The sequence below is a fragment of the Amycolatopsis sp. NPDC004378 genome (genome assembly GCF_053602455.1).
Genome location: NZ_JBSGDR010000006.1, coordinates 55,270 through 111,868, shown reverse-complemented (window position 1 = coordinate 111,868; position 56,599 = coordinate 55,270). Strand labels below are relative to the sequence as shown.

The window sequence follows — 56,599 nt, the reverse complement described above, 5'->3', positions numbered from 1 at the left end:
CGCGGTCGGTGGTGCCGACGTTGATCAGGTTGTCCAGCACCCACTTGGCCACGCGGACGTGCTCTTCGGGCATGCGCGAGGGCGCCTGCTGCGAGATGAACGGCAGCAGCCGGTCGATGACCTCGTCGTGGCCGGCGCCGGTGTCGAAGTCCATCGCGATGGTGACCTGGTCGATCGTGTGCAGCGCGATCTCGGCCATCTGGTAGATCGTCGCGTCGGCCCAGTCGAGCTTCGCCTTCCGCGCGTCCAGGTCGTGCAGCGGCGCGGTGCAGGCCAGCGCCTTGAGGCGGCGCGTCAGCCCCTCGTCGGCCAGGCCCGCTCCCCCGGTCTCGTCGTCTCGCACAGCAGGCCAGGCTAGTCGGCCACCCTCTGCGCACGCGCGGGTGACTCCATCCATGCCCCCACCACCACCCTCAACGGTGACGCTGACGCGACGCAGTCTTTGCATTAACGTCGCTCACATGCGTGAGATGAGCCGTGAAGAGTGGTGGCAGTTCGCGTCCGAGGGGACCCGGACGGGCATGCTGGGCCTGGTCCGGAAGGACGGCTCGCCGATCGTGACCCCGATCTGGTTCCTGCTGAACGAGGGACCCGACGGCGACGAGCTGATCTTCACGACCGGCACCGAGACGCTCAAGGGCAAGGCCATCGCCCGCGACGGCCGCATCTCCCTGGCCGTCGACGACCAGAAGCCGCCGTATTCGTACGTCCAGATCACCGCCGAAGCGCGGCTGACGCACGACTTCGACGACATGCTCACCTGGGCGACCCGCCTCGGCGCCCGGTACATGGGCGCCGAGCGCGCCGAAGAGTACGGAAAGCGCAACGCCGTGCCTGAGGAGTCCCTCGTCCGGGCGAAGATCACGAAGGTCGTCGCGCGGGCCGAAATCGCCGGCTGACCTGCTTTCGCTGGTACCCTCGCCCGCGGGGGTGGGGTCATGCTTTCGGGTGAGGATGGCAGACGCGACGCCGTCAAGGCGATCATGAGCTCGGGCCAGCGGGAGCTGGTCGCGGAGCTGGAACGGCTGGACGGCGGGGCTCGCTTCGGGCGGTCGGCTTGGCAGCGGCCCGAAGGCGGTGGCGGGCAGGCGCGGCTGCTGGAGAACGGCGACGTCTTCGAGCGCGCCGGCGTCAACTACTCGGCCGTGCAGGGCGAGCGCGTCCCGGCGGCCGTCGCCGCGCAGCACGGTCTCGACCCGGACAGCGGGTTCTTCGCGACCGGGCTGTCGGTCGTGATCCACCCGCGCAACCCGTACGTGCCGGCGTTCCACGCGAACTACCGCTACTTCGAATCCGGTGGCACGTGGTGGTTCGGCGGCGGCGCGGACCTGACGCCGTGCTACGGCTTCGCCGAGGACGCGACGCACTTCCACCGGACGCTGCGGGACTACTGCGACGGCTTCGACCCGGCGTTCCACGCGCAGGCGAAACGCGCGTGCGACGACTACTTCCGCCTTCCCCACCGCGGCGAGACGCGCGGCATCGGCGGCATCTTCTTCGACCACCTGTGCCCGCCGGGCCCGGACGGCTGGCGCCGCGCGGCGGCCTTCGCGGCGTCGGGCATCGCGACGATCGCGCCCGCGTACCTGCCGATCGTGCGGCGGCGCCAGGTTCTTCCCCACGGCGAACGCGAGCGGCAGTGGCAGCTGTACCGGCGCGGCCGGTACGTCGAGTTCAATCTCGTGCACGACCGCGGGACGCGGTTCGGGCTGCAGACCGGGGGATACGTCGAGGCCGTCCTGATGGCGTTGCCGCCCTTGGCGCGGTGGGAGTTCGAGTACACGCCGGAGCCGGGGAGCCCCGAGGCCGAGCTGGCTTCGTTCCTCGTGCCGCGCGACTGGGCGGGCGAGACCGCGGTGCCGGACGCCCGGGTGGTCGGCTGAGGCGCAGGGCGCCCCGGTGAGCGGGAAACCCTTCTTCACCCAGGGTGAGCGCCCGTGTCGAGTATTGACACGACCCGCTCGGCTGGTGTGAGATCTGTCCCATAGATAGGAAACTTTCCTAACTATTAGACCCGATTCCGGTGGTCCGCCGACCAGTCCGCCCCGGTCACCCCCTGTCCCCCGACCCACGCAGGAGGCTCCCAGTGGCACCCCGTCCACCGTGGCGCGTGGTACTGGCCGGCACCGCCGTCGCGGCGCTCGGCCTCACCGCGCTCAGCCCGGTAAGCGCTTTCGCCGCGGACACCGACTACGAGTCCGAGAACGCCGTGATCTCCCAAGGCGTGGTGGAATCCAACCACGCCGGCTACTCCGGCACCGGGTTCGTCAACTTCGACAACGTCGCCGGCAGCTACGTCGAATACTCCGTGAACGCCGCGCAGGCGGGCACGCACACCCTGACCTTCCGCTACGCCAACGGAACCGCCGACAACCGGCCGGTGAGGCTCATCGTCGACGGCGGGGACAAGGGCACCGTCGACTTCCCCGGCACCGGCGCCTGGACGACGTGGAAGACCGTCACCGCCAGCGTGCAGCTGACCGCCGGCGTCAACAAGATCCGCACCACCGCGACCACCGCGAACGGCGGCCCGAACGCCGACAAGCTCACCGACACCTTCACCGCGCCGACCGACGGCGAACCGCCGACCCCGCCGTCGAACCTCAAGGCGAGCACCATCCTCCCGACCGCCGCGACGTTCTCCTGGACCGCCGCGACCGACAACGTCGGCGTCGTGCGCTACGAGATCAACCGCGGCGGCAACGTCCTCAAGACCGTCGACGGGAACACGACCAGCGCGACGGTCGACAACCTGACGCCGAACACCGCCTACGACATCTCGGTCGGCGCGTTCGACGCCGCGGGCAACCCGTCGCAGCAGAGCAACGTGGTCACCTTCACCACGCCGCCGAGCAACGACACCACCCCGCCCACCGTGCCGGGCAACCTGCGCAGCACCGGGGTCACGGCGAACAGCGTTTCCCTGGCGTGGAACGCTTCCACGGACAACGGCGGCACGATCGCCGGCTACGACGTCTACCAGGGCGCCACCAAGGTCGCGACCACGACGTCGCTGAGCACGACGGTCACCGACCTGAACCCGAACACCTCGTACACCTTCACGGTCAAGGCACGCGACCCCGACGGCAACAGCTCCGCCGCGAGCAACGCCGTCACGGCGAAGACCAGCGCTCCGGGCGGCGCAGGGGGCATCCCGGAGTACGACAAGGACATCGCGAAGGTCGACCTCGGCTGGGCGGTGGACTTCCTGCCGAACGGCAACGCGCTGGTGACCGAGCGGGACCGGTTCGAGGTCCTGCTGGTGACGCCGTCCGGCCAGAAGACCACGCTGGGCAAGGTGCCGGGCGCGGTCGGCACCAACGGCGAGGGCGGCCTGCTCGGCCTGGCGATCTCGCCGAACTGGTCGGCCGACCACGCGATCTACCTGTACCACACGGCATCCGGGGACAACCGGATCGTGAAGATGACCTACGACGGCACCACGCTGTCCTCGACGTCGACGCCGGTGCTCACCGGGATCGCGAAGAACCGCTACCACAACGGCGGGCGGCTCAAGTTCGGCCCGGACGGCAAGCTGTACGCCACCGTGGGCGACGCGAAGAACAGCGACAACGCACAGAACAAGAGCTCGCTCAACGGCAAGATCCTGCGGCTGAACCCCGACGGCTCGGCGCCGTCGGACAACCCGTTCTACGCCACCGGCGGCAACGCCCGGTACGTCTGGAGCTACGGCCACCGCAACCCGCAGGGCCTGGCCTGGGACTCCCGCGGCCAGCTGTGGGCGGCGGAGTTCGGCGAGAGCAGCCAGGACGAGCTCAACCTGATCCAGAAGGGGGGCAACTACGGCTGGCCCAGCTGCGAAGGCACGATCGGCAGCTGCAGCGGCTTCATCGCCCCGAAGAAGACCTGGCCGACGTCGCAGGCCGGGCCGTCCGGGATCGAGATCGTCAATGACTGGATCTACATCGCCGGCGTCACCGGCGAGCAGCTGTTCGCCACGCAGATCAACTCCGCGGGCACCGGCGTCGGCACGGTGTCGGCCCTGTTCTCGGGCCGCTGGGGCCGGCTGCGCTCGGTCACCAAGACCCCGGACGGCGGGCTGTGGCTGACCTCGACGAACAACGACAAGAACGGCGGCACGCCGTCGGTGCTCGACAACGTCATCGTGCGCCTGAAGTTCCCCGGCGGTGCCACCCCGGGTGAGTTCAAGCTGACGAGCTCCGCCTTCGCGGACAACGCCACCATCCCGGACAAGTACACCTGCGCCGGCGACGGCACGGCGGGCCAGGACCCGTCGCCGCCGCTCGCGTGGAGCGCCTCGACCGGGGCGAAGGGCTACGCAGTCGTGTTCGCCGACGTCGCCAACAGCGGGAACAAGCTGCACTGGGCGATCTGGGACGTCCCGGCGTCGGCCCGCGCGCTGCCGGAGGGGCTCGGCGCGGGCTACACGGTGCCGAACCAGGGCGGCGCGAAGCAGAAGGCGATGGGCAGCGGCGCGAACGCGCAGAAGTTCTTCGGCCCCTGCCCGGGCGGCTCGAGCCACCCGTACACGTTCACGCTCTATGCCCTTAACACCGCGACGGTCCCCGGCCTGAGCTCGTCTTCGACGATGGCCCAGATCGAAACCGCGATCAAGGGCGCCTCGACGGCCGGTGTAGTGCTGCGCGGCAAGTCCAGCGCGGCGGCCCAGTAGCCGCGGCGGGGGTGACCGGAGCGGCGCCGGTCACCCCCGCCGCCCTAGCTCGGCTCCTTGATGCGGCGCAGGTGCGCGTCGACGTCGAAGCCGTGCTCCTCCAGCCGCCGCCTCGCCAGCAGCAGCTCGTCGGGGGTGAACAGCTCGGCGTACTCCTCGCGCAGCATCGTCGCCTCGGAGCTGCGGCCGAGCTGGTTCTTCTCCCAGAGGACGGTGAACCCGCCGGCGGTCCCGGCCCCGCGCAGGAGCAGGCGGGCCGCTTCGACGCCGCCGTGCTCGCGCACCATGCGCTCGAACTGGGCGGGCCGGTAGCCGTAGTCCTTGGCCAGGACCCGGCAACCGTCGAGCAGGTCCTCGGTGAACCGCGCGGCGAGACGGGGATCGGCGGCGGCTGGTTCGGGCATGGGACACCTCTCGACGGAACGGCTTCCCAGATTAATCGCGAACGGGGCCGGTTTCGCTACGCCATTCGTGAAGTGAATCGCCGAGTGACACTCTGCGTGTCTTGAACACTGTGCAACGGCGGCCGCCCTGGTGTCCATTGTGGACGGATTCACGTCCAGCCGAACAGGCCCGCCATGATCCGCGCGCAGCGTTCCGTCATCGCGTCCGCGTCCTCGTCCGGGCGGTCGATCCACCAGCTGATCAGCGAGTCGACGACACCCGTCCAGACCTGCGCGATCGCCTCGATGTCGACCGGGTCGGCCAGCCCCCGGGAGGTCATCAGCTGCGTCGCGCCCAGCAGCGCGAACGCGTCCAGGCGGCGCCGGTAGTCCGCCGCCGAGGCGGCGATGTCACCGGTCGCGGGGACGGTCTCGTCGCGCAGGAGACGCCACGCGTACCGGTCGTGGTCGAACGTCGTGAAGATCGCGGAGAGCACCTTCAACGGCATCTGGTCGGGCTCGCCGCCGCCCGCCATGGTCGTCGCGACGCCCTCGGTGAGCCGGTCGCCCGCGCGGTGCAGGCAGGCCAGGTAGAGGCCGTCCTTGGAGCCGAAGTACTGGTAGAGCAGCGGCTTCGTGACGCCGACCCGGCGCGCGATCTCGACCATCGACGCGCCCGCGTAGCCCACCCGGCCGAACTCCTCGGTGCCGGCCACGACGAGCTGGGCCTCGCGCTCCTCGCGCGGCATTCCCTTGGTCCCGACCGCCCTTGACTCCGTCACGCCGGAGAGCCTACCGTGCGTAAAGTGACTTCAGGGTAAGTTACCCTAGGGTCAGATCAGAGGAGGCGACGTGGCCGAGTTCCTGGCGCACCTGCGCGACCCCGTGCTGTTCGCGGTGCCGGTGTTCCTGCTGTTCGTGACGATCGAAATCGTCGCGGTGCACGTCCTCGGCCACGACGACAACGTCCTCGGCTACAGCCCCGCCGACACCCGGACGAGCATGCTGATGGGCACGGTCGCCGTCGGTGTCAACGCGCTGTTCCGGCTGGTGATGCTGGTCGTGTTCGCGGCGTTGTTCGAGCTGGCGCCGGTGAAGTTCGACCCGCGCGACTGGTGGACGTGGGTGCTGATGCTGCTCGGCCAGGAGCTGGTGTTCTACGCCTACCACCGCGCCAGCCACCGTGTGCGGCTGCTGTGGGCCGGCCACCAGGTGCACCACTCGAGCGAGCACTACAACTTCTCGACGGCGCTGCGCCAGAAGTGGACCCCCTACTTCCAGCTGCCGTTCTGGTCGGTGCTGGCCCTGTGCGGCATCCCGCCGTGGATGATCCTGACCGGCCTCTCGATCGACCTGGTCTACCAGTTCTTCGTGCACACCGAGAAGGTCGGCAAGCTGCCCCGCTGGTTCGAGTACGTCTTCAACACCCCGTCCCACCACCGCGTCCACCACGGCAGCGACGCGGAGTACCTGGACGCCAACTACGGCGGCATCCTCATCATCTGGGACCGCCTGTTCGGCAGCTTCGTCCCGGAGGGCAAGCGCCCGAGGTACGGGCTGACGAAGAACATCGGCACGTACAACCTGCTGAAGGTGGGCTTCCACGAGTACGGCTCGATCCTGCGCGACCTCCGCACGGCCCGCACGTGGCGCGAGCGCGCGGGGTACGTGTTCGGGCCGCCCGGCTGGCAGCCCGAACACGTGCTCCTCGGCTAAGCCGTGTCCTGCAGGGCGTTCTCCGGGCGGATCGACGCCGGCAGCCCGGCCAGCGGTGGGCGCTGCGGGGACGTCAGGTCGGTCAGGACCAGCTCGCGCTCGACGCCGTCGCCCGAGGTGCCGCGCTGGAACTGGGCCAGCAGGGTCGCCGGCGGGACCGCCGTGACCAGGCGGTCGTAGCGCTGCAGGCGGTCGAAGAGCGTCTGCATGATCTGGCCCGACATCCGGCCCAGTGCCTGCGTGCTCTGGTGGCGGTGCGCGCGGTGGCCGAGGTCGACCTGGGCGAGCGCGTCGAGGCCGCGCAGTTCCAGCAGGTCGATGAGGTGCCCGATCTCGACGCCGTAGTTGACGACGAACGGGATGCTCTCGAGCACCTCGCGGCGGCCCGCGTATTCGCCCGCCAGGGGCTGGACGAACCCGGCCAGCTCCGGCCAGAACATGTTGAGCAGCGGCCGGGCGACGAGCTCCGTGACGCGGCCGCCGCCGTCCGCCTGGGTGCCCAGCGGGCGGTGGTAGAAGCCCTTGACGTAGGCGACCGACGGGTCCGTCAGCAGTGGGCCGAGCAGCCCGGTGACGTAGTCCGTGGTGAAGTCGTGGAGGTCGCCGTCGACGAAGACGACGAGGTCGCCGGTCGTCGCCGCGACGCCCTTCCACAGTGCTTCGCCCTTGCCCGCAAGGCCTTCGAGCGCCGGGAAGACGGCGTCCTGCGCGACGACCCGCGCCCCGGCCGCGGTGGCCACCTCGGCGGTGGCGTCGGTGGAGTGGCTGTCGACGACCAGGATCTCGTCGACCAGCAGGCCGTGGAGCTCCTCGCGGATGGCGGTGACGATCGCGCCGACGGTCGCTTCCTCGTCCCGCGCCGGGATGACGACGGAGACCGTGGTGCCGCGCTTGGCCGCGACGAGCTCCTCGATGGTCCGGTCCCCCGCCTTGCTGCTGCGCCGGGCGAGCCAGGTGCCGACCTCCGGCGACACCTGCAGCCGCGCGTGGCTCGTGCGCATGCTTTCCCCTTCCCTCGTTCGGCCTACCCGGTTCCGAGGTTCGAGGTCCCGCGTTTCGACGAACGCTCCGCGGTGCTACCGCGGTGTTACGAAAGGGCTGGTCCCGTTAACGCGGCAGGCCGGAAACCGGCTGACCGGCGCGACCCCCCGGGTGGCAGGGCCGCGGGTCCCGACAGCTCGCGGGGGATGGTGGCCGGGTACGGAAGGGCGATGCCCGCGTAGCCGCTCAGGCGTCTTCTTCCTCGAGCATCTCCGGCGTCACCGCGGATTCGGTGTCCGGGATGTTCAGGTCCTTGGCCCGCTTGTCCGCCATCGCCAGCAGGCGGCGGATGCGGCCGGCCACCGCGTCCTTCGTCATCTGGGGGTCCGACAGCTGGCCCAGCTCCTCCAGCGACGCCTGCCGGTTGGACAGGCGGAGCTTGCCCGCCGCCAGCAGGTGGTCCGGCGCCGTGTCGCCCAGGATTTCCAGGGCTCGCTCCACCCGGGCCGCCGCCGCGACCGCCGCGCGGGCCGACCGGCGGAGGTTCGCGTCGTCGAAGTTGGCCAGGCGGTTCGCCGTCGCGCGCACTTCGCGGCGCATCCGGCGCTCTTCCCACTGCAGGACGCTCGTGTGCGCGCCCAGACGGGTCAGCAGGGCGCCGATCGCGTCGCCGTCGCGGACCACCACGCGGTCGGCGCCGCGGACCTCGCGGGACTTCGCCTGGATGCCCATCCGGCGCGCCGCGCCCACCAGCGCCAGCGCCGCCTCCGGACCCGGGCACGTCACCTCCAGCGACGACGAGCGGCCCGGTTCGGTCAACGACCCGTGCGCGAGGAACGCGCCCCGCCACGCCGCTTCCGCGTCCGCCACGCCACCGGACACCACGGCCGCGGGCAGCCCGCGCACCGGGCGGCCGCGCTGGTCGATCAGCCCGGTCTGCCGGGCCAGCCCTTCCCCGTCCTTGACCACGCGCACCACGTACCGGGTGCCCTTGCGCAGCCCGCCGCTGGCGGTGATCACGTGGACGTCCGAGTGGTGGCCGTACAGCTCGTGGATCTCCTTGCGCAGCCGTCGCGCGACCGAGCCCGTGTCCAGCTCCGCCTCCACGACCACCCGGCCGGCCACGATGTGCAGCCCGCCGGCGAAGCGAAGCAGCGACGCGACCTCCGCCCGGCGCGGCCCGATCTTCGTGATCTCCAGCCGGCTCAGTTCGTCCTTCACCGCGGCGGTCATCGCCATTCCTGCCCCTCCCTGCCTTTCGCTCCTCCCCCGTGCTCCCCGTCCCTGCCGAGACCGAGAGCCTCCCGCATCGTCCGCGCGAGCGCATCAGGATCATGCCGTCCCGCCACTTCCGGGTCGGCCACCGCCCCCAGGTGCGCCCGCCCGCCGAGCCGCTGCGCCGCCCGCCGGAGATTCGCCGGGTCGGGCACGGAATCCCGGTCCGCGATCACGGCGTCGACCCGCAGATCGGGCGCGTGGTCGAAGAGTACGTCCAGGTGCCGCTCGGGAGAGAATCCCGCGGTTTCCCCCGGCTGGGGGACAAGGTTCAGGACGAGCGCCTTCGTCGCGGTCGTGCGCACGAGCGCGTCCCGCAGCCCCGGCACCAGCAGATGAGGTAAAACGCTGGTGAACCACGAGCCCGGTCCGAGGAAGACGACGTCGGCGGCCAGCACGGCGTCGACGGCCTCCGCGCACGCCTGCGGCGGCCGCCCCGACCGGTCCGGCGAGTGCAGGCTCACGCGCTGCACCTGCCCCGGCGTCGACGCCACCGCGACCTGGCCGCGGATCGTGCGCAGCGCCGCCGGGTCCTCGCTGTCGAGGCCGCTGACCTGCCCCTCGATTTCCAGCGGCTCCGGCGACATCGGCAGCACGCGCCCCGAGACGCCCATCAGGCGGCAGGCCTCGTCGAGCGCGGCGACCGGGTCGCCGAGCACCTCGAACAGCCCGGCCAGCAGCAGGTTGCCCACCGCGTGCCCGGCCAGTGCGCCGTCACCGCCGAAGCGGTGCTGGAAGACTTCCGCCCACAACGTGCCGCCGTCCTCGGCCGCGAAGGCCGCGAACGCCTGCCGGAGGTCGCCCGGCGGCAGCAGCCCGAGCTCGCGCCGCAGCCGGCCGGACGATCCGCCGTCGTCGGCCACGGTCACGATCGCCGTGACGTCGGGGGTCACCCGCCGCACCGCGGACAACGTGGCGTGCAGTCCGTGGCCGCCCCCGAGGGCGACCGCGCGCACGTTATTCACGACCAAGGTCGCGGTGCACCACCTTCACGGCCATACCGTCCTCATTGGACAGACGCTGGGCAAGCTCCTCGGACAGCGCCACGCTGCGGTGCTTGCCGCCGGTGCAGCCGACGGCGAGCGTCAGGTACCGCTTGCCCTCGCGCTTGTAGCCCGCGCCGATCAGCCGCAGCAGCTGGTGGTAGCGGTCGAGGAACTCCTCGGCGCCCTCCTGCGAGAGGACGTAGTTGCGGACCTCGCCGTCGAGGCCCGTGTGCTCGCGCAGTTCGGGGATCCAGAACGGGTTCGGCAGGAACCGGACGTCCATCACCAGGTCGGCGTCCATCGGCAGGCCGTACTTGTAGCCGAAGGACAGCACGGTGACGCGGGTCTGGGTGCTCGCCTCGGACCCGAACGCGTCCTCGATCTTGGCGCGCAGGTCGTGCACCGACAGCGACGACGTGTCGAGCACCAGGTCGGCCTCTTCGCGCAGCGGCTCGAGCAGCGTCCGCTCGGCCGTGATGCCGTCGGCGAGCCGGCCGTCGCCCTGCATCGGGTGGCCGCGGCGGACGGCCTCGAACCGCCGCACCAGCACCGCGTCGGTCGCCTCCAGGAACAGCACGCGCGGCTTGTAGCCCCGCGCGTCCAGGTCCTTGATCACCGAGGCGAGGTCGTCGGTGAACGCGCGCGAGCGCACGTCCATGACGACGGCGACCTTGGTGATCGCGCCGCGCGCCTGCGCGCCCAGCTCGACCATGGTGGCGATCAGCTCCGGAGGCAGGTTGTCGACGACGAACCAGCCCAGGTCCTCCAGGCACTTGGCCGCCGTGCTGCGGCCCGCCCCGGAGAGACCGGACACGACCGCGACCTCCATGCCGGAGCCGCGGATCTCCTCTTGCGCACTCACTGTCTTTCCCTTACTCCCCTGGTTTCGGACCGGCGCCGGTCTCCCCGGCCAGCGCGGCGACGACCGCTTCCGCGGTGCGTCTGCCGAAGCCGGGCACCGCCTCGATCTCTTCGATCCTGGCCTGCTTGAGCTTCTTCACCGAGCCGAAGTGCTTGATCAGCGCGGTGCGGCGAGCCTGCCCCAGCCCGGGCACACTGTCCAATTCGGACGTCTGCAGCCGCTTGGAGCGCTTCTCGCGGTGGTAGGCGATGGCGAAACGGTGGGCCTCGTCGCGCAGGCGCTGCAGCAGGTACAGCCCCTCCGACGTCCGCGGCAGGATCACCGGATCGGGGTCGGCCGGCAGCCAGACCTCTTCGAGGCGTTTCGCGAGCCCCACGACGGCGATGTCGGTGATGCCCAGCTCCGCGAGCACGTCCGCGGCCGCCGTGGCCTGCGGGCCCGCGCCGTCGACGACCAGCAGGTTCGGCGGGTAGGCGAACTTCTTCGGCCGCCCGGTCTCCGGGTCGAGGCCCGGTTTGCTCGACTCCTCCGAGGTTTCCTTGAGGTAGCGGGTGAAGCGGCGGCGCACGACCTCGGCGATCGACGCGACGTCGCCCTCTTCGGCCGCTTCACGCAGCGCGAAGCGGCGGTACTCGGACTTGCGCGCGAGCCCGTCCTCGAACACGACGAGCGACGCCACGACGTCGCTGCCCTGGATGTGGCTGATGTCGATGCACTCGATGCGCAGCGGTGCGGTGTCGAGGCCCAGGAAGTCCTGCAGCTCGGTCAGGGCGGCCGAGCGCGCCGTGAGGTCGCCGGCCCGGCGCAGCTTGTGCTGGGTGAACGCCTCGCCCGCGTTGCGCTCGACGGTCTCGGCCAGCGTCCGCTTGTCACCGCGCTGCGGCACCCGCAGCTGCACCTTCGACCCGCGCAGCCCGGTCAGCCACTCGGCGAGCGCGTCCGCGTCGGCGGGCAGCTCCGGCACGAGGACCTCGCGCGGGACCACCGGGCCCGAGTCGACGTCGTCGCGGGCCGCCAGCTCGGCCTGCTCGCCGTAGAACTGGGTGATGAAGTGGTCGACCAGGGCGGGGACGTCCATCTCCTCGGCCTTGTCGATCACCCAGCCGCGCTGGCCGCGGACCCGGCCGCCGCGCACGTGGAAGACCTGGACCGCGGCTTCGAGGTCGTCGTGCGCGAACGCCACGACATCGGCGTCCGTGCCGTCGCCGAACACCACGGCCTGCTTCTCCATCGCCCGCCGGAGCGCGCCGAGGTCGTCGCGCAGCCGGGCGGCGCGCTCGAACTCGAGCTCTTCGGACGCCGCCGCCATCTCGGCTTCGAGGCGCTTGATCATGACGTCGGTCTTGCCCGCGAGGAAGTCGCAGAAGTCCTCGACGATGTCGCGGTGCTCCTCGGCCGAGACGCGGCCGACGCACGGCGCCGAGCACTTGTCGATGTAGCCGAGCAGGCAGGGGCGGCCGATCTGGCCGTGGCGCCGGAACACCCCGGCCGAGCAGGTGCGGGCCGGGAAGACGCGCAGCAGCAGGTCGAGCGTCTCGCGGATGGCCCACGCGTGCGAGTACGGCCCGAAGTAGCGGACGCCCTTCTTGCGCGCGCCGCGGTACACGTGCAGGCGCGGGAACTCTTCGTTCAGCGTCACCGCCAGGACCGGGTAGCTCTTGTCGTCGCGGTAGCGGACGTTGAACCGCGGGTCGAACTCCTTGATCCAGTTGTACTCGAGCTGGAGCGCCTCGACCTCGGTGGTGACGACGGTCCACTCGACGCTCGCGGCCGTGGTGACCATCTGGCGCGTGCGCGGGTGCAGGCCGGAGAGGTCGGCGAAGTAGGAGTTCAGCCTGCTGCGCAGGCTTTTCGCCTTGCCGACGTAGATGACCCGCTTGGCGGCGTCGCGGAACTTGTACACGCCGGGGAGCTCCGGGATGCTTCCCGGAGCGGGTCGGTAGGTGGTCGGGTCAGCCACTCCCCCAGCTTATGGGCCACCACCGACAGTCCCCGCCGCCCCCCGGTCCGCCGCGGCTCGTCGCCCGGCCGGAAGTAGGGTGTTCGTCCGGTTCCGACTTTGGTGGGTGTCCCCCTGGGTGACGCGGTGGTTACTTTCCGACCGGCCGGATCGGCCCCCATCCGAAAGGATCACCACCGTGAGCACTCTTCGCATCCTCGGCGCCGCGTCCGCGGCCGCCGTCGCGCTGACCCTCGCGGGTGGCGCCGCGGCTTCCGCCGGCGTCCAGCCGAACATCGTCGGCGGCACGACCGCCCCCGCCGTCTCCTGGGGCGCCCAGGTGTACGTGAACACGCCGGGCCGCGACTTCCAGGGCTTCAACTGCTCGGGCACGGTGATCGCCGCGCGCTGGGTGATGACCGCGGTGCACTGCCTCGACCAGGACGGGTCGGGCATGCACGTCAAGGTCGGCAGCAACACGCTGTTCTCGGGCACCGACATCGCGGTCGACGGCGAGTACCAGTCCCCGAACGGCGACATCGCGCTGCTGCACCTGGCGTCGGCGACGAGCGCGGGCCCGATCTCGCTGGGCAGCGCGGACCCGTCGACGGGCAGCACCAACCAGCTCTACGGCTGGGGCCGCACCACCCCGACGGGCCCGCCGGCGTCGGCGCTGAAGACGGCGAACGTCCAGGTGACGGGCCGGTCCTCGGACGCGTACGGCGGCCGCGCGATCCAGAGCGTCGGCATCAACGGCTCGGCGTGGAAGGGCGACTCGGGCGGCCCCGAGGTGGCGAACGGCGTCCAGGTCGGCGTCGCCTCGACGGTTCAGAACCAGAGCGGGACGAACACGCGCGGCACGAACAACTACGCGAGCGTGGCGGCGAGCCGGTCCTGGATCCGGACGACCGCGGGCGTCTGAGTTTCTTCGAAAGGGGCGGTGCCGCGGCACCGCCCCTTTTTCGTCGGTGGGGTGTGGGATGCTCGCGGCATGCGGATCGCCACCTGGAACGTGAACTCCATCCTCCCCCGCCTGCCGCGGGTGCTGGAGTTCCTGGAGCAGACTGCGCCGGACGTGCTGTGCCTGCAGGAGCTGAAGAACACGACGGAAGCGTTCCCGGCGGCCGAGATCGAAGCGCTGGGGTACGAGGCCGCGGCGTTCGGGCTCGGGCGCTGGAACGGCGTGGGGATCGTGTCCCGCGTCGGGCTGTCCGACGTGGTGCGCGGGCTGCCGGGCGAGCCGTCGTTCGAAGGCGCCGCGGAGGCGCGCGCGGTGGGCGCGACCTGCGGCGGGGTGCGCGTGTGGTCGGTCTACGTGCCCAACGGGCGTGAGCCGGACAACCCGCACTACGCGTACAAGCTGGAGTGGCTGGAAGCTCTGCGGTCTCTGGTGGCTTCGGAGCTTTTTTCCGGGCCCTTCGCGGTGCTCGGTGACTTCAACGTGGCACCGACGGACGCGGACGTCTGGGACATCGCGCTGTTCGCCGAGTCGACGCACGTGACGAAGCCGGAGCGGGACGCGTTGGCCCGCCTGCGGGACCTCGGCCTGACGGACGTCTTCCCGCGGCCGTTGAAGTACGACCACCCCTTCACGTACTGGGACTACCGGGCCGGGAACTTCCCCAACAACAAGGGCATGCGGATCGACCTGGTGTACGGGAACGAGGCTTTCGCCGGCGCGGTGACGGATTCCTATGTGGACCGGAACATGCGCAAGGGCAAGGGCCCGTCGGACCACGCGCCGATCGTGGTGGACCTGGACCTCTGACGCCCGCGTAACAGCGCGAGCCGCCGCGCCGGCTGGGGGCGCATGCGCTTCGCGGTGTTCCTTTCGGCGGTGGCCCTGCCGACGTTGTCGGCCGGGTGCCGGACGGCTGTCGGCGGACAGGCGCACCCCGCGCCCGGGACGCCGTCGGCTGCCGCCAGAGCGGGCGGGACCTCGTCCCTGGAGTTCCGCAAGGTGGTGGCCAACGCGTCCCGGGTCGGCGAAGCCGGAACCGGTGCGCCGCTCTCCCCGGCGGACCGCAGAGCTGGGACGCGTCCAGGCCGATCCCCTGACACGACACGCCGATCACGGCCTACTTGCTCGATCCCGAGTTTCGACCAGCGGCACGGGCAGTGGGTCGTGAACCTCAGCTGGCCGACCGGACAGCCGGTCGCTAACCGCCCGTGGCGGCGCGGTGCAGCTTCCGCAGCGCGCGCACCGCTTCCACCGCCCGGTCCCGATCCACCGCCTGCACGGCCATCACCGCGTGGTACTCGTCGTCCGGGAGTTCCAGCCGGGCCCACGACGCGCCGTCCGGGAAGCTCACCGAAAGCACTTCGCTCCACGCGAACCGGCGGGTCATCAGCACGTTCCGGACCTCGATGCCCTCGTCGTCCGCGCGGACCCGGGCGATCGCGAACAGCATCACGCCGCACGCCAGCAGGATGCCGATGCCGATCATCGCCGCCTGGTCGGAGCGCTGGAAGTGGACGCCCGTGTTGCCGTTGCGCAGCAGCACCGCCACCACAACGAACACCGCCAGCAGTGCCACCGCCAGCACGCTGCACACGACCAGCGCGCGCCGGGGGCGGATCACCAGGAGAGTCTTCACGCTCACACGAATCCCCGCTCGGTCCACGGCTGGCGCAGGCTCTTCAGCACGTGGGCCGTGTCGAGGGCCGCCACCGTGGCTTCGTAGCCCTTGTCCTCCTTCGAGCCCGGCCGGCCCGAGCGGTCGACCGCCTGCTCGTGCGTGTCGCACGTCAGCACGCCGTTGCCGACCGGGGTGCTCTCGTCCAAGGCGACCCGGGTCAGGCCCGCCGTCACCGCGTCGCACACGTACTCGAAGTGCGGGGTGCCGCCGCGGATCACCACGCCGAGCGCCACCACCGCGTCGTGGTTGCGGGCCAGCGCCTGCGCCACCACCGGCAGCTCGATCGCGCCCGCGACGTGGACCACCGTCGGCTCGTCCTCCAGCTCGGCCTCGCGGGCCGCGACCAGGGCGCGCTCCAGCAGGACGTCGGTGATGTCCGCGTTCCACTTGGTCGCGACGATGCCGAGCTTCAGCGACTTGCAGCCGGACAGGTCCAGCCCGGTCTCCGGCCGGCCTTCACCGCTCACAGCGCTCCTCCGTCGGGGTGCTCCGGACCGGCGCCGACCTGGTCGTAGTGCTCCAGCTGGGCCAGGTCGTGGCCCATCCGGTCGCGCTTGGTCCGCAGGTAGCGCAGGTTCTCCGGGTTCGGCGAGATCGGCAGCGGCACCCGCCCGGTGACGCGCAGGCCGTAGCCCTCCAGGCCGATCCGCTTGGCCGGGTTGTTCGACAGCAGCCGCATGGTGCGGACGCCGAGGTCGCACAGGATCTGCGCGCCGGTCCCGTAGTCTCGGGCGTCGGCCGGGACGCCCAGCGCCAGGTTGGCGTCCACCGTGTCGGCGCCGTCGTCCTGCAGCTGGTAGGCCTGCAGCTTGTGCAGCAGGCCGATGCCACGGCCTTCGTGGCCGCGGATGTAGAGCACGACGCCGCGGCCCTCGGCGGCCACCGCTTCCAGGGCCGCCTCCAGCTGCGGGCCGCAGTCGCAGCGCAGCGAGCCGAAGACGTCGCCGGTCAGGCACTCGGAGTGGACGCGCACCAGGATGTCCTGGCCGTCGCCAATTTCGCCGTAGACGAACGCGACGTGCTCGATGCCGTCCAGCAGCGAGTCGTAGCCGACCGCGCGGAACGTGCCCGCGGCCAGCGGGATGCGGGCCTCGGCGACGCGCTCGACCTGCTTCTCGGTGCGACGGCGGTAGGCGATCAGGTCGGCGATCGTGATGATCGCCAGGTCGTGGTCGGCGGCGAACACCTCGAGCTCGTCGCGGCGCGCCATGTCGCCTTCGTCCTTCTGGGACACGATTTCGCACAGCACGCCGGCCGGCGCGAGCCCGGCCAGCCGGGCCAGGTCGACCGACGCTTCGGTGTGCCCGGGGCGGCGCAGCACGCCGCCTTCCTTGGCGCGCAACGGGACGACGTGACCGGGACGGCGGAAGTCCTTCGCCGTCGACTTCGGGTCGGCCAGCAGCCGGATCGTGTGCGCGCGGTCGGCGGCGGAGATGCCGGTGCTGATGCCCTCCGCGGCGTCGACCGTGACGCTGTACGCGGTGCCGCGCGCGTCCTGGTTCGTGTGGTACATCGGCGGCAGGTCGAGCCGGTCGGCCTCGGCTTCGGTCAGCGCCACGCAGACGTACCCCGAGGTGTAGCGGACCATGAACGCCAGCAGCTCCGGCGTCGCCTTCTCCGCCGCGAAGATGAGGTCGCCTTCGTTCTCGCGGTCTTCGTCGTCGACCACGACGACCGGGCGGCCCGCCGCGACGTCCGCGATCGCGCGTTCGATGGCGTCGGCGTCGAACACCGCCCCGGTGCCGCACGGCGTCCAGCCCGCTTCGGGCTCTGCCGGACTCGTCTCACTCATGACCGCTGCTCCTCCGTGCCGCCGTCCCGATTGTGCACCTGGTCGCGGATGTGTGCCTCGGCCAGCTTTTCCACGTACTTCGCGACCACGTCGACCTCGAGGTTGACCAGGTCGCCGGCCTCCCGGCCGCCGAGCGTGGTGACCTCGAGGGTGGTCGGGATGAGCGCCACCTTGAACTGGTCGCCGGTGACCGCCGCGACCGTCAGGGAGATCCCGTCGACCGCGATCGAGCCCTTTTCGACGACGTACCGGGCCAGGTGCCCGGGCAGCGCGAACGTCGTGACGCCGTTCTCGTCGCGGGAGAGGAAGACGCCGGTCCCGTCGACGTGGCCCTGCATGATGTGCCCGCCGAGCCGGCCGCCCGCGGGCGTCGCGCGTTCCAGGTTGACGCGGTCGCCGACCGCGACCTTCGCCAGGCTCGAGCGTTCCAGCGTCTCGTTCACGACGTCGACGGTGAACTCGCCGCCGGCGACCTCGACGACCGTCAGGCACACGCCGCTGACCGCGATCGAGTCGCCGTGGCCGGCGTCGCTGGTGACCAGCGGGCCGCGCACGCGCAGCCGTGCCGCGTTGGTCAGCTGCTCGACCGCGGTGACCTCGCCGATCTCCTCGACTATGCCGGTGAACACGTCCGCTGCCTCCCTAGTGAGCCGGTCCCTCCATCCAACACCCGCCGCGGCCCGGTGGCTTCTCCGGTGCCGCCGGGGGCGTCAGCCCGCCCGGCCGCGCGCCGCCTGCTCGCGCAGCGCGGCGACCGCCTTGCCCGGGTCGCCGGCGCCGTAGACGGCGGACCCGGCGACGAAGCAGTCGACGCCGGCCTCGGCGGCCTGCTCGATGGTCTCGGTGTTGATCCCGCCGTCGATCTCGACGACCAGCTTCAGGTGCCCGGTGTCGACCAGCCGCCGCGCGGTGCGGACCTTCTCGAGGACGTCCGCGATGAACGACTGCCCGCCGAAGCCCGGCTCGACCGACATGACCAGCAGCGTGTCGTAGTGCTTGAGCGCGTCGAGCCACGGCTCGAGCGCGGTGCCCGGCTTGATCGACAGGCCGGCCTTCGCGCCCGCGGCGCGCAGGTTCTTGGCCAGCGCGACGGGGTCCTTCGCGGCTTCGGCGTGCACGGTGACGTTGTAGGCGCCGGCCTCGGCGTAGCCGATCGCCCAGCGGTCCGGGTCGTCGATCATCAGGTGGCAGTCGATCGGCACGTCGGTGCTCTTGAGCAGTGCCTTGACGACGGGCAGGCCCAGGGTCAGGTTGGGCACGAAGTGCGCGTCCATGACGTCGACGTGCACCCAGTCGGCGCGCGCCTCCCCCTCTCCGGCGACGGCGGCGATCTCTTCGCCGAGCCGGGCGAAGTCCGCGGACAGGATGCTGGGGGCGATCAAGGGTCGGTCTGCCACGACCTGAGTGTAGGAGGAGCGTGCTAACGCTCACTAACCGGTTGTGACCAGGATCTGGCTCCGGAGAGGGAGGTCACGGTCGCCGCCACGCCTTAATCTCGCCGCATGTCCGGTTTCCTGACCTCGCTGCGGCGGCCCGGCGGCTACCGCGGCCTCCCGTACGCCGTGCTGGGCGCGGCCTTGACCGTTCCGGTGGCGCCGTTCGCCATGCCGTGGACCCTGCTGAGCCCGGCCGGGCGGCCGCGGGTGCTGCTCGCCCTGCTCGGCCTGGCGGTGCTGCTGGGGCTGCTGGGCTTGCTGGGGCCGGTGCGCCGGTTCGGCGTCGCCGCCGCGAACGGCCTGCTGGGCACGGACCTGCCGGCGCCGGGCCGGGCGCGTCCCGCGTGGCCGGACCGGCTGCGGTCCGGCGCCTGGCTGGTGCTGCACGGCGGGTTCGGCGGGCTGCTGCTCGCCGTCGACGGCCTCCTCCTGCTCGGCGTCTTCTCCGTCGCGATGTGGCTGCGCGGCGACCAGGACGAGTTCTCGTTCTTCGGCGCGCACACGATCGCCGGGCCGTGGACCCTGCCGGCCGCCCTGGTCATGCTGGGGACGGCACTGCTGCTCACCGCCGCCGCGACCCGCGCGTTCCGCGCCGGGGCGACCAAGCTGCTGGGCCCGTCGGCCGCCGAGCGCGCCGCGCTCGCCGAACGCCGCTCCGCGGTCCTCGCCCAGCGCAACCGGCTGGCCCGCGAGCTGCACGACTCGATCGGGCACACGCTGACGACGTCGACCATCCAGGCGGCGGCCGCGGCCGACCTGGTCGAGGCCGACCCGGCCCAGGTGCGGCGCGCGCTCGCCACGATCGAAGAGGCGTCGCGTTCCGCGCTCGAGGACCTGGACCACGTCCTCGGCCTGCTTCGCGAGGAGCCCGCGGCGAAGGAGCCGACACGCACGCTGGCCGAGGTCGACGACCTCGCCGTGCGCGCCCGCGATGCCGGGCTCGACGTCCGGCTGACCGTCACCGGGCCGGTCGGCGCGGTCCCCGCCGCGGTGTCGCGCGAGGGGTACCGGATCGTCCAGGAAGGCCTGACCAACGCGCTGCGCCACGCCGGCCCGGGCGCCGTCGACGTCCGCGTCGAAGCCGGGCCGGACCGCCTGGCGATCGCCGTCGTCAACCCCCTGCCCGGTGCCGGGCCGCGGCCGGGGCGGCGCGGGCCGGCCGGGCTCGCCGAGCGCGTCGAAGCCCTGCGCGGCGAGCTCGAAGCGGGTCCGGACGGCGAGCGGTGGCGGCTGAGCGCGACGATCCCGCTGCGGGCGGGCGCGTGACGCCCTCGGTGCTGCTCGCCGACGACGAGCCGCTGGTCCGGATGGGGTTGCGGGCGTTGCTGGAGCAGCAGGGCCTGACCGTGGCCGGCGAGGCGGCCGACGGCGCGGAGGTGCTGCCCGCGGTGCGCCGGACCGCGCCGGACGTCGTGCTGATGGACGTCCGGATGCCCGGGATGGACGGCATCGAGGCCACCCGCGGCCTGCTCGCGGAGCTGGCCGCGCCGCCGAAGGTCCTCGTCGTCACGACCTTCGACAACGACGACTACGTGCACGAAGCGCTGCTGGCCGGGGCCAGCGGGTTCCTGCTGAAGCGGGCGCGCAAGGAGGAGATCGCGCACGCCGTGCGGACGGTCGCCGCCGGGGAGTCGCTGCTGTTCCCGGAGGCGATCCGGCGGCTGGTGAGCGGCCGCGTGCCCGGCGGGAAGCACACCCGGGCGGCGAAGACGCTGACCCGGCGCGAGGCCGAGGTGCTGCGGCTGATCGCCACCGGGCTGTCCAACGCCGACATCGCGGCCGCGCTGGTGATCAGCCTCGAAACGGTGAAGACGCACGTCGGGAACGTCTTCGGGAAGCTCGGCGCGGCCAACCGCAGCCAGGCCGTGGTGATCGCGTACGAGGCCGGGGTGGTGCGCCCGGGGCATCTCGCCGGTCAATAACCGACGTGCTCCCGGTCACCCGCGGGAAGTCATGAGTTCGGCCAGCGGCCAGCCGCCGGTCACCTTCCGTCTCTTCGCACCACACATGCAGAAGGACTAATGGCACGTGTCCGAAATCCGGGCACTTACCTCCCGAAGTCCCCCAATGAGGAGAAACATGGCTTCGCTGTTCGCCGGCCGCCGCCGGTGGCTGGTCGCGGGCGCTCTGGGCGCCGCGCTGGTCGCCGCCGCTCCGGTCGCCCTCGCCACCAACGGCTCCGGCAACGCCGACGCGCGCTCGTCGGCCGGCACCGGTGACCGCACCGCCGACGTCCGCGCCGCGATCCAGGGCGGCCACGCCCGCAACGTCATCCTGTTCATCGGCGACGGCATGGGCCAGTCGGAGATCACCGCGGCCCGCAACTACGAGCGCGGTGCCGCGGGCCGGCTCGCCCTGGACGAACTGCCGCTGACCGGCGACTACACGACCTACGCCGTGGAGCAGAACAACCCCGGCAAGCCGAACTACGTGACCGACTCGGCCGCGTCCGGCACCGGCTGGGCCACCGGCACCAAGACCTACAACGGCGCCATCTCGGTCGACGCGTACGGCAACGACGTCCCGACGATCCTCGAGATCGCCAAGCGCAACGGCCTGCGCACCGGCGACGTCACCACCGCCGAGGTCCAGGACGCCACCCCGGCCGTCCTCGGCTCGCACGTCGTCAACCGCGACTGCAAGGGCCCGGTCGAGACGACCGCGAAGTGCGCGAAGAACGCCAAGGAGAACGGCGGCCTCGGCTCGATCTCCGAGCAGCTGGTGCAGACCCGCCCCGACGTCCTGCTGGGCGGCGGCGCGAAGTACTTCAACCAGCCGGCGACGGCCGGCAAGTTCAAGGGCAAGCCCGTCCTGGACCAGGCCAAGGCGGCCGGCTACACCGTGGTCAACACCGCGGCGGACCTGGCGAAGGCGCAGCGGGGCAAGCCGGTCCTCGGCCTGTTCGCCGACGGCAACATGCCGGTCAACTGGATCGGCCCGGCGGCCGTCCACGGCGGCACCGCACCGGCTCGCTGCACGCCGAACCCGAAGCTGCCGGCGGCCCAGCCGAAGCTGGCCGACCAGACCCGCAAGGCGCTCGAGCTGCTCGACGACCGCCGCAGCGACAAGGGCTTCTTCCTGCAGGTCGAGGGCGCGAGCATCGACAAGCAGGACCACGCGGCCGACCCGTGCGGCCAGATCGGCGAGACGATCGACTTCGACGCGGCCATCGCGGCGGGCACGGCGTTCGCCCGCAGCCACCCGGACACCCTGGTGCTGGTGACGGCCGACCACGGCCACAGCAGCCAGATCGTCGAGCCCACCGCGACCCCGGGCCTGACCGCGACGCTCGTCACCAACGAGGGCGCGAACATGACCCTCGCCTACGGCACCGCGGAAACGGGCGGCTCGCAGTCGCACACCGGCACCCAGGTCCGCATCGCGGCCATGGGCCCGCAGGCGGCCAACATCGTCGGCCTGACCAACCAGACCGACCTGTTCGGCACCCTGAAGCGCGCGCTTCGCCTGCGCTGACGCGGTCGTGAGTAGGGCTGGCCCCCGCAGCGTTCGGGCGGCCTGCCCCATGCCCCCTGGCGTCCCGGCTCCCTAGCGTGGGGAGCACCGAGACACCAGGGGGTTCTTTCATGCGGAAGTCATTGCGGGGCAAGCGGATCGTCGCCGTCGGCTCACTCGTCGCCCTGCTCGCCGCCACCACCGCCGCACCGGCGCTCGCCGCGGCCGGCCCGGTCCAGGACGGCCTGGACGTCCTGACCGCCCAGGACGGCGTCCCCGGCGCCGAAGCCGTGCTCCAGGACCACGGCCGGACGCGCGTCGTGCGCAGCGGCCGCGGCGACGTCGCCACCGGGAAGCCGTTCCCGCGCAACGGGTCCTTCCGCGCGGGCAGCGTCACCAAGACGTTCGTCGCCACGGTGGTGCTGCAGCTCGTCGGCGAGGGCCGGGTGCAGCTGGACGCGCCGGTCGAGCGCTACCTGCCGGGGTTGCTGCCGGACCACCGGATCACCGTGCGGCAGCTGCTGCAGCACACGAGCGGGCTGTACAACTACACCGACGACCTGCCCCTGAACGATCCGGAAGCGCTGCGCCACCGCGGCGCCGAGCCGGCCGAGCTGGTGGCGATGGCGCTGAAGCACCCGGCGCTGTTCCCGCCGGGCACGAGCTGGTCGTACTCCAACACCAACTACATCGTCGCCGGGATGATCGTTTCGCGCGTCACCGGGCATCCGCTCGACGCGGAGATCGCCCACCGGATCACCCGCCCGCTGGGCCTGCACGACACGTACTTGCCGCGCCGCGGCGACGAAAAGCTGCCCGGCCCGCACGCGGTCGGCTACGCACCGATCGGCGGCAAGCTCGTCGACTTCAGCGACTTCGACGCGACGATCGCGGGAGCGGCGGGCGGCATCGTCTCGACCCCGGCGGACCTCGACCGGTTCTACGGCGCACTGCTGGACGGCCGCCTGCTTCGCCCGGCCGAACTGGCCGAGATGAAGCGCACGGTCCCGGCGGACCTCGGCATCCCGGGCGCGCGCTACGGCCTGGGCCTGGGCAGCATCCCGCTGTCGTGCGGGGAGTTCTGGGGCCACGAAGGCGGGATCGTCGGCTTCACGAACCTGGCGGGCGTCGGCCCCGAGGGCCGCCGCGTGACGGTCGTGCTGAACGAGAACCCCACACCGGCCGCGGCGAACCAGCACCTGCTGGCCGCCACCGACGCGGCGGTGTGCTCGGGGCGGTAAGTCACCGTTCGCGGGCGGCGCCCCCAGGCCTGGGTGCCGCTCGAGGCGGTAAGTCACCGTTCGCGGGCGGTGCTCCGAGCCTGGGTGCGCCGCTCGCGGCCCGGAATTGTCGGTGCTCCCGGGTAGCGTGAAAGACGGGGGGCGCCCCCGCGGGCCGCTCAAGGCAGCAGGTCGAGGGCTTCCGTCCAGGGGCGGCGGATGTCCAGCCGGTGCAGCGTCACCCCGGCGCGCGCGAGGGTGTCGAGGTGGCGCTGCCACGCCGGGTGGTGCGCCCGGGTGTCCTGGATCTGGTAGGCCACCACGATCGTGATCCCGGGCGCGCCGAGGACGTCGCCGAGTACCGTCAGTGCCTGGTTGTCCGCGATGCCCAGCGCCAGCTTGGCCACCGAGTTCGCCGACGCCGGCGCGAAGAGGAACACCTCCGGGTCCGGGTGCGGCCGCGGCTCGCCCGGCAGGCGCGAGACGCTGCGGACCGGCAGGTCGGTGCACGCGGCGACGTCGTCGAGCCCGCCGGTGGCCTCCAGCCAGCGCATCGCGGTCGGCGTCAGCGTGATCGCCGGCTGCCAGCCGCGCGCCGCGGCGGGTTTCGCCAGCTCGGCGGCGAACCGGACGTCCAGCCCGCCGCACGAGCTGGCGATCAGCCCGAGATCCTTCACGGTTTGCGCAGGACGGCGCAGAACATCGCGTCGGTGCCGTGGCGGTGCGGCCACAGCTGCACGTACGGCCCGTCGCCCAGCTCCGGCACGCCCGGGAACAGCTCGCGCGCGTCCAGCACCTCGGCCTTCAGCCGCCGCGCCGTCTCACCGAAGACGCCTTCGGTCTCGGCCAGGTGCGGCGAGCAGACGACGTAGGTGAGCGCGCCGCCCGGCCGCAGCAGGGCGTAGGCCGCGGCGAGCAGTTCGCCCTGCAGCTTCGTCAGGTCCGCCACGTCGGACGGCTGACGCCGCCAGCGCGCCTCCGGCCGCCGCCGCAGCGCGCCGAGCCCGCTGCACGGCGCGTCGACGAGGATCCGGTCGTAGCCCGGCTCGAGCCCGCTTTCGCGCCCGTCGGCGACGTGGACCTTCACCGGCAGGCCGCTGGTGGCCTTTTCGACGAGCTTCGCGCGGTGCGGCGCCTTCTCGACGGCGTCGACGGTCGCCCCGCTCAACGCGGCCAGCGCGCCGAGCAGCGCGGCCTTGCCACCGGGGCCGGCGCAGAGGTCGAGCCAGCGCTCGTCGGAGCCCTCGAGCGGCACCTTCGTCGCGGCGATCGCGCAGAGCTGGCTGCCCTCGTCCTGCACCGCGGCGAGGCGCTCGCGGACCGGCTCGGCGTCGGCCGGGTCACCGGCGCCGGCGGGCAGGCGGACGCCGTAGGGCGAGTACGGGGCCGGGTCGCCACCGGTGATCGCGGCGAGCTCGTCGGCGCTGATCTCGCCGGGGCGCGCGACGAGGTGCACCTCGGGCCGCGCGTCGTCGGCTTCGAGTGCCGCCTTGAGGCCTTCGCCCTTGTCTCCCAGCGCTTCGGCGAACGACCGGGCGATCCAGCGCGGGTGCGCGGTGCGCAGCGCGTAGGCGCCGATCGGGTCGGCGGCGTCGTCCGGGGCCAGCTCGTCCAGCCAGGCGGCTTCGTCCTTTTCGGACACCTTGCGCATGATGGCGTTCGCGAAACCCGTGGCCCACGAACCGGCTTCCGAGCGGACGAGGTCCACAGTGGACGTCACGGCGGCGTGCTCGGGGATGCGGGTGCGCAGCAGCTGGTAGACGCCGAGGCGCAGCGCGTCGAGGACCGCCGGGTCCGTCTGCGAAAGCGGGCGCTCGGCGCAGGCGTCGATGACGGCGTCGAGCAGCCCCTGCGCACGCGAAGCGCCGTACGCGAGTTCTGTGGCCAGCGCGGCGTCCCGGCCGGTGATCCGCCGCTCGCGCAGCAGGTCCGGCAGGCTGAGGTTGGCGTAGGCGTCCTTGGTCCGCACGGCCGCGAGGACGTCGAACGCGGCCTGCCGGGCGGCGTCCACCTCCGGCGGGCGGCGCGGGCCTTCCTTGCGCGGGGCCGGCCGGCCCCGCTGCGGCCGGGACGGTCGTCGTTCCCTGTGGTCGTTCACCGGAGGCGCTCTCCCTGGTCGATCCGTGTACCGCGCGCCCAGTCGGTGGCCGCCATCCGTTTCTTGCCGGGTGCCTGGACGTCGCCGAGCCGCAGCGGCTTCGTCGCCGTCCCGACCAGCACCCGCTTGCGTTCGACCACGATCTCGCCCGGCGGCGGGCCGGGTTCGTCGAGCACCGTGACCGGACCGAGCTTGAAGCGTTCCCCGCGGAACTCCGCCCACGCGCCCGGGTCCGGGGTGACCGAGCGGATCTGCCGGTCGACGGCCGACGCCGGGTCGGCGAAGGACACGCGCGCGTCCTCGACCGTCACCTTCGGCGCGTAGCTCAGACCTTCGGCGGGCTGGTCGCGGGCGACGAGGCTGCCGTCGGCGAGACCGTCCATGGTGGACACCAGCAGTTTCGCCCCGGACTCCGCGAGCCGCCCGAGCAGGGCCCCGGCGGTGTCGGTGGCCCCGATCGCCTCGGTGACGACACCGAAAACCGGGCCCGCGTCCAGCTCCTTGACGATCCGGAAGGTGGAGGCGCCGGTGATCTCGTCGCCGGCGCGGATCGCGGCCTGCACCGGCGCCGCGCCCCGCCACGCGGGCAGCAGCGAGAAGTGCAGGTTCACCCACCCGAGGCGCGGAATGTCGAGTGCGGCCTGCGGCAGCAACGCCCCGTAGGCGACGACCGGGCAGGCGTCCGGCGCGAGCTCGGTGAGCCGCGCGAGGAAGGCGGGGTCGCTCGCGCGGGCGGGCGTCAGGACCTCGATGCCGTGCTCGTCGGCGAGCGCGCCGACGGGCGATCGCACGACCCGCCGCCCGCGCCCGGCCTGGGCATCGGGCCGCGTGACGACGGCGACGACCTCGTGCCGCCCGGAGTCGAGCAGGGCACGCAGAGCGGGAACGGCCGGCTCGGGGGTGCCGGCGAAGACGAGCTTCATCGGCCCACCCCCGGCGGGAGCGGGGAGGGTTCACGTGGCTGGAACATCGGAGCCGAGTCTAGAAGGCCCGCTCAAGCAGGGCGCGCTCAGCTCTGGCCTGGTAGTCCACACCCTGGCCGTGATGTGGACGACCAGGCCTCGGCTGAGGCCGGGCGCCACACGCATGCCCGACTCAGCCGGCCCGCTCGTCGAGCCGGCATCGGCTACGGAACGAGCGTCGACTCTCGCTGCCCGGATACCCAAGGTGGCCGCCGGCGCATCACACGCACCGAAGGCCACCGTGGGGTCGCCAGAGCCTTACCAGCGCGCGGGCCACACCACCTGCGCCGCACCCTGGCCACGTCGCACCGGCTCGGCCGCGGCCAGCCAACGCCCGTCCCGAAGCCGCTCCACGCCGGTCGCAGCGCCGATCTCGGCCGGGGCCGTCGAGAAGCCCTGGCCGCGGGCCTTCAGGTCCGCCGTCTCCGGCTGGTCCAGGAATGCCTGCTCCACCTGGGCCTGCGCCGCGTTGCGCTGCGAGGCCCGCGGGGCCGCGATCGCGTCCTCCAGGGACAGTCCGCGGTCCAGGCGGCCGAGGAGCACCTGCAGCACCGTCGTGATGATCGACGCACCGCCCGGGGAGCCCGTCGCGAAGAACGGGCGGCCGTGGTCCAGCACGATCGTCGGGGCCATCGACGAGCGCGGCCGCTTGCCCGGGCCGGGCAGGTTCGGGTCCGGCACGCCCGGCGTCACCGGCGTGAACGAGAAGTCGGTCAGCTCGTTGTTGAGCAGGAACCCGCGGCCCGGCACGACGATGCCGCTGCCGCCCTCCTGCTCGATCGTCAGCGTGTAGGCGACGACGTTGCCCCACTTGTCGGCGACCGTCAGGTGCGTCGTGTTCTCACCCTCGTACGGCGTCGGGGCGCCCGTCGTACCCGCCGCGCACGGTGTCGGGTGGCGCGGGTCGGCCGGCGCGACCGGGCTCGTCGCGGCCTTGTCCTTCGAGATCAGGCAGGCCCGCGTGTCGGCGAATCGCTGCGAGAGCAGCTCACGCGAAGGGACGTCGTTCACGGCCGGGTCGCCGATCCAGCGGTTGCGGTCGGCGAAGGCGAACCGCGTCGACTCCAGGAAGTACTGCAGGTAGTCGGCCTTGCTCGCGTGCTTCAGGTCGAAGTTCTCGAGGATGTTCAGCGCTTCGCCGACCGTCAGCCCGCCCGAGGACGGCGCCGGCATGCCGTAGACGTCGAGACCTTCGTAGCGCGCGTGGGTCGGGTCGCGCTCGATGGCGCGGTAGGCGGCGAGGTCCGCCGTGCTGAGCTTGCCGGGCCGGACGTTCAACGTCGACGCCGGGTCCTTCGGCGGCTGCTGGACGGTCTTCGCGATGTCCGCGCCGATCGGGCCCTGGTACAGGGCGTCGACGCCGCGCCGCTCGAGCTGCGCGTACGTGTCGGCGAGGTCGGGGTTCTTGAAGACGGTCCCGGGCGCGGGCGGCGCGCCGTCCGGCAGGTACAGCGACCGCGTCGAGGGGAACGCGGCGAACCGCGCGGCGTTGTTCGCGACCTGCGTCTGGAACGTCGAGTCGACGACGAACCCCTTGCGCGCCAGGTTCTCCGCGGGCTTCAGGGACTTCTCGAGCGAGCGCGTCCCCCACTTGCGAAGCGCCTCGGACCACGTCGCGGGCGTGCCGGGCACGCCGACGCTGAGCCCGCTCGTGACGGCGTCGGCGAACGGCAGCGGCTGGCCGTTTTCGACGAACAGGTTCGCGTCGGCGGTCTTCGGCGCCGTCTCGCGGCCGTCGAGCGTGTGGACCTGGTGGGTCTTCGCGTCGTAGTAGACGAAGAACCCGCCACCGCCGACGCCGGCGGAGAACGGGTCCGTGACACCGAGCGCGGCGGCGACCGCGACGGCCGCGTCGACGGCGTTCCCGCCGTCGCGCAGGACCTGGGTGCCGATCGCGGTCGCGTCGGCGTCGATGCTGGCCACGGCGCCCCCGTACCCGACCGCGACCGGGGACTTCGGGGTCGGCGTGGCGGCGGAGGCGGGTCCGGCCGCGACGGTGGTGGCGAGCGCGGCGGTGGCGGCGATGACGAGGACTCTGCGGCATCTGTGCGCGGGCATGCGGGCGAGTCTGCCCCTCGGATCAAGCGCCTTCAACCCGCCAACGGGCGACGCACCCCGTTCGTCAAGATTTTACGAGTTTCCCCAGACTTCGAAATTGCCTCACCTGGAGGAGTGACACTGCCCACGCCAACGCCACAGAATCGTCCGGCGCGGCCCTGCACAGCCGCGCACAGCGAGGGCAACCGAAAGGACAACTGAAGATGACCGCACCACGGAGGTGGCGCCGCCTGCTCGGCGCCGCTGTGGCCGTCTCGACCTCCCTGCTGGTCGTGACCGCCGCCGGCGCCGAAGCGGCGCCGGGCCTGCCGGACCAGGACGCGTCGAACAACCACGAAATGGGCGCGGCGATCCGCGCCCACGACGGCGTGGCCCCGGCGGGCCTCGCGCCGGCGTCGGTGGACTCGAGCGTCCCCGGCATCGACGTCAGCTCCTACCAGGGCAACGTGAACTGGGCTTCGTACTGGAGCGCGGGCAAGAAGTTCGCCTACGTCAAGGCGACCGAAGGCACCGGCTACCAGAACGCCTACTTCAGCCAGCAGTACACCGGCTCGTACAACGTCGGCATGATCCGCGGGGCCTACCACTACGGCCGCCCGGACACCTCGGGCGGCGCGGCCCAGGCCGACTACTTCGTCGCCCACGGCGGCGGCTGGTCGAAGGACGGCAAGACGCTCCCGGGCACGCTCGACATCGAGTGGGGCCCGAACAACGCCTGCTACGGCAAGACGCCGGCCCAGATGGTGGCGTGGATCAAGGCGTTCAGCGACGAGTACCACGCGAAGACGACCCGCTGGCCGGTGATCTACACGGCGACGAGCTGGTGGAGCCAGTGCACCGGCAACACGGGTGACTTCAGCTCGACGAACCCGCTCTGGGTGGCGCGCTACGCGTCGTCGGCGGGGACGCTGCCGTACAACTGGGGCTTCTACACGTTCTGGCAGTACAGCTCCTCGCCGATCGACCAGGACTCGTTCAGCGCGGACATCTCGCGCCTGAAGGTGCTCGCCACGGGCTGATCCCCGACTTCCGCGGGTTACGCGGGTGGCGCGGTCGGCGGAAGACTCGGCCGCGTCACCCACGTCGTGGAGGGAAATCCGTGCGCCTGACCGCCGCTCTGCTCCCCCTGCTCGCCGCCGTTCCGCTCTTCGCGTTCCCCGCCGTCGCCGCGGCCGCGCCCGGCTGCTTCGACCCCACCGTGCCGCTGACCGTCGAGGAGCAGCGCCTTTCGGCTTCCCTGCCGTCCGGTGGTCCCGCCGTCGGACCCGAGCTGGTCCGGCTGGCCGGGTTCGACCCGCTCGTCGCCGAGGTGAAACGCGACCTCTGCGCGGCGCGGACGCCACGACGTGCCGAGCGCGTCGTCACGCAGGCCGGTGACCGGTTGTGGCGGACGGCCGTCGACCGCGCGCAGGGCCGCCGGCCCGATCTCGGTGCCTGGGACCGGTTCGACGACCGGCCGCTGTACTGGGCGCGGCTGCAGCTCAGCAGTGCCATCCGCCGGCTGGCGTCGTTCCCTTCGCAGCGGGACGCGCTGCTGACGGCGTTCGACCGCGGCTCGCGCGGCCTCGACGACGTCCGGTTCCCGCTCGGGCCGGTGCGGCGGATCATGGTCAGCGGGTTCGACCCGTTCCAGCTCGACGGCCGCGGCCTGACCATCTCGAACCCGGCGGGGGCGTCGGCCCTGCAACTGGACGGGCGCGTCCTGGACACGCCGTCCGGCCGGGCGGTGGTGCAGGCGGTGAGCTTCCCGGTCGTGTGGGGCTACTTCGACGAAGGAATCGTCGAAGCGGCCTACGGCACGGCGTTGCGCGACCGCGCGCGGCGGCCGGACGTGATCATGACGATCAGCCAGGGCCGCCCGGGCCGGTTCGACGTCGAGCGCTGGGCGGGAGCGTGGCGCGGCGGCTTCCCGGACAACAACAACGCGTCGGTGACGGGCGGTGTCCCGCCGGCGGCGGGCTGGCCGCAGCCGGAGGTCCAGTTCATCGAGACGACGTTGCCGTACCAGCGGATGCTCGAGGTGCCCGGCGCTTACCCGGTCAACTTCAACCAGGCCTTCTGCGTGTGGCCCGGCGAACCGGGCGCGGGGACGCCGGTGTGCCGGTCCGACGCGCCGTCGCCGGGCGAGAGCGCGCAATCCGGCGGTGGCGGGAACTACCTGTCCAACGAATCGATGTACCGCAGCAATCGCGTCCGCCTCGGGCTCGGGCTGACGTCGGTCGCGGGCGGGCACCTGCACACGCCGGTACTGGGCCAGCCCGCCGACCCGGCGGCGTTGACGGACGCGGCGTTCGAGGGGCGCCGCCAGGCGATCGCGGCCCAGGTGATCGACCTGACGACCGCCGCGGCCGGGGGACCGGCAGCCGGAATCGCGCCGCGGGCACCGGAATCGCCGCGCGCGGCGCTGGAATCCTTGCCAGGCACGGTGTTGGGCGGCTGATTCGGGCGGAATCGCCCGCGCGCCAGTGGGTTTCCGCGCGCGGGCGAGGACGCTAGATGAGGTCCAGCGGATCCAGCTGGACGCGGATCGGTTCCGTGGCCTTCTTCGCGTCCCGACGCGCCGCCGCCGCGTGGATTTCGGCGGCCAGGGCCTTGCCCTCGCCGCGGGAAACGCGGACCAGCGCCCGCTCGCGGTCCGCATTGCCCTCGTCGTCGATCTCGCCGAGGGGCACCGGGCCCAGGACTTCGCCCGACGGCGGTAACGGCAGGTCCGCGAGGAAGCCCGCCACCGCGTCCGGGGTGCCCTCCACGCTCGCCATGCGCATCGCCGGGGGGAAACCCAGTTCGCGGCGTTCCCCCAGCTCCTGGCCCGCGTGCCACGCCGGGTCCCAGCGGACCAGCGCCTGGACCACCGCCAGGCCCGCCTCCGCCCCGACGATGACCCGCCCACCCGACGACGACGGGCGCACCAACGCGGCCGCAGCCATCCAGCGGCGCAACGTCTCCTCCGCCGCGCGCAGGTCCTGGCGGCCCAGCAATGCCCAGCCGTCCAGCAGGAGCGCCGCACCGTAGCCGCCTTCGGCCACCGGCTCGGCTCCGGGCGTGCAGACCACCAGCGCCGGCTTTCCGGGGACCGACGCCAGGACCTCCGCCGCTCCCGACGTGCGCACCGGGATGCCCGGGAACGCGCGGCCCAGCTCCTCTGCCGTCCGCTTCGCGCCGACGATCACCGCGCGCAGGCGGACCGAGCCGCACGCCGTGCAGCGGAACGCCGTCTCCGGGACGCCGCACCAGCGGCACGCCGGCGGCTTCGGGCGGCCGTCCGCCGAGCCGCCCGGCAGCGACAGGGGTCCCGCGCAGCGGCGGCAGTGCGCGGGCGTGCGGCAGTTCCCGCACGCCAGGCCCGGGACGTAGCCGCGGCGGGGCACCTGGATCAGGGCGGGGAAGCCCGCCGCGAACGCTTGGCGGGCCGCTTCGAACGCCACCGCCGGCAGCCGGGCGACACGGGCGGCTTCGTCGCGGGCGACGTCGAAGTCCTCGCCGACCGGGGTCACGCGGGGCGCCGAGGAACGCAGGGTCGCGCGGTCGGCCAGAACCGGTGCCGCCCAGCCGGACTCGACCAGCAGCTGGGCCTCGGCCGTCCGCGCGAAGCCGCCGACCAGCAGGGACGCCTTCGCCGCGTGCGCGCGGTCCATCAGCACGTCCCGGACGTGCGGGTACGGCGCGTGCTGGTCGAGGTGCAGGTCGTCGCCGTCGTCCCAGACGACGAACAGGCCCGGGTCGTGCACCGGCGCGAACATCGCCGCCCGCGTGCCGACCACCACCCGCACCGCGCCGCGCAGCACCGCCAGCCAGCGCCGGTAGCGCTCGGCCGGGCCGAGCCCCGCGATCAGCGCCACGACGGCGTCCTCCCCCACCACCGCCGCGCACGCCTCGTGCACCCGCGTCAGGTCGCGGTGGTCGGGCACCACCAGCACCGCGCCGCGGCCCGCGGCGGCCGCGGAACCGGCGGCTTCGGCGAGCCGGCGCGGCCAGTCCTCGCCCGGGAGGGCCTGCCAGACGGCGTTCGCGGGCTTCCCCTCGGCGAGGGCCTCCAGGAACGCCGGGCCACGCTGGTAGCGCGCCCACGCCGCGGTGTCGGGCGCGTCCGGGAGCGCGGCCGGCGCCGAGGCGGGCTCGCCCTCGGCTTTCGCGTGCCGGGGCGGGATCGCGAGACGCAGGACGTCGGACAGCGTGCCGCCGTAGCGGTCGGCGACCGCCCGGCAGACCGCGTGCAACGACGGCGGCAGCACCGGCTCGGCCGACGTCACGCGGTCCAGGAACGCCAGCTTCCGGTCGTAGTCGCTGGTTTCGCCGCGCTCGACCAGATAACCGTCGACGAGCTGCCCGGCGAACCGGACGCGGACGCGGCAGCCCGGCACGGCGGTCTCGTGCAGCTTTTCCGGCACGAGGTAGTCGAACGTGCGGTCCAGGTGGGCCAGGGGGATGTCGACGACGATCCGCGCGACCGGCCGTTCGGGCGCGGGCTGCTGCGCCCCTTTGGCGCTGCGCGCAGGCTTCTTCCGGGCACGCGACGGCGCCGCCTTCGGCGAAGGCGGCTTCTCCGGAAGCTCCCAGAGAGCGGCGGGCTCGGGACTACTCACGCCGTGATCTCTACCAGACCCCACCGACACCCCGGACACGAGGAAGGCCACCCCGCGGCGTCCGCGGGGTGGCCTTCACCGGATCGTGCGTCAGGCGCCGGCCGCGGCCTTCAGGGCCTCGGCGCGGGCCGTGCTCTCCCAGGGGAGGTCCAGCTCGGGCCGGCCGAAGTGGCCGTACGCCGCGGTCGGGGCGTAGATCGGGCGCAGCAGGTCGAGGTCGCGGATGATCGCGGCGGGCCGCAGGTCGAAGACCTCGGTGATGGCCTGCTGGATCTTCGACGGGTCGACCGTCTCGGTCCCGAACGTCTCGACGAACAGGCCGACCGGGGCCGCCTTGCCGATCGCGTACGCGACCTGCACCTCGGTCCGCTGGGCCAGGCCCGCGGCGACGACGTTCTTGGCGACCCAGCGCATGGCGTACGCGGCGGAACGGTCGACCTTGGACGGGTCCTTGCCGGAGAACGCGCCGCCACCGTGGCGGGCCATGCCGCCGTAGGTGTCGACGATGATCTTGCGGCCGGTCAGGCCGGCGTCGCCCATCGGGCCGCCGATGACGAAGCGGCCGGTCGGGTTGACCAGCAGCCGCGCGGTGGAGGTGTCGATGCCCAGTGCCTCGATCTCCGGGCCGACGACGTGCTCCTTGACGTCGACGCTGAGCATCCGGTCCAGGTCGATGCCGTCGGCGTGCTGCGAGGAGACGACCACGGTGTCGAGGCGGACCGGCTGGTCGCCGGCGTACTCGATGGTGACCTGGGTCTTGCCGTCCGGGCGCAGGTACGGCAGCACGCCGTCCTTGCGGACCGCGGTCAGCCGCTTCGACAGCCGGTGGGCCAGCGCGATCGGCAACGGCATCAGCTCGGGGGTGTCCGAGCAGGCGTACCCGAACATCAGGCCCTGGTCGCCGGCGCCCTGGCGGTTGATCTCGTCTTCGTCGGACTCGACGCGCGACTCGTACGCGGTGTCGACGCCCTGCGCGATGTCGGGCGACTGCGACCCGATCGCGACGTTGACGCCGCACGAGTTGCCGTCGAAGCCCTTGGCCGAAGAGTCGTACCCGATCTTCAGGATGACGTCGCGGACGATGGTCGGGATGTCGGCGTACGCCTCGGTGGTCACCTCGCCGGCCACGTGCACCTGGCCGGTGGTGATCAGCGTTTCGACGGCGACGCGGCTGCGCGGGTCCTTCGACAGCAGGCCGTCGAGGATCGAGTCGCTGATGGCGTCGCAAATCTTGTCGGGGTGCCCTTCGGTCACCGACTCCGAGGTGAACAATCTGCTGCTAGACGCGGTCACGGTGGCCGTCACTTCCTCACCTTGTCGTCGGATGCCCCGAAAGTTAGGCACCCCTTACCTGTGCAAGCGTACTGACTATCGCTCGGGGGACGGTCAACGCTTCATGAAGCTCACAACAGCGTCCCACAGGGTGGACGCCAGTTCAGCCTTCGCGCCGAGAGGTATGGGGATTTCCGTGCCGTCCGAGCCGAGCAGCCAGCCCGAATTGTCTTCCGTGCCGAACGCCTTCCCGTCGCCGACGGCGTTGACCACCAGCAGGTCCGCGCCTTTGCGCTTGAGCTTCACGCGGGCGTGGTCGAGGACGTCGCCGTGCTCGTCCCCGGTTTCCGCCGCGAATCCCACGACGACCTGACCGGGACGCCGGTTTCGCACCAATTCCGCGAGGATGTCGGCATTGCGGTCGAGCGTGATGACCGGGTCGGGCTGGTCGTCGGACTTCTTGATCTTGTGGTCGGCCCGGTTCGCCGGCCGGAAGTCGGCGACGGCCGCGGCCATCACGACGACGTCCGCCGACTGGGACGCGGCGTGCACGGCCTGACGCAGCTCCTCCGCCGTCGAGACGTGCTCCACGACGGCACCCGCCGGGTCCGGCAGCGCGACGGTGTGCGCGGTGACCAGGGTGACCTCGGCGCCGCGCTGGGCGGCGACGCGGGCGAGCGCGTAGCCCTGCTTGCCGGACGAGCGGTTGCCCAGGTAGCGGACCGGGTCGAGGGGCTCGCGGGTGCCGCCCGCGGACACGACCACGCGGACGCCTTCGAGGTCGCGCGGGAGGGCGTCCGGCCGGGCCAGCAGGAGCCGGGCCAGGTCGACGATCTCGGCGGGGTTCGCGAGGCGGCCCTTGCCGGTGTCGGCACCGGTCAACCTGCCGGCATCGGGCTCGGTGACGATCGCGCCGCGCGACCGCAGCAGGGCCACGTTGTCGCGGGTCGCGGGGTGCTCCCACATCTCCGTGTGCATCGCCGGGAAGAAGGCGACCGGGCACCGGGCGGTGAGCAGGGTGTTCGTCAGCAGGTCGTCCGCGAGGCCGTGGGCGGCCTTGGCGAGGAGGTTCGCGGTCGCCGGGACGACCAGGACCAGGTCGGCTTCCTTGCCGACGCGGACGTGCTGGACTTCCGGCACCTCGGTGAACACGCCCGTGTGCACCGGGTGCCCGGAGAGGGCTTCGAAGGTCGCCGCGCCGACGAAGTTCAGCGCGGCTTCGGTGGGGACCACGCGCACGTCGTGACCGGACTCGGTCAGTCCGCGCAGGACCTCACAGGCCTTGTAGGCGGCGATGCCGCCGCCCACGCCCAGGACGACCTTGGGCTTACTCACCCTCGGTGTGCTCGAGCAGGCCGCCGTGGATCTCGCGCAGCGCGATCGAGAGCGGCTTCTCGCGCGGGCCCGGCTCGACGAGCGGGCCGACGTACTCGAGCAGGCCCTCGCCCAGCTGGGCGTAGTAGTCGTTGATCTGGCGCGCACGCTTCGCCGAGTAGATCACCAGCGCGTACTTCGAGCTGACCTTCTCGAGCAGGTCGTCGATCGGCGGGTTGGTGATGCCCTCGAGCTCTTCGTGCAGGGACGAAACCTGGGTGGTCACTCGTGGTGCTCCGAATCTTCGGCAGACTGATCAGTAATCAAGTTTAGCAAGTGCTCAGCGGCCTCTCGCACGTCGGCGTTGACGAGGCGGTGGTCGAACTCCCCCGCCGCCGCCAGCTCGCGCTCCGCCTCGGCCAGCCGGGCCTGGACCGCGGCCTCGCTTTCGGTGCCGCGGCCGGTGAGCCGGCCGACCAGCTCGTCCCACGACGGCGGCATGAGCATCACCAGCCGGGCCTCGGGCATGGCCGCGCGGACCTGGCGCGCGCCCTGGAGCTCGATCTCCAGGACGGCCGGGCGCCCGTCGGCGAGGGCCTTCTCGACCGGCTCGCGGGGGGTGCCGTAGCGGTTGCCGGCGAACTCGGCCCACTCCAGCAGCCTGCCCTCGGCGATCATCGCGTCGAACTCGGCGCGGTCGACGAAGTGGTAGTGCGCGCCGTCGACCTCACCGGGCCGCGGGGCGCGCGTGGTGACCGAAACGCTGAACCAGACGTCGGGCTCCAGCTTCCGCAGCTCGCCCACCACGCTCGACTTCCCGACTCCCGAGGGCCCTGATACGACGGTGAGCCGGTGCCGGGAGGTGTCCCCCGCCACCGGCTCACTGCCGCGGTCGGCGCCCCGGTTCACCGGGTAGTCACGACCGGCGCCGTTCACTCGCCGCTGAACTCGGCCAGCAGCGCCTTGCGCTGCCGGTCGCCGAGGCCGCGAAGGCGACGGCTGGGGGCGATCTCCAGTCGTTCCATGGTCTGCTGCGCGCGGACCTTGCCGACGCCCGGGAGGGCCTCGAGCAGAGCCGAAACCTTCATCTTGCCGAGGACTTCGTTCTCCTCGGCCTGCTTCAGCACGTCGACCAGAGTGGTACCGCCCCGCTTCAGCCGCTCCTTCAGCTCAGCACGGATGCGGCGAGCGGCGGCGGCCTTCTCCAGCGCCGCAGCGCGCTGTTCCTCTGTCAGCTGGGGAAGTGCCACGTTTTCCTCCGGTAGTTCTCAAATCTGGGTGGGTGACGCGACGGTACCCACCCGTGAGCACCGGCCACAATGCGGGGGTGCCTGGTGGGACCCCGTTCCGGACCCTGCTATTGGTCGTTTTCCTGCGGGTCGGCCAGCACTTCGGCGACTCGTTCGACCGCTTGGCGCAAAGCCGCTTGCTCCGGACCGTGCTTCAGGATGTCGCGGGAGGACGCCGGAAGCACTCCGGGTAGCCCATCGCCGAACAGGGCCCGCAAATCGGCCGCAGTGGCTCCCTGGGCGCCGAAACCCGGGGCCAGCACCGGACCGTTCAGCCGTGCGAGGTCGAGCTCCCCCGGCGCAATGGTGGCCCCGACCACGACCCCCACATCGCCGAGCGGCCCCACATGAGCGTTGAGCGCCGCCGCGGAGTCGACGATCGCCTGGGCGACCGTCCGCCCGTCGGGCAGTTTCGCGTTCTGCACGGCGGCCGCTTCGGGGTTGGAAGTCCGCGCGAGCACGAAGATGCCGCGCCCCGCCGAGACGGCCGTGGCGGCGCACTGCTCCACCGAGCCGAACCCGAGATAGGGCGAAACGGTGATCGCGTCGGCGGCGATCGCCGCACCGTCGGCCACGTAGGCGGCCGTGTACGCGGCCATCGTGGAGCCGATGTCGCCGCGCTTGACGTCCAGCAGCACCAGCGAGCCCGCTTCGCGCGCGGTTTCGACGACCCGTTCTAGCACGCGGACACCGGCCGCTCCGAAACTTTCGAAGAACGCCGACTGCGGCTTCACGATCGCCGCGCGCGCCGCCAGGACCTCCGTGGCGGACAGCGCGAGCCGTTCCAGGCCCGAGGCGTCCACCGGGAGCCCCCAGGCCTCGATGAGGCCCGGGTGGGGGTCGATCCCGGCGCACAGGGGGCCGCGGGACGCGACGGCCTTCGCCAGCCGCGCCCCGAACCGCTCCCCGGTCACGACTGCGCCTTCAGCGCCGCCTGGAGCTCCTGCAGCGACCGGACGCCGATGTCGCCCCGGATCAGCGCTTCGATGCCGTGCACGGCCGCCGCGGCGCCCTGCACCGTCGTCACGCACGGGATGTCGCGCGACACCGCGGCGGTGCGGATTTCGTAGCCGTCGATGCGCGGACCGCTGTTGCCGTAGGGGGTGTTGATCACCATGTCGACGTCGCCGGCGAGGATCACGTCCACGATGTTCGGCTCGGCTTCGGTGGAGCCTTCGTAGTGCTTGCGCACCACCGTGCACGCGACCCCGTTGCGCCGCAGCACTTCCGCGGTGCCGGACGTGGCGAGGATCTCGAACCCGAGATCCGCCAGCCGCTTCACGGGGAACACCAGCGAGCGCTTGTCGCGGTTGGCCACCGAGACGAACACGCGCCCGGACGTCGGCAGCGAGCCGTACGCGCCGCTCTGGGACTTCGCGAACGCCTTGCCGAAGGAGACGTCGACGCCCATCACCTCGCCGGTGGACTTCATCTCCGGGCCCAGCAGCGAATCCACGCCGTGGCCTTCCGGGGTGCGGAAGCGGTGGAAGGGCAGCACGGCTTCCTTGACCGCGACCGGCGAGTCGGCCGGCATCTTGCCGCCGTCGCCCTCCGCGGGGAGCACCCCGGAGGTGCGCAGGTCCTTGATCGTCGAGCCGGTCATGATCAGCGCGGCGGCCTTGGCCAGCGGCACCGCCGTGGCCTTGGACACGAACGGCACCGTGCGCGACGCGCGCGGGTTGGCCTCCAGGACGTACAGGACGTCGTCCTTGAGCGCGTACTGGACGTTCAGGAGCCCGCGCACGCCCACACCGCGGGCGATCGCCTCGGTGGAGCGGCGGACCGCGTCGAGGTCGGTGTGCCCGAGCGTGATCGGCGGCAGCGCGCACGACGAGTCGCCGGAGTGGATCCCGGCCTCTTCGATGTGTTCCATGACGCCGCCGAGGTAGAGCTCTTCGCCGTCGAACAGCGCGTCGACGTCGATCTCGATGGCGTCGTCGAGGAAGCGGTCCACCAGCACCGGGTGCTCCGGCGTGACCTCGGTCGCGCGGCGGATGTAGCCGGCCAGGGTCTCCTCGTCGTAGACGATCTCCATGCCGCGCCCGCCGAGGACGTAGGACGGCCGGACGAGCACCGGGTAGCCGATCTCGTCGGCGATCCGCTTGGCGCCCTCGAACGACGTCGCCGTGCCGTAGCGCGGCGCGGGCAGCCCGGCTTCGGTGAGGACCTCGCCGAACGCGCCGCGGTCCTCGGCCAGGTGGATGGCCTCCGGCGGCGTGCCGACGACCGGGACCCCGGCGTCGGCCAGCCGCTTGGCCAGGCCCAGCGGGGTCTGGCCGCCGAGCTGGACGATCACGCCGGCGACCGTGCCGGACGCCTGCTCGGCGTGCACGACCTCGAGGACGTCCTCGAAGGACAGCGGCTCGAAGTACAGCCGGTCGGACGTGTCGTAGTCGGTGGACACGGTTTCCGGGTTGCAGTTGACCATGACGGCCTCGAACCCGGCCTCCCGCAACGCGATCGCCGCGTGCACGCAGGAGTAGTCGAACTCGATGCCCTGGCCGATGCGGTTCGGGCCGGAGCCGAGGATGAGTACCTTGGGCTTGTCCGACTGGACGGCCACTTCGGACTGCGCGTCGGGGTCGGACTCGTAGGCCGAGTAGTGGTACGGCGTCTTGGCCGCGAACTCGGCCGCGCAGGTGTCGACGGTCTTGAACACCGGCCGCACGCCGAGGCGGTGGCGCAGCGCGCGGACGCCGTCCTCGCCCGCCAGTTCCGGCCGTAGCGCGGCGATCTGGCGGTCCGAGAGGCCGGTGCGCTTGGCGCGGCGCAGGAGGTCTTCGTTCAGCACCGGCGCGTCGCGGACTTCGGCACCGACCTCGCCGATGAGGGCGATCTGGTCGATGAACCACGGGTCGATGCCGCTCGCCTCGTGGACCTGCTCGACGGTGGCGCCGAGCCGCAGGGCACGCTCCACTTCGTACAGCCGGCCCTCGTGCGGGGTGCGCAGCGAGTCCAAAGTGGACTCGACGGTCGCGCCCTCGGGATCGGGCAGCGTCCAGAACCCGGTCGCCTTGGTCTCGATCGACCGCATCACCTTGCCGAGCGCCTCGGGGAAGCTGCGGCCGAACGACATCGCCTCGCCGACGCTCTTCATCGTCGTGGTCAGCGTCGGGTCCGCCCCCGGGAACTTCTCGAAGGCGAACCGCGGCATCTTCACGACGACGTAGTCCAGCGCGGGCTCGAACGACGCCGGCGTCTCGCCGGTGATGTCGTTCCGGATCTCGTCGAGGGTGTAGCCGATCGCGAGCTTCGCGGCGATCTTGGCGATCGGGAAGCCGGTCGCCTTGGAAGCGAGCGCGGAAGACCGCGACACCCGCGGGTTCATCTCGATGACGACCATCCGGCCGTCGGCCGGGTTGATCGCGAACTGGATGTTGCAGCCGCCGGTGTCGACGCCGACCTCGCGCAGCACGGCGATGCCGACGTCGCGCATCACCTGGTACTCGCGGTCGGTGAGGGTCATCGTCGGCGCGACGGTGACGGAGTCGCCGGTGTGCACGCCCATCGCGTCGACGTTCTCGATCGAGCAGACGACCACGACGTTGTCGTGCTTGTCGCGCATCAGCTCGAGCTCGTACTCCTTCCAGCCGAGCACGCTCTCCTCGATGAGCACCTCGGTGACCGGGGACTCGGTGAGCCCGGTGGACGCGAGCCGCTCGAGGTCCTCCGGCGTGTGCGCCATGCCGGAGCCGAGCCCTCCCATGGTGAACGACGGCCGGATGACGACCGGCAGCCCCAGTTCCTTGACGGTGTCGCGGACCTCGGCCATGTCGTGGCAGACGCGTGAGCGCGGGACCTCGGCGCCGATGGTGCGCACGATGTCCTTGAACTTCTGCCGGTCCTCACCGCGCTGGATGGCGTCGATGTCGGCGCCGATCAGCTCGACGCCGTACTTGTCGAGCACGCCGCGCTCGTGCAGCGCGACGGCGCAGTTGAGCGCGGTCTGCCCGCCGAGGGTCGCCAGGATCGCGTCCGGGCGCTCTTCGGCGATGACCTTCTCGACGAAGTCCGGCGTCACCGGCTCGATGTAGGTGGCGTCGGCGAACTCGGGGTCGGTCATGATGGTGGCCGGGTTGGAGTTCACCAGGGAGACGCGCAGGCCTTCGCTGCGCAGCACCCGGCAGGCCTGGGTACCGGAGTAGTCGAACTCCGCGGCCTGCCCGATCACGATCGGCCCGGAGCCGATCACCAGCACGTGCTGGATGTCCGTCCTCTTCGGCATCAGGCCTTCTTCTCCATGAGCGAAACGAAATCGTCGAACAGGGGCGCCGCGTCGTGCGGGCCGGCCGCGGCTTCGGGGTGGTACTGCACCGAGAACGCCGGGACGTCGAACGCCCGCAGGCCCTCGACCGCACCGTCGTTGGCGCAGTAGTGGCTGACCTGAGCCGCGCCGAAGGGCGACTCGAAGCGCTGCCCGGGCTCGCCTTCGAGGGCGAAGCCGTGGTTCTGCGCGGTGATCGCCACCGACTTCGTGGCGACGTCGATCACCGGGATGTTGATGCCGCGGTGGCCGTAGCGCATCTTGTACGTCCCCAGGCCGAGCGCGCGGCCGAGGACCTGGTTGCCGAAGCAGATGCCGAACAGCGGGATCTCGCGGCCGAGGACCTGCTTGGTCAGCTCGGTGGCGTGGGTCGTGGTGGCCGGGTCGCCCGGGCCGTTGGAGAGGAACACGCCGTGCGGCTCGACGGCCAGGAGGTCGTCCAGCGTCGAGGTCGAGGGCAGGACGTGCACCTCGATGCCGCGCTTGACCATCTGGCGCGGGGTGTTGGACTTGATGCCCAGGTCCAGCGCGACGACCCGGAACCGCGTCTCGCCCTCGGCCGGGACGACGTACGGCTGGGGCGTGCTGACCTGGCCGGCCAGGTCGGCGCCCTCCATCTTCGGGCTCGCGAGGACGTCGGCGACCATCTCGTCGACCGTGCCCAGCGCGTCGCCGGAGAAGACCCCGGCGCGCATGGCGCCGAGCTCGCGCAGGTGGCGGGTCAGCGACCGGGTGTCGACCTCGGCGATGCCGACGACGCCCTGGTTCACCAGCTCCTCGTCCAGCGTGCGCTTCGAGCGCCAGTTGGACGGCGTGCGCGCGGGGTCGCGCACCACGTAGCCGTTGACCCAGATCTTCGAGGACTCGTCGTCCTCGTCGTTCCAGCCGGTGTTGCCGATCTGCGGCGCGGTCTGCACCACGATCTGGCCGTGGTAGGACGGGTCGGTCAGCGTCTCCTGGTAGCCGGTCATGCCGGTGCAGAACACCGCCTCGCCGAGGGTTCGCCCCTGCGCGCCGTAGGCAGCGCCGCGGAACACCCGGCCGTCTTCGAGCACCAGTGCGGCCTGAGCGCGCGCGTTCACTGGGCACCTCCCTTGATCTTGAGCTGTTCGATCCACTGTGGATAGTCGTCGAGGTCGTCGCCGCGGAAGCCGGTGTCGACCTCGGTTTCGCCGGCCCGCCAGGTGACGATGAGCAGGGCGTCGGTGCCCATCACCTTCCCGGCGATCTTCGAGTCGCGGCGGACGCCGGTGATCGCTTCGCGCGGGATCCAGAAGTCGGGCGCTCCCCCGCGTTCGACGGCGATACCCGCGCCGTGCAGGCGCCAAACCGCGCCGGTGCGCAGCCCCGCACCGCGGGTGACGACCCGGTTCTGCCACTCCCCCGCGAACGTCGTGGCGACGTACACGCCGGTGGACTCCAGGAGGACGGCACCCGGTTCCGCGGGGATCCCGGGGAACGGCGGGACCTGCACGCTCTGCGAGCGCGCCTTGCGCCGCCAGCCCACGTACATGCCCCACAGGCAGAGCAGGAAGAAGGCGGCGATCGCCAGCACCAGCCAGAGGCGTTCCATCAGCCGACCTTCCCGTCCCGGGCGGTGACCCGCCCGCGCAGCAGGGTCGCGGTCACCACACCGGGGAGCCGCATTCCCTCGTACGGGGTGTTGGCCGCGATGCTGGCCAGTTCGGCGCCCCGGACGGTCCATTCGGCGTCCGGGTCGACGAGCGTGAGGTTCGCCGGCTCGCCGACCGCGATCGGCCGGCCGTGGCTCGTGAGGTTGCCGATCTCCGCCGGGCGCTCGCTCATGACGCGGGCGACGCCGCGCCAGTCGAGCAGGCCGGTGCGGACCATGGTCTCGGTGACGATGGACAGCGCCGTCTGGAGCCCGAGCATGCCCGGCCGGGCCGCGCTCCACTCGGTGTCCTTGTCCTGCACCGCGTGCGGCGCGTGGTCCGTGGCGACGCAGTCGATGACACCCTCGGCCAGCGCCCTCCGCAGCTTCTCGGCGTCGGACTCGGTGCGCAGCGGCGGGTTCACCTTGTTGACCGGGTCGTAGGTGGCGAGGCGCTCGTCGGTGAGCAGCAGGTGGTGCGGGGTGACCTCGGCCGACACCTTCGTGCCGCGGTCCTTCGCCCAGGCGAGCACATCGGCCGTGCCCGAGGTCGAGACGTGGCAGACGTGCAGCCGCGCGTTGGCGTGCAGGGCCAGCAGGCAGTCGCGCGCGACGATCGACTCTTCGGCGGCCGCGGGCCAGCCCGTGTAGCCGAGGCGGGCCGCGCGCTCGCCCTCGTGGGCCTGGGCGCCGACGGTCAGCCGCGGCTCCTCGGCGTGCTGCGCGATGACGACGTCCAGCGCGGTCGAGTATTCCAGCGCGCGGCGCATCAGCAGCGGGTCGGCGACGCAGAGGCCGTCGTCGGAGAAGACCGTGACCCGGGCCTGCGCCTTGGCCATCGTGCCCAGTTCGGCGAGCTTTTCGCCCTTGAGCCCGACGGTGACCGCGCCGACCGGGTGGACGTCGACCAGGCCGGCCTCCTGCCCACGCCGCCACACGTGGTCGACGACCACGGCGTTGTCGGCGACCGGGTCGGTGTTGGCCATGGCGAACACGGCGGTGTAGCCGCCGAGCGCCGCCGCGGCCGAGCCGGTGTCGATCGTCTCGGTGTCTTCGCGGCCGGGTTCGCGCAGGTGGGTGTGCAGGTCGACGAAGCCCGGCAGCAGCACCTGCCCCGCGGCTTCGATGATCGAAGCGTCTTCCGGGACCTGGACGGCACCGATCGCGGTGATCACGCCGTCCTCGATCAGGACGTCGACCGGGTCGCCCTCGCCGTACGGCCGGGCCCCCTTGATCACGGTGGTCACGCGGCGGCTCCTTCGCTGGCCAAGAGGTGGTAGAGGACCGCCATGCGGACGTGCACGCCGTTGCGGACCTGTTCGGTGATGGCCGAGGCCGGGGAGTCCGCGACCGCCGAAGCGATCTCCATCCCGCGCAGCATCGGGCCGGGGTGCAGGACGACCGCGTGCTCCGGCAGCAGCTTCTGCCGCTTTTCCGAGAGGCCGTACGCGATCGAGTACTCCCGCGCGGAAGGGAAGAAACCTCCGTGCATCCGCTCGGCCTGCACACGCAGCATCATCACCGCGTCGACCGCGGGCAGTTCTGCGTCGAGGTCGTGCGAGACGGTGACCGGCAGGCTCTCGACGCCGTAGGGCAGCAGCGTCGGCGGCGCGACCAGGACCACTTCGGCGCCGAGGGCGGCGAGCAGGTGGATGTTCGAGCGGGCCACCCGGCTGTGCAGGACGTCCCCGACGATCGCGATCCGGCGGTCCTTGAGCGAGCCCAGGCGTTCCCGCAGCGTGGCCGCGTCGAGCAGCGCCTGCGTCGGGTGCTCGTGGGTGCCGTCGCCGGCGTTGACCACCGAGGTGCCGGGCTCGGCCAGCCACTCCGAGAGCCGCTGGGCGGCGCCGCTGGCGGGGTGCCGGACGATCACGCAGTCGGCGCCCGCGGCGGCCAGTGTCAAGGCGGTGTCCCGCAGGGATTCGCCCTTGTTGACCGAGGAGCTGGACGCCGAGACGTTGATCACGTCCGCGCTCATCCACTTCCCGGCGATCTCGAACGACACCCGCGTGCGCGTCGAATTCTCGTAGAACAGGGTGATCACCGTGCGGCCGCGCAGCGTCGGCAGCTTCTTGACCTCGCGGCCGAGCAGCGTGTGCTTCAGCTCGTCGGCGGTGTCGAGCACGGCGGTGGCCAGCGCCGGGTCGAGCCCGTCGGTGGCGAGCAGGTGCTTCACGAGTCTTCTCCAGGGGCTTCGGCCGTGCCGTTTTCCGAGGGGCGCAGCAGGACCGCGTCGCGGCCGTCGATCTCGGCCAGCAGGACGGACACGCCCTCCGAGCGGGCGGTCGGGACGTTCTTGCCCACGTAGTCGGCGCGGATCGGCAGCTCACGGTGACCCCGGTCGACCAGGACCGCCAGCTGCACGGCGCGCGGGCGGCCGTGATCACGGAGGGCATCGAGCGCGGCCCGGATCGTGCGGCCGGAGAAGAGCACGTCGTCGACCAGGATCACCACCCGGTCGTCGATGCCGTCGGCGGGCAGCTGCGTCTGTTCGAGCGCGCGCGGCGGGCGGCGGCGGAGGTCGTCCCGGTACAGGGTGACGTCGAGGGCGCCGGTCGGCGGCCGGACCCCGGAGAACTCGCCGATCTTGTCGGCCAGCCGGGCGGCCAGCGGCGTGCCGCGGCTGGGGATCCCGAGCAACACGGGCGGGGTAGTGCTCTCCGCACCGTTCGCGGTCTTTTCGATGACCTGATGGGCCATTCGGGCGATCGTGCGCGCGACATCGCCGGCCGTCAGGAGCTCGCGCTCCCCGGCCGAACCAGCCGCGCCACGCGGACGTGACGACAAACCGGACTCCTTCCCCGCCTCACCGGACGGGTCCTTAAAGGACGTCTGTTCCCCTGCTGGTCGGGGCTTTCGCACCGACAGTAGCAGGCACTTTGCTCAGTCTTACGGGTGGTGTGGCGTGATTCGCGGCAAGCTTCTGCTTGACCTGGTGACAACAATGCGTAACCATTACTCTGAGTATTCGACTCGAAGAGTCCCCTGGACCGGTCACCCCGACCGGGAAGGGGGTGGAGAACGGAGAACGACCAGATGGGCGATTACGCCAAGGCGCTCGGGGCCAAGCTCCGCGGGATCCGCCAGCAGCAGGGCCTGTCCCTGCACGGGGTCGAGCAGAAGTCCGGTGGGCGCTGGAAGGCCGTCGTCGTCGGCTCTTACGAGCGTGGCGACCGTGCCGTCACCGTGCAGAAGCTGGCCGAGCTGGCCGACTTCTACGGCGTGCCGGTGGTCGAGCTGCTGCCCGAGGGCCGGGTCCCCTCCGGTGCGGAGCCCGCCACCAAGATCGTGATCAACCTCGAGCGCCTGCAGCAGCTGCCGGCCGAAAAGGTGGGCCCGCTGGCCCGCTACGCGGCGACGATCCAGAGCCAGCGCGGCGACTACAACGGCAAGGTGCTCTCGATCCGCACCGAGGACCTGCGGTCCCTGGCGATCATCTACGACATGACCCCGGGCGAGCTCACCGAGCAGCTCATCGACTGGGGTGTGCTCCCGCCGGAGGCACGGCCGTCCAAGGAAGACTGATCCGCGTGTGTGCTGCGCCGACGAAGTGAGCGTTCCCGGTGGGGCACCGGAGACGCTCACTGAGTTCGTCGGGGGGCTCGCAGCAGACGATTTTCAGAGCACCGCGCGCAGGCGGTCGGCGATCGTGCCGATCCGGCCGAGCACGCCGTTGACGAACCGCGGCGAGTCGTCCGTGGACAGTTCCTTCGCCAGGCCGACGGCCTCGTCGATCGCGACCGGGTCCGGCACGTCCTCGGCCCAGAGCAGCTCGTAGACCCCGACCCGCAGCACCGCGAGGTCGACCTTCGGCATCCGCTCCAGGGTCCAGCCCTGCGCGTGCTCGGCCAGCAGCTCGTCGATCTGCGTCTTCCGCCCGGTCACGCCCTCGACCAGGCTGATCGTGTAGTCCGCGATGGGGTCGACGTCCGTCGCGCCCACGCGGTCGGCCAGCAGCGTCACCGCGTCGGTGTCGCGCTGCGCGGCCTCGTACAGCATTTCCACCGCCCGGCGGCGCGCCTGCCTGCGGCTGATCGCGCCGCCGCGGTTCGGGTGGGGTTTGGAAGTCGGCATCAGCTGGAGACGCGGCCCAGGTAACGGCCGTCGCGGGTGTCGACCTTGATCTTCTCGCCGGTGGACAGGAACAGCGGGACCTGGATCTCCGCGCCCGTCTCCAGCGTCGCCGGCTTGGTGCCCCCGGTCGAGCGGTCGCCCTGCAGGCCCGGGTCGGTGTGCTGGATGACGATCTCGACCGACGTCGGGAGCTCGACGTACAGCGGCTCGTTCTCGTGCACCGCGACCTGGACCTCGGTGTTCTCGAGCATGTAGTTGGCGTTGTCGCCGACGACCTCGGCCGGGACCGTGATCTGGTCGTAGGTGTCGCCGTCCATGAAGACGAAGTCGGCGCCGTCCTTGTACAGGTAGGTCATGTTCCGGCGGTCGACCGTGGCCGTCTCGACCTTCGTGCCCGCGTTGAACGTCTTGTCGACCACCTTGCCGGTGAGCACGTGCTTGAGCGTCGTGCGCACGAAGGCACCGCCCTTGCCGGGCTTGACGTGCTGGAACGCGGTGACGGTCCACAGCTGGCCCTCGAGGTTGAGGACGAGCCCGTTCTTCAGGTCGTTGGTGGTGGCCACGAGCTTGCAGTCTCCTGTGTCGATCTACGGTTCGCGGCCGCTGTCAGACGACCACGAGGTTCTTGGTGCTCAGGGTGAGGAGTTCGGGCTCCCCAGCCCGCACGACGAGCGTGTCCTCGATGCGCACGCCACCGCGCCCCGCGAGGTAGACGCCGGGCTCGACGGTGACCGCCATACCGGCGGCCAGTGTACCGACGCCCGTCGCGGCGAAGCTGGGTGCCTCGTGAATCTGCAGGCCGACGCCGTGCCCGAGGCCGTGGGCGAAGTGCTCGCCGTGGCCCGCGTCCGCGATCACCTTCCGCGCCGCGGCGTCCACATCGGACACCTCGGCGCCCGGGACGACGGCGTCGACCCCGACCGCCTGGGCGGCGTGCACGAGGTCGTACACCTCCCGCTGCCAGTCCGCGGGCTCGCCGAGGACGAAGGTGCGGGTCATGTCGGAGTGGTAGCTGTCGACGGTCGCGCCGAAGTCCAGCTTGACGAAGTCGCCGCGCTTCAGCTCGGCGTGCGTGGGCTGGTGGTGCGGGATGGCCGAGTGCGCGCCGGCGGCGATGATGGAGGCGAAGCTGGGCTCCTTCGAGCCGTGCTCCAGCATCCGGTTCTCCAGGTCACGGGCGATTTCCAGCTCGGTCCGCCCGGGCCGCAGCCCGCCGGCGGCGAGCAGGTCGTCGAGCGCCCGGTCGGCGGCCGCGCACGCCTGGCGCAGCGCGTCGATCTCCGCCTCGTCCTTGACCTCGCGCAGCCGCTCGATCAGGCCGGGCGTGCGTTCGAGGGCGACTTCCTTTTTGAGGGCTTCGTACTCCTCGACGCTGACGTGCTGGCTCTCGAAACCGACGCGGCCGTAGGTCTTGGCGTCCTTCGCGGCCTTGGCGACGAGGGCGGCAGCGCTGGCCCGGTCGACGACCTTGTCGAGGTCGGGCACCTCGGCGGCGGACTGCGTGGTGTAGCGGCCGTCGGTGCAGAAGAGCGTCTTCCCGTCGCCTTCGACGTGCAGCAGCACGGCGGCGTTCGAGCCGGTGAACCCGGTCAGGTAGCGGATGTTCAGCAGATCGGTGACCAGCAGCGCGTCGACACCGGCTTCGGTCAGCAGCCCGCGCAGCGCCGCCCGGCGTCGTCCATGGGTTTCAGGCACCGGCCCAGCCTAGTGGGCGCTGGTCAAGCGACTCGTCAGTAACCTGGCCTACACTCCGCAGGATGAGCGCTTGGGTGATCCGCGGACTGGCCATGGCGGTGCTGCACGGCGTGGCGCTGACGCTGCTGGCCAAGTACGCGGTGTACCACCCCACGGACCAGACGCTGGTGACGTCGCTGGCCCTGGCGGTCCTGGTGGGCGCGGCGGCGCTGTGGAGCGCCCTGGACGGCTGGCGGGGTCTCCCGGACCGCGGCCGCGCGTGGTTCATCGCGGCCCTGGTGACGGGCGTGGTGTCCGGAATCCTGTACGTGATCGGCCGGGCGGCGTTCGTCGACCAGACGGGCGTGTCGGAACTGGGCGGCGCCTTGACGGGCGGGGCGGCGTTCTCGGCGCTGCTGGTGCTGATCCCGGCAGGGCTCGGGTTGTTCGTCGGCGGCCGGATCGGGCGGTCTTCCGAGCCGGAGGACGAGGAGCCGCCGGAGGCGCCGCCTTCGCCCCGGCCACGGACTACTCCTTCGCCGCGGCCACGCCGGGTTGCGGCGGCCGTCGAGGAGCCTTCGCCTCGGCCGCGTCGCGGGCTTCGGCAGCGGAGCAAGGAAACTCGCGCCTAGATCGCGAGCGGGTTGCTGCGCCGCCAGGCTCAGCGAAACTCGCGCCTCGATCGCGACCAGGTCGCTGCGCCGCAGGGCTCAGCAAAACCTCGCGCCTCGATCGCGACCGGGTCCCTGCTCCGCCAGGCTCAGCCGACCGGCGAGGACCCGCTCAGCCACTGCGCCCTGACCCGCCCTCAGCCCACCAGTGAAGAACCTCGCCCATACGCGTCCCACTGGGCGAGCGGTACCGGGCGGGCCGTCGAGGCGTTGGCCGCCAGGACCACCGGGTCCGGGACCGCCCACAGGCGGCGGTCGTCCAGCACCAGGGCCAGTCCGCGGCCCGGGGCCTGGACCGCCTCGGCCGCCGAGGGCAGGTGCGCCGTCAGTGGCAGCTTCGCCACCTCCGGTGGGGCCTTCTCCAGCAGCTCTCCGGCCAGGGTCGTCGCCACCGCGCGCCGGTCGACCCGGATGCGCTGGCCCGCGCGGACCAGGTCCATCGTGCGCTCCGGCGACGGCATCGTCACGCCGTCGAACGTCTTCGCCAGCCGGTCCGGGGTGGCGCACGCCTGGCTGCCCAGCAGGTCCAGCCCGAACTGGCGCAGGCCCGTCGGCGCGCCGGCGCCGCCGATCGTGGTGGCGCGCACGACGTCGACCGGCACCCGGTCGCACGGCGCGGTCGACGACAGCGGCGCGTGCCCGTCCGCGCGGCGCACCAGCCCCGGCCCTTCCTTCCACGGGCCCGGGATGACGACCGGCTGGTACGGGTTCTCGGTGAAGTCCGCGGTCCAGAACGTCAGCGTGGTCCCGGTGTCGGTCTCGTGCGCGATGACGAACGCGTCGAGCGCGCCCACCCACATCAGGTCCGCGCTGAACCCCTCGACCACCGACCGGCTGCGCGGCGTCGCGGTCGACGCCACCGGCACGAACCCGCCGACGTCCAGGGCCTGCACGCCGGTCGCGAAGCTCGGGTCGTGCGACCGCAGCACGAACTGCCCGGCACCGTTCCAGGCCGCGGCGCGCCCGGTGGTGTCGGTGAACATCAGGTAGAACCAGCCGTCGAGGTACACGGCCGAGGGCTGGCCGGCGCCGTAGACGTTGTCGCGGTGCACGTCGTGCGACGGCCCGAGGATCGGCTTGCCGCCCGCCGCGCGGGTCCAGTGCACGCCGTCGGTGCTGGTCGCGAGCCCGACGGCGTTGCCGAGCGCGTGGTCGCCCGCCGCGCCGGTGTAGTAGAGGTAGTAGGTGGTGCCGACGCGCAGCACCGACGGGTCGCAGGTGTGCATGCCGTCGAACTGCCCGGGCGCGCCGGAGAACACCGCCGCCGGAATCCCGCCACCCGGTCCGGTGAACGGGCCGCCGATCGACTGGGCCTGCGCGTACAGGATGTCGTCGCCCGCCGGGCCGGCGCCGCCGTACTGGCTGCACCACCACATCCGGGTCTGCCCGCGGTCGAGCATCACCGTGGGGCCGTAGTTGTAGACGGCGTCCGCCCCGCCGGCGGCGATCACGCCGCCACTCTGCCGGGGGTCACCCGAAGCGAGCTTGACGTTGTTCGGCCGTGGTGGCGCGGCGCTCTGCCCGCCCGCGATCGCCGGCTTGTCCCCCGCGGCCTGAGGCTGGGCGTAACCCTCGGTGCACCCCGCGACCAGGAGCCCCGCCAGGACACTGGCGAGCAAGGCACGAGCGGGTCGCCGACCCCCACGACGAAACGGGTGCACGACACCGGAGTGTAGCGAGACCTAACCTGTCCGGGTGATGCCACGCCTGGTCGACGGTCCCCCACCCGAGCCTGCTACGGCGGCCCTTCGCCGGGCTGCGGGCAGGCACCTCGCCGCCGCCAAAGCTGAGCCGCCGTCAAAGCGCGGCCGCCGTCAGCGCGGCCGCCGTCAGGGCGCGGGCGGCGGGCCTTCCAGGGCGACCAGTTCGACCTCGAAACCGGCGTCGTTCTCCAGGTAAGCCGCGTAGTGCGCCTCGCCGCCCGCGTGCGGGTAGCGGTCGGCGAACAGCGGGCGCCAGCCGTGGTCGGCCGACCGCGTCGCCAAGTCGTCGACCTCGGCGCGGGTTTTCACGTGCAGCGCCAGGTGGTTCAGTCCCGGGCGCGTGCGCTCGTGGTCCGGCGCGCTCAGCGCGGGCGAGGCTTCGACCACGAGGTACGTCCCGCCGAGCCGCCAGCTGACGCCCGCGGACCAGCGCTGGAACTCCGTCCAGCCGAGCTCGCCGAGCAGCCAGCCCCAGCTCCGCTCGGCCCCGGCGAGGTCCGGCGCCCACAGCTCGATGTGGTGCGCCCGCCCGTGCACCGGCGCGAGGGACACCAGGACGCGGTGCAGGTCGCCGTAGTGGACGCCGCTGCCGACGTCGAGGAAACCCAAGCGGGCCGCCACTTTCCGGCTCGCCGCGTTGTTCTCGTGCACCAGGGCCCAGATCGCCGGGAGCCCGAGCGCGTCGAGGCCGTGGTCGAGCACCGCCCGGGCCGCCTCGGTCGCCAAACCGGAGCCCGCGTGCGCGCTCGCGACGTAGTAGCCCAGCTCGGCCACCCCGCCCGGCAGCTCCGCCGACGGCCGCAGGTGCGCGACGCCGATCACCTCACCGTCGCGCTCGATCGCCCAGTGGCCCTGGCCGGCCGGGCCGCGGTAGGCCAGGCGCCGGTCGACCATCGCGCTCGCCGCGGCCGGGTCGGAGAAGTCCGCGGCGAAGTACCGGCTCATCTCCGGGTCGGAGAACACCTTCACGACGGCTTCGCGGTCGGCCTCGACCAGCTGCCGCAGTGTCAGCCGCGCCGTGGTCAGCGTCGGCAGGCTCATCCCGGGTGCGCGGCGAGCCACCGCAGGGCGAGCGGGTAGCCGTCGACGCCGAGGCCCGCGACCACCGCCGTCGCGATGTCCGACAGCACGCTGTGGTGCCGGAACGCCTCCCGCTTGTGCACGTTCGAGATGTGCAGCTCGATCAGCGGGGCGGACAGTTGCGCCGCGGCGTCGCGCACCGCGATCGAGTAGTGCGTCCACGCGCCCGCGTTCAGGACAACCGGGTGGCCGCCGTCCGCGGCTTCGTGCAGCCAGCCGACCATCTCGCCCTCGTGGTCGGTCTGCCGGACCTCGACCTCGATCCCCAGCTCCGCCCCCGTCTTGACGCACAGCGCCGCGAGGTCGTCGTGGGTGGTCGAGCCGTAGACCGACGGCTCGCGCTTGCCGAGCCGCCCGAGGTTGGGGCCGTTGAACACGAACGCCTTCACAGCAGCACGCTCCCGCCGGTCTTCGGGGCGTCCGCGGCGATGGCCGAGTACGCGGCCGCCAGCAGCGACGGGTCCGGGCCCTCCAGCCGGCCGGGCTTGCCGAGGCCGTCGAGGACGACGAACCGCAGCACCCCCGAGCGCGTCTTCTTGTCGCCCTTCATGGTTTCCAGCAGCTGGGGCAGCGCGTCGGCGTCGTACGTCGTCGGCAGGCCGAGCAGCTTCAGCACGGCGGCGTGGCGCTCGGCGGTGGCGTCGTCGAGCCGCCCGGCCAGCCGCGCCAGCTCGGCGGCGAACACCAGCCCGACGCTCACCGCGGCGCCGTGGCGCCACCGGTAGCGCTCGCGGCGCTCGATGGCGTGACCGAGGGTGTGACCGTAGTTGAGGATCTCCCGCAGGTCCGATTCGCGCAGGTCCGCGGCCACGACGTCGGCCTTGACCTGGATCGAGCGGCGGACCAGCTCGGCCAGGACGTCGCCGGTCGTGTCCACCGCCGCCGCCGGGTCGGCCTCGATCAGCTCGAGGATCCGCGGGTCGGCGATGAAGCCCGTCTTGACGACCTCGGCCATGCCGGCGACGAGCTCGTTCGGCGGCAGCGTCTCCAGCGTGGCGAGGTCGACGAACACCGCGCTCGGCTCGTGGAACACCCCGACGAGGTTCTTGCCCGCATCGGTGTTGATGCCGGTCTTGCCGCCGACCGCGGCGTCGACCATGCCGAGCAGCGTCGTCGGCACGTTGACCAGCCGGACCCCGCGCATCCACGTGCCGGCGACGAACCCGGCGAGGTCGGTGACGGCGCCGCCGCCGAGCCCGACCACGACACCGCGGCGGTCCAGGCCGATCCGGCCCAGCACCTCCCAGCAGAAGCTGGCGACGGTGAGCGCCTTGCCGTCCTCGGCGTCGGGGATTTCGACGCGGTGCGCGTCGAGACCCGCCGCGATGAGCTCCTCGCGGATCGCCTCGGCCGTGGTGGTCAGCGTCGGCGGGTGGATCAGCGCGATCTTCGACGCGTCCGCGAGCTGGGCGGTGAGGTCGCCGAGCAGGCCGCGGCCGATCACGACGTCGTACGGGTGGGCGGTGGCGACCGGGATGCGCACCGGGTCGGACATCTGCTGGTTCACTCCTTGGCTTCGGCGGGCGCGAGCCGCGCCGCGAGGTCCGCGACGATCTCGGCGGGCGACCGCTCGTCGGTGACGACCTCGACGGTGGCGACCTCGCGGTAGACGGGTACCCGGTCGTCGAGCAGTTTCTTGAACGTGGCGCGGGGGTTCACCCCGGCCAGCAGGGGCCGCGCACCGGACAGGCCGGTGCGCTGCACGCCGGCCGCGAGGCCGACGTTGAGGAACACGACGGTGTGCCCGGCCAGCCGCGCCCGGGTGCCCCGGGTGAGCGGCGCGCCGCCGCCGAGGGAGAGCACGCCCTCGTGCTCGGCCAGCGCCGTGGCGACCGCTTCTTCTTCCAGGGCACGGAATGCCGGTTCGCCGTCCTCGGCGAAGATGTCGGAGATGCTGCGCCCGGCGCGTGCGACGATGTCGTCGTCGCTGTCGCGGAAATCGACGCCGAGCGCCTTCGCGAGCAGCGGCCCGACCGTGCTCTTGCCGGAGCCGGGCGGGCCGACGATCACCGCCCGGGGACTCACCACCGCTCCTCGAGGGCCTTGAGGTACGCCTCGGCGTTGCGCTTGCTCTCGGCCAGCGAGTCGCCGCCGAACTTCTCGAGCGCGGCGTCGGCGAGGACGAGCGCCACGACCGACTCCAGCACGACCCCGGCGCGCGGTACCGCGCAGACGTCCGAACGCTGGTGGATGGCAACGGCGGGTTCGCCGGTCTTGACGTCCACAGTGGACAGTGCTTTGGGGACGGTCGAGATCGGCTTCATCGCGACGCGCACCCGCAGCGGCTCGCCGTTGGTGATGCCGCCTTCGAGACCGCCCGCGCGGTTGGACCGGCGGGTGACGCCGACCGGGCCGGTGCCGCGGTCGATCTCGTCGTGCGCCTGGCTGCCCCAGCGGCGGGCGGTGGTGAAGCCGTCACCGACCTCGACGCCCTTCATGGCCTGGACGCCCATCAGCGCGCCGGCGAGCCGGGCGTCGAGCCGGCGGTCCCAGTGGACGTGGGAGCCGAGGCCCGGCGGCAGGCCGTAGGCGAGGACCTCGATGACGCCGCCGACGGTGTCGCCCGCCTTCCGCACGGCGTCGACCTCGGCGACCATCGCGTCGGTGCCCTCCTGGCTGAAGGCGCGCACCGGGCTCTCGTCGATGGCGGCGAGGTCTTCCGGCTTGGGCAGGGGGCCTTCGGGGGCGTCGGCCGCGCCGATCGAGACGACGTGGCTGAGGATCTCGACGCCCAGCAGCTGCTTGAGGAAGTTCCGCGCGACGGTGCCGAGCGCGGTCCGCGACGCCGTCTCCCGGGCGCTGGCCCGCTCGAGGACCGGGCGGGCCTCCTCGAAGCCGTACTTCTGCATGCCGGGCAGGTCGGCGTGGCCGGGGCGGGGGCGGGTGAGCGGTTCGTTGCGCGCGAGGCCTTCGAGGACCTGCGGGTCGACCGGGTCGGCCGCCATGACCTGCTCCCACTTGGGCCACTCGGCGTTCTCGATCTGGATCGCGACCGGGCCGCCCTGGGTGAGGCCGTGGCGGACGCCGCCGAGGAAGTCGATGTGGTCGGTCTCGAAGCCCATCCGCGGGCTGCGCCCGAAGCCGAGGCGGCGCCGGGCGAGCTGGGCGGTGACGTCGGCGGTGGTGACCTCCACCCCGGCGGGCATGCCTTCCAGCACGGCGGCCAGCGCGGGTCCGTGCGATTCACCTGCGGTGATCCAGCGCAACATGGGCTCAATCCTGTCACGGGGGCCGGGCGGGCCCGAAGAGTGTTCCGGTCATGGCGCAGCCGCGAAGAGGGCGCACAGCCAGGTGGCGGCCAGGAGGGCCGGGCCGTGGGGCACGCGGTGGCCGCCGAGCGGACCGGCCGGTGGGTGGGCGGTGGGCCGGGTGGCGGGTCGACGTGGGGCGGGTGGTGGGTCTGTGGCGGGTGCTTCGCGTGGGACGGGCTCGTGCGGGGCTGATGCTGGCTGGGCGACGGCCGGTTCGCACGGGGTCGATGCTGGCTGCGCGACGGCTGGTTCGCGCGGGGCCGACGCTGGCCGCCCGACCGCCGGTTCGCGCGGGGCCGATGCTGGCTGCGCGACCGCCGGTTCGCGCGGGGCCGACGCTGGCCGCCCGACCGCCGGTTCGCACGGGGCCGACGCTGGCTGCGCGACCGCCGGTTCGCACGGGGCCGATGCTGGCCGCCCGGCAGCCGCTTCGCACGGGGCCGACGCTGGCTGTGCGACCGGCGGTTCGTGCGGGGCGGGCAGTGCTCGCGCGGCCGGTCCGAGGCAGGCTTGGGGTGCGCGACGCCGGGCCCATCTCGACCTGGCGAGGTGTGTCATCGCCAAGGCCAGGGTGAACAGGGCCGCCAGGAGTGGGGCCAGGACCAGCGTGGGCCAGCCGGCCGCACCCAGCACCGCGCCGAGGCTGCCGGAGAGCTTCACGTCTCCCGCGCCGAGGCTGCCCGGCGCCATGCGGTGGACCAGGGCGTGGGCGGCGCCGAACAGCAGGGCACCCACGGCTGCTCGCGCGGCGAGTGACGGGCCGCCGCCGCCCAGTGCCGCCGCTCCGATCGCCGCGCCGAACAGGGGGTAGGCAGGCAGCGTGAGGACGTCCGGCAGCCGGAAATGCCGGAGGTCGGCGAGGGTCAATGGGACCGCCACGACCGTCAGCGCCAGCGGTACCGGCAGCCACCAGCTGGGCCAGGCGCCGGTCACGGCGACAGCCGCTGAGCCGAGGGCCGTCAGGACGGCTGTCAGCGGCATCGGGATCGGAGCGTCGGCGCGTTTCAGCAGCGCCGCCGCGAGGGGTGCGGTGGCGGCTGCCGTGGTCGCGATGAGCGTCGGGGCGGTCATGAATCCAGCGTGCTGCGGATGGGTTGAGCAGGGCAAATGCCCAGCGTCGCGAACGGACCGTTCGCTGCGTTCCGGGCCTGTTTTCACTCCTGTGGGCGACGCCGCCCGGGCAGATCCAGCCGCGAATCGATCAGCGAAGGACACGAACGGCGACCGGCTCAGGTGCGCGAGGGGTCGACACGCGTGCGCGAGGGGTCGACACGGAGCGAACCCGAAGCGAGGGGTGGCTCGTCCGGGGCCCCCTGCGGCCCGGACGAGCCACCTCTCCTCACAACGTCAGCCGCAGC

The 56,599-nt window shown here is 72.3% G+C and carries 55 protein-coding genes (2 of these 55 running past the window's edge); 14 read left to right on the top strand and 41 right to left on the bottom strand.

What is annotated here, in order from left to right:
* Positions 1-343, bottom strand: the beginning of a protein-coding gene (locus tag ACWEN0_RS20500; RefSeq protein WP_451975499.1) for a hypothetical protein. The gene continues 1,133 nt to the left of window position 1, outside the view; the window shows 343 of its 1,476 coding nt (coding positions 1-343); its start codon is at positions 341-343; the stop codon falls past the left edge of the window.
* Positions 344-461: 118 nt separating this feature from the next.
* Between ACWEN0_RS20500 and ACWEN0_RS20495 the strand changes: the two genes are divergently transcribed.
* The 3 genes from ACWEN0_RS20495 to ACWEN0_RS20485 all read left to right on the top strand — a co-directional run bounded on the left by ACWEN0_RS20495 (position 462) and on the right by ACWEN0_RS20485 (position 4,654).
* Entirely contained in the window at positions 462-899 is a 438-nt protein-coding gene (locus ACWEN0_RS20495; RefSeq protein ID WP_451975496.1) for a PPOX class F420-dependent oxidoreductase, read from the top strand.
* A gap of 39 nt (positions 900-938) precedes the next feature.
* The gene (gene hemF, locus ACWEN0_RS20490) at positions 939-1,883 is read left to right on the top strand and encodes an oxygen-dependent coproporphyrinogen oxidase (RefSeq protein ID WP_451975494.1); all 945 of its coding nucleotides are present in this window, start codon (positions 939-941) and stop codon (positions 1,881-1,883) included.
* 203 nt (positions 1,884-2,086) lie between these two features.
* A complete protein-coding gene (locus ACWEN0_RS20485; RefSeq protein WP_451975491.1) occupies positions 2,087-4,654 on the top strand; it encodes a PQQ-dependent sugar dehydrogenase in 2,568 nt (855 codons plus the stop codon).
* Between the two features lie 44 nt (positions 4,655-4,698).
* Here the strand turns inward: ACWEN0_RS20485 and ACWEN0_RS20480 are convergent, their stop codons facing one another.
* Both ACWEN0_RS20480 and ACWEN0_RS20475 read right to left on the bottom strand, forming a co-directional pair.
* Positions 4,699-5,058 carry a hypothetical protein gene (locus ACWEN0_RS20480; protein ID WP_451975489.1) on the bottom strand — a complete coding sequence of 120 codons (360 nt, stop codon included), beginning with the start codon at positions 5,056-5,058 and terminating at the stop codon, positions 4,699-4,701.
* A gap of 149 nt (positions 5,059-5,207) precedes the next feature.
* Complete coding sequence (locus ACWEN0_RS20475; RefSeq protein WP_451975487.1) at positions 5,208-5,819, bottom strand: TetR/AcrR family transcriptional regulator; 612 nt, start codon at positions 5,817-5,819, stop codon at positions 5,208-5,210.
* A 70-nt stretch (positions 5,820-5,889) separates the two neighbouring features.
* Between ACWEN0_RS20475 and ACWEN0_RS20470 the strand changes: the two genes are divergently transcribed.
* Complete coding sequence (locus tag ACWEN0_RS20470; protein WP_451975484.1) at positions 5,890-6,753, top strand: sterol desaturase family protein; 864 nt, start codon at positions 5,890-5,892, stop codon at positions 6,751-6,753.
* Here the strand turns inward: ACWEN0_RS20470 and ACWEN0_RS20465 are convergent.
* The 5 genes from ACWEN0_RS20465 to uvrC all read right to left on the bottom strand — a co-directional run bounded on the left by ACWEN0_RS20465 (position 6,750) and on the right by uvrC (position 12,817).
* Positions 6,750-7,754 carry a glucosyl-3-phosphoglycerate synthase gene (locus ACWEN0_RS20465; protein ID WP_451975481.1) on the bottom strand — a complete coding sequence of 335 codons (1,005 nt, stop codon included), beginning with the start codon at positions 7,752-7,754 and terminating at the stop codon, positions 6,750-6,752. The genes ACWEN0_RS20470 and ACWEN0_RS20465 overlap by 4 nt on opposite strands.
* A gap of 226 nt (positions 7,755-7,980) precedes the next feature.
* Entirely contained in the window at positions 7,981-8,973 is a 993-nt protein-coding gene (gene whiA / locus ACWEN0_RS20460; RefSeq protein WP_086671216.1) for a DNA-binding protein WhiA, read from the bottom strand.
* On the bottom strand, positions 8,964-9,965 hold the full coding sequence (locus tag ACWEN0_RS20455; RefSeq protein ID WP_451975478.1) for a gluconeogenesis factor YvcK family protein: 1,002 nt from the start codon (positions 9,963-9,965) through the stop codon (positions 8,964-8,966). Before ACWEN0_RS20455 ends, whiA begins: the two co-directional genes overlap by 10 nt.
* Position 9,966: 1 nt before the next feature.
* Complete coding sequence (gene rapZ / locus ACWEN0_RS20450; RefSeq protein ID WP_176178290.1) at positions 9,967-10,824, bottom strand: RNase adapter RapZ; 858 nt, start codon at positions 10,822-10,824, stop codon at positions 9,967-9,969.
* A 43-nt stretch (positions 10,825-10,867) separates the two neighbouring features.
* Positions 10,868-12,817, bottom strand: a complete 1,950-nt coding sequence (gene uvrC / locus ACWEN0_RS20445) for an excinuclease ABC subunit UvrC (RefSeq protein ID WP_451975475.1) — start codon at positions 12,815-12,817, stop codon at positions 10,868-10,870.
* A 178-nt stretch (positions 12,818-12,995) separates the two neighbouring features.
* Here uvrC and ACWEN0_RS20440 point away from each other — a divergent pair, with 178 nt between their 5' ends.
* Positions 12,996-13,718 (top strand): S1 family peptidase, encoded by a 723-nt coding sequence (locus tag ACWEN0_RS20440; protein WP_451975473.1) that lies wholly within the window; start codon positions 12,996-12,998, stop codon positions 13,716-13,718.
* A gap of 69 nt (positions 13,719-13,787) precedes the next feature.
* Entirely contained in the window at positions 13,788-14,564 is a 777-nt protein-coding gene (locus ACWEN0_RS20435) for an exodeoxyribonuclease III (RefSeq protein WP_451975470.1), read from the top strand.
* Positions 14,565-14,955: 391 nt separating this feature from the next.
* On the opposite strand, the gene ACWEN0_RS20430 is transcribed toward ACWEN0_RS20435, so the two are convergent.
* The 5 genes from ACWEN0_RS20430 to rpe form a co-directional block, all read right to left on the bottom strand.
* A complete protein-coding gene (locus ACWEN0_RS20430; protein WP_451975467.1) occupies positions 14,956-15,399 on the bottom strand; it encodes a PH domain-containing protein in 444 nt (147 codons plus the stop codon).
* On the bottom strand, positions 15,396-15,902 hold the full coding sequence (gene ribH / locus ACWEN0_RS20425; protein ID WP_451975465.1) for a 6,7-dimethyl-8-ribityllumazine synthase: 507 nt from the start codon (positions 15,900-15,902) through the stop codon (positions 15,396-15,398). Before ribH ends, ACWEN0_RS20430 begins: the two co-directional genes overlap by 4 nt.
* Positions 15,899-17,227, bottom strand: coding sequence for a bifunctional 3,4-dihydroxy-2-butanone-4-phosphate synthase/GTP cyclohydrolase II (locus tag ACWEN0_RS20420; protein WP_451975462.1), 1,329 nt, complete (start codon positions 17,225-17,227; stop codon positions 15,899-15,901). The genes ribH and ACWEN0_RS20420 overlap by 4 nt, the downstream gene beginning before the upstream one ends.
* Positions 17,224-17,856, bottom strand: a complete 633-nt coding sequence (locus tag ACWEN0_RS20415) for a riboflavin synthase (RefSeq protein ID WP_451975459.1) — start codon at positions 17,854-17,856, stop codon at positions 17,224-17,226. Before ACWEN0_RS20415 ends, ACWEN0_RS20420 begins: the two co-directional genes overlap by 4 nt.
* Positions 17,857-17,937: 81 nt before the next feature.
* The gene (gene rpe, locus ACWEN0_RS20410) at positions 17,938-18,609 is read right to left on the bottom strand and encodes a ribulose-phosphate 3-epimerase (protein ID WP_451976170.1); all 672 of its coding nucleotides are present in this window, start codon (positions 18,607-18,609) and stop codon (positions 17,938-17,940) included.
* Between the two features lie 120 nt (positions 18,610-18,729).
* Between rpe and ACWEN0_RS20405 the strand changes: the two genes are divergently transcribed.
* The 4 genes from ACWEN0_RS20405 to ACWEN0_RS20390 all read left to right on the top strand — a co-directional run bounded on the left by ACWEN0_RS20405 (position 18,730) and on the right by ACWEN0_RS20390 (position 23,357).
* Entirely contained in the window at positions 18,730-19,929 is a 1,200-nt protein-coding gene (locus ACWEN0_RS20405; RefSeq protein WP_451975457.1) for a sensor histidine kinase, read from the top strand.
* Positions 19,926-20,585 (top strand): response regulator, encoded by a 660-nt coding sequence (locus ACWEN0_RS20400; protein ID WP_451975454.1) that lies wholly within the window; start codon positions 19,926-19,928, stop codon positions 20,583-20,585. Before ACWEN0_RS20405 ends, ACWEN0_RS20400 begins: the two co-directional genes overlap by 4 nt.
* 157 nt (positions 20,586-20,742) lie before the next feature.
* Positions 20,743-22,137: an alkaline phosphatase gene (phoA, locus tag ACWEN0_RS20395; protein ID WP_451975451.1), complete on the top strand. Its 1,395-nt coding sequence runs from the start codon at positions 20,743-20,745 to the stop codon at positions 22,135-22,137.
* A 110-nt stretch (positions 22,138-22,247) separates the two neighbouring features.
* On the top strand, positions 22,248-23,357 hold the full coding sequence (locus tag ACWEN0_RS20390; protein ID WP_451975448.1) for a serine hydrolase domain-containing protein: 1,110 nt from the start codon (positions 22,248-22,250) through the stop codon (positions 23,355-23,357).
* A gap of 158 nt (positions 23,358-23,515) precedes the next feature.
* Here the strand turns inward: ACWEN0_RS20390 and ACWEN0_RS20385 are convergent, their stop codons facing one another.
* The 4 genes from ACWEN0_RS20385 to ggt all read right to left on the bottom strand — a co-directional run bounded on the left by ACWEN0_RS20385 (position 23,516) and on the right by ggt (position 28,454).
* Positions 23,516-24,013 (bottom strand): flavoprotein, encoded by a 498-nt coding sequence (locus tag ACWEN0_RS20385; RefSeq protein WP_451975445.1) that lies wholly within the window; start codon positions 24,011-24,013, stop codon positions 23,516-23,518.
* Positions 24,010-25,434 (bottom strand): RsmB/NOP family class I SAM-dependent RNA methyltransferase, encoded by a 1,425-nt coding sequence (locus tag ACWEN0_RS20380; protein ID WP_451975442.1) that lies wholly within the window; start codon positions 25,432-25,434, stop codon positions 24,010-24,012. Before ACWEN0_RS20380 ends, ACWEN0_RS20385 begins: the two co-directional genes overlap by 4 nt.
* Positions 25,431-26,357, bottom strand: a complete 927-nt coding sequence (gene fmt / locus ACWEN0_RS20375) for a methionyl-tRNA formyltransferase (RefSeq protein WP_451975439.1) — start codon at positions 26,355-26,357, stop codon at positions 25,431-25,433. Before fmt ends, ACWEN0_RS20380 begins: the two co-directional genes overlap by 4 nt.
* A gap of 297 nt (positions 26,358-26,654) precedes the next feature.
* Positions 26,655-28,454 (bottom strand): gamma-glutamyltransferase, encoded by a 1,800-nt coding sequence (gene ggt / locus ACWEN0_RS20370; protein WP_451975436.1) that lies wholly within the window; start codon positions 28,452-28,454, stop codon positions 26,655-26,657.
* A 203-nt stretch (positions 28,455-28,657) separates the two neighbouring features.
* Here ggt and ACWEN0_RS20365 point away from each other — a divergent pair, with 203 nt between their 5' ends.
* A complete protein-coding gene (locus ACWEN0_RS20365; RefSeq protein WP_451975433.1) occupies positions 28,658-29,473 on the top strand; it encodes a lysozyme in 816 nt (271 codons plus the stop codon).
* 80 nt (positions 29,474-29,553) lie between these two features.
* Positions 29,554-30,894 carry a hypothetical protein gene (locus ACWEN0_RS20360; RefSeq protein ID WP_451975431.1) on the top strand — a complete coding sequence of 447 codons (1,341 nt, stop codon included), beginning with the start codon at positions 29,554-29,556 and terminating at the stop codon, positions 30,892-30,894.
* Positions 30,895-30,946: 52 nt separating this feature from the next.
* On the opposite strand, the gene ACWEN0_RS20355 is transcribed toward ACWEN0_RS20360, so the two are convergent.
* The 13 genes from ACWEN0_RS20355 to pyrR all read right to left on the bottom strand — a co-directional run bounded on the left by ACWEN0_RS20355 (position 30,947) and on the right by pyrR (position 45,575).
* Positions 30,947-33,037: a primosomal protein N' gene (locus ACWEN0_RS20355; RefSeq protein ID WP_451975428.1), complete on the bottom strand. Its 2,091-nt coding sequence runs from the start codon at positions 33,035-33,037 to the stop codon at positions 30,947-30,949.
* Positions 33,038-33,127: 90 nt separating this feature from the next.
* Positions 33,128-34,330: a methionine adenosyltransferase gene (gene metK / locus ACWEN0_RS20350; RefSeq protein ID WP_451976167.1), complete on the bottom strand. Its 1,203-nt coding sequence runs from the start codon at positions 34,328-34,330 to the stop codon at positions 33,128-33,130.
* A 93-nt stretch (positions 34,331-34,423) separates the two neighbouring features.
* Positions 34,424-35,644, bottom strand: coding sequence for a bifunctional phosphopantothenoylcysteine decarboxylase/phosphopantothenate--cysteine ligase CoaBC (gene coaBC / locus ACWEN0_RS20345; RefSeq protein WP_451975426.1), 1,221 nt, complete (start codon positions 35,642-35,644; stop codon positions 34,424-34,426).
* A complete protein-coding gene (rpoZ, locus tag ACWEN0_RS20340; protein ID WP_257919277.1) occupies positions 35,637-35,909 on the bottom strand; it encodes a DNA-directed RNA polymerase subunit omega in 273 nt (90 codons plus the stop codon). The genes coaBC and rpoZ overlap by 8 nt, the downstream gene beginning before the upstream one ends.
* The gene (gene gmk, locus ACWEN0_RS20335; RefSeq protein ID WP_451975423.1) at positions 35,906-36,559 is read right to left on the bottom strand and encodes a guanylate kinase; all 654 of its coding nucleotides are present in this window, start codon (positions 36,557-36,559) and stop codon (positions 35,906-35,908) included. Before gmk ends, rpoZ begins: the two co-directional genes overlap by 4 nt.
* Entirely contained in the window at positions 36,556-36,873 is a 318-nt protein-coding gene (gene mihF, locus ACWEN0_RS20330; RefSeq protein ID WP_003096398.1) for an integration host factor, actinobacterial type, read from the bottom strand. Before mihF ends, gmk begins: the two co-directional genes overlap by 4 nt.
* Before the next feature lie 107 nt (positions 36,874-36,980).
* Positions 36,981-37,826 (bottom strand): orotidine-5'-phosphate decarboxylase, encoded by an 846-nt coding sequence (pyrF, locus tag ACWEN0_RS20325; protein ID WP_451975421.1) that lies wholly within the window; start codon positions 37,824-37,826, stop codon positions 36,981-36,983.
* Entirely contained in the window at positions 37,823-41,137 is a 3,315-nt protein-coding gene (gene carB, locus ACWEN0_RS20320; protein ID WP_451975418.1) for a carbamoyl-phosphate synthase large subunit, read from the bottom strand. Before carB ends, pyrF begins: the two co-directional genes overlap by 4 nt.
* Positions 41,137-42,258 (bottom strand): glutamine-hydrolyzing carbamoyl-phosphate synthase small subunit, encoded by a 1,122-nt coding sequence (gene carA, locus ACWEN0_RS20315; protein WP_451975415.1) that lies wholly within the window; start codon positions 42,256-42,258, stop codon positions 41,137-41,139. Before carA ends, carB begins: the two co-directional genes overlap by 1 nt.
* A complete protein-coding gene (locus tag ACWEN0_RS20310) occupies positions 42,255-42,749 on the bottom strand; it encodes a PH-like domain-containing protein (RefSeq protein ID WP_451975413.1) in 495 nt (164 codons plus the stop codon). The genes carA and ACWEN0_RS20310 overlap by 4 nt, the downstream gene beginning before the upstream one ends.
* Entirely contained in the window at positions 42,749-44,035 is a 1,287-nt protein-coding gene (locus tag ACWEN0_RS20305; protein ID WP_451975410.1) for a dihydroorotase, read from the bottom strand. The genes ACWEN0_RS20310 and ACWEN0_RS20305 overlap by 1 nt, the downstream gene beginning before the upstream one ends.
* A complete protein-coding gene (locus ACWEN0_RS20300) occupies positions 44,032-44,964 on the bottom strand; it encodes an aspartate carbamoyltransferase catalytic subunit (protein WP_257919268.1) in 933 nt (310 codons plus the stop codon). Before ACWEN0_RS20300 ends, ACWEN0_RS20305 begins: the two co-directional genes overlap by 4 nt.
* The gene (gene pyrR, locus ACWEN0_RS20295; RefSeq protein WP_451975407.1) at positions 44,961-45,575 is read right to left on the bottom strand and encodes a bifunctional pyr operon transcriptional regulator/uracil phosphoribosyltransferase PyrR; all 615 of its coding nucleotides are present in this window, start codon (positions 45,573-45,575) and stop codon (positions 44,961-44,963) included. The genes ACWEN0_RS20300 and pyrR overlap by 4 nt, the downstream gene beginning before the upstream one ends.
* 249 nt (positions 45,576-45,824) lie before the next feature.
* On the opposite strand from pyrR, the gene bldD reads away from it, so the two are divergent.
* Positions 45,825-46,313, top strand: a complete 489-nt coding sequence (gene bldD / locus ACWEN0_RS20290; protein WP_003096372.1) for a transcriptional regulator BldD — start codon at positions 45,825-45,827, stop codon at positions 46,311-46,313.
* A 93-nt stretch (positions 46,314-46,406) separates the two neighbouring features.
* Here bldD and nusB read toward each other — a convergent pair whose 3' ends face one another.
* The 3 genes from nusB to ACWEN0_RS20275 are packed head-to-tail and all read right to left on the bottom strand — an operon-like array spanning position 46,407 to position 48,557.
* A complete protein-coding gene (gene nusB / locus ACWEN0_RS20285) occupies positions 46,407-46,862 on the bottom strand; it encodes a transcription antitermination factor NusB (RefSeq protein WP_091308410.1) in 456 nt (151 codons plus the stop codon).
* On the bottom strand, positions 46,862-47,425 hold the full coding sequence (gene efp / locus ACWEN0_RS20280; protein WP_086856368.1) for an elongation factor P: 564 nt from the start codon (positions 47,423-47,425) through the stop codon (positions 46,862-46,864). The genes nusB and efp overlap by 1 nt, the downstream gene beginning before the upstream one ends.
* A gap of 43 nt (positions 47,426-47,468) precedes the next feature.
* Complete coding sequence (locus ACWEN0_RS20275) at positions 47,469-48,557, bottom strand: M24 family metallopeptidase (RefSeq protein ID WP_451975404.1); 1,089 nt, start codon at positions 48,555-48,557, stop codon at positions 47,469-47,471.
* 92 nt (positions 48,558-48,649) lie between these two features.
* Between ACWEN0_RS20275 and ACWEN0_RS20270 the strand changes: the two genes are divergently transcribed.
* The gene (locus ACWEN0_RS20270) at positions 48,650-49,168 is read left to right on the top strand and encodes a B-4DMT family transporter (RefSeq protein WP_451976165.1); all 519 of its coding nucleotides are present in this window, start codon (positions 48,650-48,652) and stop codon (positions 49,166-49,168) included.
* A gap of 176 nt (positions 49,169-49,344) precedes the next feature.
* On the opposite strand, the gene ACWEN0_RS20265 is transcribed toward ACWEN0_RS20270, so the two are convergent.
* The 8 genes from ACWEN0_RS20265 to ACWEN0_RS20230 form a co-directional block, all read right to left on the bottom strand.
* Positions 49,345-50,826: a beta-xylosidase gene (locus ACWEN0_RS20265; protein WP_451975401.1), complete on the bottom strand. Its 1,482-nt coding sequence runs from the start codon at positions 50,824-50,826 to the stop codon at positions 49,345-49,347.
* A 210-nt stretch (positions 50,827-51,036) separates the two neighbouring features.
* Entirely contained in the window at positions 51,037-51,951 is a 915-nt protein-coding gene (locus tag ACWEN0_RS20260) for a GNAT family N-acetyltransferase (RefSeq protein ID WP_451975398.1), read from the bottom strand.
* A complete protein-coding gene (aroQ, locus tag ACWEN0_RS20255; protein WP_451975395.1) occupies positions 51,948-52,379 on the bottom strand; it encodes a type II 3-dehydroquinate dehydratase in 432 nt (143 codons plus the stop codon). The genes ACWEN0_RS20260 and aroQ overlap by 4 nt, the downstream gene beginning before the upstream one ends.
* The gene (gene aroB, locus ACWEN0_RS20250) at positions 52,376-53,485 is read right to left on the bottom strand and encodes a 3-dehydroquinate synthase (RefSeq protein WP_451975392.1); all 1,110 of its coding nucleotides are present in this window, start codon (positions 53,483-53,485) and stop codon (positions 52,376-52,378) included. The genes aroQ and aroB overlap by 4 nt, the downstream gene beginning before the upstream one ends.
* An 8-nt stretch (positions 53,486-53,493) precedes the next feature.
* A complete protein-coding gene (locus ACWEN0_RS20245) occupies positions 53,494-54,015 on the bottom strand; it encodes a shikimate kinase (protein ID WP_451975389.1) in 522 nt (173 codons plus the stop codon).
* Entirely contained in the window at positions 54,012-55,199 is a 1,188-nt protein-coding gene (gene aroC / locus ACWEN0_RS20240) for a chorismate synthase (protein WP_451975387.1), read from the bottom strand. Before aroC ends, ACWEN0_RS20245 begins: the two co-directional genes overlap by 4 nt.
* 48 nt (positions 55,200-55,247) lie before the next feature.
* Positions 55,248-56,312, bottom strand: a complete 1,065-nt coding sequence (locus tag ACWEN0_RS20235; protein ID WP_451975384.1) for a prepilin peptidase — start codon at positions 56,310-56,312, stop codon at positions 55,248-55,250.
* A 268-nt stretch (positions 56,313-56,580) separates the two neighbouring features.
* Positions 56,581-56,599, bottom strand: the final stretch of a protein-coding gene (locus ACWEN0_RS20230; RefSeq protein ID WP_451975381.1) for an anti-sigma factor family protein. It continues 635 nt past the right edge of the window; only the last 19 of its 654 coding nucleotides appear in the window; its start codon lies beyond the right edge, outside the window — the gene reads right to left on this strand; it ends in the stop codon at positions 56,581-56,583.

Excerpts from the sequence above, each read along its gene's own strand:
- fmt (WP_451975439.1), bottom strand. The coding sequence starts at position 26,357 with ATGAAGCTCGTCTTCGCCGGCACCCCCGAGCCGGCCGTTCCCGCTCTG.
- nusB (WP_091308410.1), bottom strand. The coding sequence starts at position 46,862 with ATGCCGACTTCCAAACCCCACCCGAACCGCGGCGGCGCGATCAGCCGC.
- ACWEN0_RS20405 (WP_451975457.1), top strand. The coding sequence starts at position 18,730 with ATGTCCGGTTTCCTGACCTCGCTGCGGCGGCCCGGCGGCTACCGCGGC.
- aroB (WP_451975392.1), bottom strand. The coding sequence starts at position 53,485 with ATGTCCGACCCGGTGCGCATCCCGGTCGCCACCGCCCACCCGTACGAC.
- phoA (WP_451975451.1), top strand. The coding sequence starts at position 20,743 with ATGGCTTCGCTGTTCGCCGGCCGCCGCCGGTGGCTGGTCGCGGGCGCT.
- ACWEN0_RS20235 (WP_451975384.1), bottom strand. The coding sequence starts at position 56,312 with ATGACCGCCCCGACGCTCATCGCGACCACGGCAGCCGCCACCGCACCC.
- ggt (WP_451975436.1), bottom strand. The coding sequence starts at position 28,454 with ATGCCCGCGCACAGATGCCGCAGAGTCCTCGTCATCGCCGCCACCGCC.
- ACWEN0_RS20270 (WP_451976165.1), top strand. The coding sequence starts at position 48,650 with ATGGCGGTGCTGCACGGCGTGGCGCTGACGCTGCTGGCCAAGTACGCG.
- bldD (WP_003096372.1), top strand. The coding sequence starts at position 45,825 with ATGGGCGATTACGCCAAGGCGCTCGGGGCCAAGCTCCGCGGGATCCGC.
- ACWEN0_RS20260 (WP_451975398.1), bottom strand. The coding sequence starts at position 51,951 with ATGAGCCTGCCGACGCTGACCACGGCGCGGCTGACACTGCGGCAGCTG.
- ACWEN0_RS20495 (WP_451975496.1), top strand. The coding sequence starts at position 462 with ATGCGTGAGATGAGCCGTGAAGAGTGGTGGCAGTTCGCGTCCGAGGGG.
- ACWEN0_RS20310 (WP_451975413.1), bottom strand. The coding sequence starts at position 42,749 with ATGGAACGCCTCTGGCTGGTGCTGGCGATCGCCGCCTTCTTCCTGCTC.
- aroC (WP_451975387.1), bottom strand. The coding sequence starts at position 55,199 with ATGTTGCGCTGGATCACCGCAGGTGAATCGCACGGACCCGCGCTGGCC.
- ACWEN0_RS20420 (WP_451975462.1), bottom strand. The coding sequence starts at position 17,227 with ATGAGTGAGACGAGTCCGGCAGAGCCCGAAGCGGGCTGGACGCCGTGC.
- rapZ (WP_176178290.1), bottom strand. The coding sequence starts at position 10,824 with ATGGAGGTCGCGGTCGTGTCCGGTCTCTCCGGGGCGGGCCGCAGCACG.
- ACWEN0_RS20390 (WP_451975448.1), top strand. The coding sequence starts at position 22,248 with ATGCGGAAGTCATTGCGGGGCAAGCGGATCGTCGCCGTCGGCTCACTC.
- carB (WP_451975418.1), bottom strand. The coding sequence starts at position 41,137 with ATGCCGAAGAGGACGGACATCCAGCACGTGCTGGTGATCGGCTCCGGG.
- ACWEN0_RS20435 (WP_451975470.1), top strand. The coding sequence starts at position 13,788 with ATGCGGATCGCCACCTGGAACGTGAACTCCATCCTCCCCCGCCTGCCG.
- ACWEN0_RS20465 (WP_451975481.1), bottom strand. The coding sequence starts at position 7,754 with ATGCGCACGAGCCACGCGCGGCTGCAGGTGTCGCCGGAGGTCGGCACC.
- ACWEN0_RS20365 (WP_451975433.1), top strand. The coding sequence starts at position 28,658 with ATGACCGCACCACGGAGGTGGCGCCGCCTGCTCGGCGCCGCTGTGGCC.
- hemF (WP_451975494.1), top strand. The coding sequence starts at position 939 with ATGCTTTCGGGTGAGGATGGCAGACGCGACGCCGTCAAGGCGATCATG.
- whiA (WP_086671216.1), bottom strand. The coding sequence starts at position 8,973 with ATGGCGATGACCGCCGCGGTGAAGGACGAACTGAGCCGGCTGGAGATC.
- ACWEN0_RS20480 (WP_451975489.1), bottom strand. The coding sequence starts at position 5,058 with ATGCCCGAACCAGCCGCCGCCGATCCCCGTCTCGCCGCGCGGTTCACC.